Source organism: Helicobacter pylori SA37A, assembly GCF_000476015.1.
Lineage (GTDB): Bacteria > Campylobacterota > Campylobacteria > Campylobacterales > Helicobacteraceae > Helicobacter > Helicobacter pylori_DB.
Window position 1 is genome coordinate 1 of record NZ_CBOO010000001.1, and the last position, 57,100, is coordinate 57,100.

The following is a 57,100-nucleotide window of genomic DNA, read 5'->3' on the forward strand; positions in this document are numbered from 1 at the left end:
CTCCCTTTAATAAAATAAAACTTTAAGAAAATGAGTTTTATAATAAAATGAGAGCCAAAATGATTATTTTTCACTCACAAAACTTTTAAATTTTTAATCTTTTTTAAAATTTTTTACTAAAAGATCTTTTAATCTTTTCACTGATTTTTCAATCCGCTTTTTAATCTTTAAGTTTTGATTTTTCTAGCCTTTTTAATACTGCTCTATCGCTTGCGCTATAATGAATTGGTATTTTTAAAAAAAGGGATAAGCATGCCTAACACCACCAACAAAGATTACACAAAATACAGCCAAAGACAGCTTTTTAACTTTTTAAATTCTATCAAGACCAAACAAAAAAGAGCGTTAGAAAAATTGAAAGAAATCCAAATTCAAAAACAAAGGATTAAAAAAGCACTCCAATTTAAAGCGTTCCATTTAACCGAAAACGGATACACCATAGAAGAAGAGCGAGAAATCTTAGCAAGGGCTAAGGACACTAAGAACCGCCTTTGTTTTAAAAGCATAGAGGATTTTAAGAAGCATTGTGAAAACTTGTAAATGAGATTTAAAAATGCTGACGATTGAAACCAGTGAAAAATTTGATAAGGATCTTAAAATTCTTATTAAAAACGGGTTTGATTTAAAGCTTTTGTATAAAGTGGTTGAAAATTTAGCCAAAGAGCAACCCCTAGCTCCCAAATACAAAGACCACCCACTCAAAGGCACTTTAAAAGATTTTAGGGAATGCACCTACAACCGGATTTATTGCTTGTCTATCAAATTAAAAAAAGAAAACACCCTAGCGCAAGTCTATAAAGCGATCAATAAACTCTCTCAAATTGAGTGGTTTAAAAAGTCTGTTAGGGATATTAGAGTGTTTAAGGTAGAGGACTTTAGCGATTTTACTGAGATTGTGAAATCCTAGTGTTTAGCCAAATTTTTAAAATTTTTGGCACTTATAGAGTGGAAAGCAACGCTTTTTTATGATTCATGTAGTCATAGCACGCTACTTTGTAAATCACCCACACCACTCATAACGCTTAAATGAATCGCCCACCAATTACCCCCCCTTTTTTAGGGATAAAATTCAGGGTTAAAACACCGCTCACGCTTTTTTATTTTTTAAACACCCTCGTGTTTCCCGCTTTTTAAATACCCTCGCATGCGCATTTCTTTACGCTTCAAAGCCCCTTCATAACGGCGGATTTCCACTTCTGTTTTAGGCTCGTATTTAGGCATGGGGGTGGGCTTGCCATTTTCTACAGCCACCATGGTGAAATAGCATGAATTAGTGTGCGTGATTTCACGAGTTTTAATATCTTCGCTCAAAACCTTAATCCCCACCTCGCACGAGGTGTTGCCCACATAATTGATGCTGGCTAAAAAAGTGAGCAAATTCCCTACAGGAATGGGGTATTTAAAAGTAACCCCATCCACGCTTAAAGTGACCGTTCCTTTACCGCAATAGCGAGCTGAACACACGTAAGCCACTTTATCCAATAGATTCAATAATTCCCCTCCATGCATGACATTGTTGAAATTAGCGGTTGTAGGCACGACTAAATAGCTCATCAATAATTTAGTGCAATCGGCTGTGTCTATAGTAAAATCAAAATGGCTAGAATGCGATGATTGTATGTGAGGCATTGTTTCTCCTTAATTAAGATTGGTGTTAAAAATGTTTTTTGTAAAAAACATTCCAAGAACTATATATTAGTAAAAATTAAGTAATATTAAGTGAATATTAGAGGCATTAGAAAAATAATAAGAGGGTTAGCGTTAGATAATGGGTGTGCAAGAGAAAAAAGAAAGCCAAAAGGTGGCAGTTATCACAGGGGCGAGTTCTGGGATCGGATTAGAATGCGCATTAATGTTGTTAGATCAAGGGTATAAAGTCTATGCACTCTCTAGGCGTGCGACTTTGTGCGTAGCCTTAAACCATGCGTTGTGCGAGAGCATTGATATTGATGTGAGCGATTCTAACGCTTTAAAAGAAGTGTTTTTAAACATCAGCACTAAAGAAAAATATTGCGATGTTTTGATCAATTCCGCCGGTTATGGGGTGTTTGGGAGCGTAGAAGACACGCCTATTAATGAAGTTAAAAAACAATTTGGCGTGAATTTTTTCGCCCTTTGCGAAGTGGTGCAGCTTTGTTTGCCTTTATTGAAAAACAAGCCCTATTCTAAGATTTTTAACCTTTCTTCTATCGCAGGGCGCATGAGCATGCTCTTTTTAGGTCATTATAGCGCGAGTAAGCATGCATTAGAGGCTTATAGCGATGCCTTGCGTTTAGAGCTTAAACCCTTTAACATTCAAGTGTGTTTGATTGAGCCAGGCCCGGTGAAAAGCAATTGGGAAAAAACCGCTTTTTCAGTTGAAAATTTTGAGAGCGAAGACAGCGTTTATGCATCAGAAGTGAATGCAGCTAAAACTTTTTATGCGAGCGTGTATGAAAAAGCCTTAAACGCCAAAGAAGTGGCGCAAAAAATCGTTTCTCTTAGCATGAGTCAAAAAATCAAGGCTCGTTATTTGATCGGCTTAAAAACCCAATTGTTACTAGCGTTGTATCAAATCCTCCCGAGTAGCTGGTATGATTCTTTGTTCAGATTAATTGTTCTTGGGAGGAAGCGCGATGCTTAAAACCTATCATATTGCCTTAGCTTGCGTGATTTTAGCGGTGGTGGTGTTGTTGTTTGGAGGGGAGTCCTTGAGTTTGGAAGAATGGCAAGAAGTGTACCTTAACGTGAAAAACCACTTTTTACACAATGAAGAACTGAGCTCTTTAAGTGTTATTATTTTAGAAATACGATTACCACGAGTGATTTTAGCGCTCTTAGTGGGGGCGAGTTTGTCCGGGAGTGGGGTGGTGATGCAAACGATCTTTAGAAACCCCTTAGTCGATCCCTTTTTATTAGGGATTTCTAGCGGAGCGATGCTAGGCGTGGCGATGGCGATAGCGGTAGTGGAGTCTAACATTGCGATTTTAGCGTTCTTTGGGGCGATTTTAGCTAGCCTTGCTGTTTTGGCGATGAATAGGGTTTTAGGCAATTCCGTCCTTTCGTTGGTGCTTTCAGGGGTGGTGTTGAGCGCGTTTTTAAGCGCACTAGCTGGGGCGATCAAATTCTTTGTGATCCCCCAAAAAGCGCAAGCGATTGTCGTGTGGCTTTTAGGGAGCTTGTCTTTAAGCAGTTATAAGGATTGCTTGATCGCTTTCATAGGGCTATCTTTGGGCTTTATCCCGCTTTTTTTGTTAAGGTGGCGCATTAATTTATTGAGCTTGAGCGATGCGCAAAGTTTGAGTTTGGGGATTAATCCGGTGTTATTGCGATCGCTTTGTTTGGTGTGCGTGAGCGTTGCGAGCGCTTTAGCGGTGAGCGTGTCCGGCACGATCGGCTGGATTGGGTTAGTGATCCCGCATGTGGCTAGGTTGTTTTTTGGGGCGAATTTACAAAAACTACTTTTAAGCTCTTTATTAATGGGGGCGTTTTTCTTGCTTTTGGCGGATGTGGTGGCTAAAACCATTACCCCCTATGATTTACCGGTAGGCATTGCGACAAGCGTTTTAGGAGCGCCTTTTTTCTTGTGGCTTTTATTCAGGACTAGGGGGGTGTGATGGTCTTAGAAGTTAAAAACCTGTCCTTTAAATATTCTCAAAAACTCATTTTAGACAAGTTGAGTTTTAGCGTGCCAAAAAACAGCATTACAAGCATTTTAGCGCCTAATGGCTCGGGTAAAACCACGCTTTTAAAATGCCTTTTAGGGCTTTTGAAGCCTTTAGAAGAAACCGAAATCAAGGCGTGTAACAAAGATATTTTACCCTTAAAGCCTTATGAAAAAGCCAAATTGATCGCTTATATCCCCCAAGTGGAATATTATGCGTTTAATTTCAGCGTGTTGGATTTTGTTTTAATGGGGAAAGCGACGCATTTAAATCTATTCGCCATGCCTAAAGCTAAGCACATTAAAGAAGCTACTAGCGTTTTAGAGCGCTTGGATTTAGAATCCTTAAAAGATCAAGGCATTAACGATTTGTCCGGCGGTCAAAGGCAAATGGTGCTTTTAGCCAGAAGTTTGTTGCAAAGAACGCCTTTATTATTACTAGATGAGCCTACGAGCGCGTTAGATTTAAAAAACCAAGCCCTTTTTTTTGATGCGATTAAAGATGAGATGAAAAAACGAGAATTGAGCGTTTTAGTCAATATCCATGATCCCAATTTGGTTGCCAGGCACTCCACGCATGTGGTCATGCTCAAAGATAAAAAACTTTTTTTGCAAGCTTCCACGCCAATCGCTATGACTTCGCACAATTTAAGCGCGCTTTATGACACGCCCTTAGAAGCGATCTGGCATGATAACAAGCTTGTCGTGTATGCGTTGTAGGGGTTTTGTAAGATTTCAAACCCATGCTTTGAGCATGGGTTTAAGAACACTATTTAGAGCGGTATTTAGAAACTATATCTCATTCCTAAATTGGAAGCGAAATGGCTTGCGTTGGAAATCAAATTGTGCAAATAAACAACGCCCAAATTCAAAAACACTTCTTTAGCCAATTGCAATTCCCCACCCATCATCACTCTCGCATGGGTATTTAAAGGGTTGCGAGCGGTATTCACTTTAAAGGTGTTTAAAGACGCGGCGTTATTAGAGCCAACATGAGCGAATTCTTGTAAAACTCCAGCGTTCATATAGAAGTATGAAGTGTCCCCATAATAATAGCGCGTTTCCACATTAGCGCTAGCGTTGAATAAATGCTGACTGCTAGAGCCATTTTTCAAAGCCACTTGATTGCTATTGCTTTTAAAGTTGGTTGAACCTAAATGGTTATAGCTCACGCCCACGCTTGGTTTTAACACTAAAGCGTTCCTAAAAAACGCAAAGTCATAACCATAGCTCGCTCTTGTTGCAGCGCTATAGGCTAAGTAATTATAGCTTTGATTCAAATCTTGCAATAGAGCGCTTTTGAAATTCAAGCTTGATTGATCACTCCCTAGCGCCCCTTGAGCTTCAAAATCAAATTCATGCTGGTTAGCAAAGAGACGGCTATACACGCCAAAATTAGTGTTATTAGCCCCAGAGTTAAGAGAGTTCGCTTGATTACTAAAAGAGCTATAACCATAGCTTCCAAAACCGCCCACAATGGCTTCCACTTCCCCATTAAGGTAAGCGTCTACGCCGGCGCTTGTGCCATACAATGAAGCGTTACCGCCGCTATTCAAGCTCGTTCCCCCAATAGCGTTAGCCCAAACATTGGTGGGTTTTTCATATTTAGGGGCAAATTGATACAACACTTCCGCTGCGCTTTCTAAAGAAGCGAATCTTTGGTCTTTTAAAGCTTGTAAGCGTTTGGCGAACGAGTCAATATGGTTGGTGTGCCTTCTAGAGAGATTGACTAAACGAGAATTTAAAATCATCGCATTACTCAAGCTCAAAGTTTGTAAGCCGCTGGTTTTATGCTCTAAACTGGCTATGTTGTTTAAAGTGGTAGTGGCTGCATTCAATTGTTTGGTGATTTCATTAGCGCTTGTAGCATCAATCATTGTTCTAGCATAACCCGCATCATGGCTATCAATCAATAAGGTTTGTAAGAGATCCCTGCCTTGCGCGCCTGAGTTAGCATAAAGCGTGTCAATATCCTTAGAGCGATCAGCCAATTCAAACACGCTTTCAATGGTGCCAAAATCATGCTGATTGATAGCGACTAAATTAGGGGTAGCGTTATAATGAGCGAAAGGAGCGTTCTTTATGAGAGCGTAGCTAGCGAAACGCACCTTGTTAGTGGTGTTTGTGGGTAAGTTGGTGGTGTTGCTCTCAGAACTAGTAGGCGTGGAATTGTTACCTAAATTAACAGCGATTGTGGTGTTGTTAGCCGTTTTATTGATCCCTGTATTTTTCCATGCCTTACCTTCAAGATACTTGTAATTTTCAGGGTTATTCACCATGCTTTGATTGCCGATAGCCATCCCGCATGCTTTAATGTCATTGAGATTGTCTTTTCGCACCACACAAATATCCATGCGGTTGTTGTTGTTATAAAGGGCTAGGCGTTCTTTGAATTGTTCTTGTTGGTTGGTAGCGTTTGTGGAAACATTATCATAATTAATGTTTTGCGCTTTCACTAAAACATGCTCTTTATTTTTAGTGAGGTTTTGAGCGTCATTAATTTTAATGAGCGGTTGGTAAAATCCGGTCGCGCTATCCACATTGTTATTAAACTTCATGGTCGCTGTTTTGCCTACATTCAAGGTTGCTACACGCCCGTTTTGGACAAAAAGATTCATAAGCGACTGGTTGTTAGTGAAATTCCCTTGAATGGTTAAATCCAAATCTTTACCATAATCCATGCTAGCGTTATTGGTTAGGGCTAGGTTATTAAACATAAGCCCCGTTTTGCCCGGAATATTTCCTGGAGCTCCAAAAAGAACCCTTTTAGTGATTTCAACATCGGTAACATTCCTGGCGTCAAAATAATTCCAAGGGGCATGGTAAAGCTCATCTATAACGAGTTTTTTACCGCTTTTAAAAGTAACACCTCCAGAATAGGCCGGGCTATATCCCGTTTGCAAGCTCACGACACTGATGCGCGATTTATCGCCTATATCTTCGCCAAAAATACTGTATTGGCCAAAACTCTGAACACGGGTTGTAACCACCAATTCCTTAATATCAAAGTTTTTAATGTTCACATTAGTGGCAGCTGTGGTGAGTTTGTTGATATTGACCTTATCGGTAACGCCACTAAGATCCAAAGTGCTAGTGTTTAGCCCATTATCGCTTTTGCTGGCATCAATATCCTTAAAATGAGCGGTGTTGGCATTCACTTTTAAATTTGTAGATTTTCCCAAATAAACATTGCCATTAAACTTAGCGGTATGGGCATCCACTCTTAAATTCACCGCTTTTCCTAGATGGATATTGTTATTAAAAGTGGCGGTGCCGTTGTTGGTATCTTCACCAGCCTTAAATTCAAAATTCGCGCTTGAGCCTGCCAAAGCAGAACCACCCACTTGGTTATTCACTCTTAAAGTCCCCTCAACGGTGATATTCCCGGTTAGATTTTCCACTAAAAGAGAACGCCCGCTCGTTGAATTGGATAGATTGACACCGCCTTCGCCGATATTCAAATTAGCCGCATTCGTGCTTAAGGAAGCTTTAAACCCTCCCGCTTTAATCGTGCCATCAGCGTTAGTGTTTAAGTGGAAAATATTCACAACCGTGTCTTTACCACCGGCAAAAGGCCCATCAATAACTTGTGTGGGTTCATTTTCTGTTTTTTGCGTATCGTTTTTAGGATTATTTTGAGAAGGGTTATCTTTAGTTTTACTCTCATAACCGCCTTCGGGAGGGGTGATGATGCTTAAGCCGGCGCTTTGCCACAAATCCAGTGTGCCAATATTAGTCTTTTTACTAGCGATAATGCCCGCTTGAGCGGCGTTTTGATCCCCCACAGCGAGATGGCGAAAATTCATTTCCCCTTGAACTTTTGAAGTGTCTATCGTGCTGTATGAAGGGGCCAAATACGCTCCCACATATTGCAAACGGCCCATCCACACCTTACCATAGAGATCAACGCTCTGGTTTGAGCTTGAAACCAAATTGAGCGTGGCGCCATCATAAAGAGAGATTTCAGCGTTTTCACGGCTTGTAATTTTTTCTGAACTTTTCAAAGTCAAAACCGTAGAGCTGGCTTTCCTGCCGGCTCCAGAACCCACACGATTGTTGATTTCTACAAAATTATCAATTAAGATATTTTTAGCGTCAAAATTCACTCTCGTGGTGCGATCAGCACTATCCTTAAAGCTTGTGAAAGAATTGCCATTGAATTGGCCCAAACGCAAAGTGGCTTTTTGCATATTCACGTCTAAATCCCCACCGGTAAAGTTGATAAGGCCTGAAAGGTTATAAGTCCCTACAGCGTTTTGCATATCCACTTCAAGCTTGTTCCACTGCCCGTCTTTGACCCAATAATGCCTAGCGGCATTCCCCCAGTCCCAACCTCCATCAATCTTACTGGATAAAAGGGATTTGTATAAGTCGTATTGCTTGTGGGGGAAATGATCAAAACCTCTTCCTGCTTGAATGCGCCAAACTTTATCGGGTTTGTCCGGGGCTTTATTGGCTTGTTCGGCTTGTTTGAGCCCCCAGCTAAGAAGCCCTGAAACCGTTCCTACAGCAGCGCCTGTAGCGATACCCCCAACAATGGCTGGAATGATCACGGTTGTAAAAAAGGCGCGACTTTCGCTGTGTATGGGATCGTTTGGCGTGTTAGCCCCTAGTTCGGTGCCCATTAACACCCCCACTAAAGCGAGAGAGATAATAGGGCGATTGATTTTGCGGTGTGTTTGTTGTATTTCCATTTTCTTCCTTTCTTTTTGTAAAACGATTTTTGCACAAAGGGTGCGACTTTAGACTAGAAAATTTCTGTTGCATTTACGATTAAGGTTATAAATATGCAGTATCTACAACCAATGTTCAATCTTTATTAAGTTAAGATAAATGAATATAAAACCCATAGGATTAAAAAGTAAAATTGCTGAAATTTTGGGCTAGAATGTGTAAAAATGTAAAATTTGAAAAGCTTAAAAAGCCTCTCTTACTGAAAATTTTGGTTAGAATGTGTAAAAAGGTAAAATGGGAGGCGTTTAAAAAAGCTTCTCCCAAATCGTGCCTTGTGGGGTGTCCATCAAAGCGATTTTGTGGTTTAAAAGCTCTTCTCTGATGCTATCGGCTTTTAAAAAATCTTTTTGCTCTTTGGCACGTTTTCTTTCTTCTATCTTTTTTTCAATTTCTTGTTTTTCGCTCTCGCTCACGCCTAATTGGAAATACGCGCTAGGGTCTTTAAACCCGATGCCAAGCAGTTCTTCTATGAATTTCAAATTCGCTAAAATTTCGCCTTTCAAAGCCTTGTTTTTGGGGTTTTGATCCAGTTTTTCATTCGTAGAAGAGAGCATGTTTTCTAAAACGCTCAACGCTTTGGAAACGTTTAAATCATCTTGCATGCATTCTAAAATTTCTTTTTTAAAATTTGGGTTTATTCCTCCCAAAGTCCCTAAAACGCGCTGTTTCAAACGATAGATTTTATCCAAGCGTTTTTTACTCACTAACAAGTCTTCTTCATTGAAATTCAAAACAGAGCGATAATGCACCCCTAGTAAGTAATTGCGCAAAATTTCGCCATCATAGTTTTTCAAGGCGTCTTTAATGAAAAAGCTATTCCCTAAACTTTTAGACATTTTTTCGTTATTGATATTCACAAAGCCATTGTGCATCCAGTATTTAGCGATCTCCACGCCAAAGGCGCAACGGGTTTGGCACGCTTCATTTTCATGGTGGGGGAATAACAAATCCGTTCCGCCAGCATGGATGTCAATTTGATAAGGGGTGTTAGCGAGCGCTAAAGTTTCAAAAACCATGCTAGAGCATTCTATATGCCAGCCAGGGCGCCCTTTGCCTAAAGGGCTATCAAAGCCCACATCATTATCCCCCTTATAGCTTTTCCACAACACAAAATCCTGCTCAAGCCGTTTTTCTTGCACTAAACCGATACGGCTAAATTCCACACTGCTATTATGCACGCTCAAAGAGCCGTAATCTTTATCCTTGCTCGTGTCTAAATAAATATCCCCATTAGAGACTCTATAAGCGAAATTTTTTTCTAAAAGCGTTTCAATCATGCGCACCATAGCGTCTAGATACTCGCTCGCTTTAGGCTCTAGGCTGGGTTTTTTCACGTTCAAAGCGTTCAAATCCCTCGTGTAAGATTCAATGTAAATGCTGCTTAGTTCTTGAATGCTTTTGCTTTCTTTGAAGGCTTTGTTGATGATCTTATCGTCAATATCCGTGAAATTCCTTACTAGCACCACTTCATAGCCGCTCAATTCAAGCGTGCGCCTCAACAAATCAAAAGCAATCGCGCTCCTGGCATGCCCTAAATGAGCGTCATCATACACCGTAGGCCCGCACACATAAATATTCGCCTTATTTTGGACTAAAGGCTCAAAAGGGACTTTTTGTTTTGATTTGGTATCATAAATAAACATTTAAAAACCTTGAAAATAATAAAATAAATATAAATGTGTAACCCACGATTTGAACGCTAAGAGTAATAAGATTTCCACGCAAGCGAGGAAAAGGATTACAAGCCATGATTTTAAATTCTTGATTATACCCAAGAATAATTGAAAGCCAAACGCTTTTATCGTTAAAACAAATAGAAATAACCCGCTCAAACTATTCGCTAACGCTAAACCCAAAACCCCTAACAAAGGCATTAAACTCAAAGAAGCCGCTAAACCTAAAAAAAGCGAAATTAAAGAGATTTTAGCCGCTTTTTTTTGCTCTAACTTCGCATAAAGCCACAAAGAAAAGAGTTTAGTTAGCCCAAAAGGGAGCAAGCCTAAAAGATAGAGCGAAAAGACTTGCGAAGTGATTAAGGTGTCTTTAGGGCTAAACTGCCCCCTTTCAAATAAAAGCTCGGTGATTTCTTTACTTAGCATGATCCCCCCAATGCTGCAAAAGAGCAAAACCCCCACCAAAAAAAACCACGCCTTTTGCAAGCGTTGTAAGATTAAATCCTGCTGATTGTTTTTAAGCGCGATCGCAATGCTGGGGAAAAGAGCTGTGGAGATAGCGATAGCGAATAACGCTAAAGGGAGCTGGAAGACTCTGTTAGCATAATACAAATAAGACACGCTCCCGCTCGCTAAAAAAGAGGCGATTGTGGTGTCTAAAAAAGAAGCGATCTGAGCGCTAGAATTGCCTAAAACGCTGGGGAAAAACTGCTTGAAAAACCCTTTCAGATCCCTTTTAACCCTATTCAAACGATATTCTTTTTTGTTTGCGTTTTTAGTCTTAAAACCTAACAACCCTTTAGATAATAAATCCCATAAGCCTAATTTTATTAAAGGATAAAAGTGTAATAAAATTTGAGCCACGCCCCCTAAAAGCACGCCGTAGCTCAAATAATACAACGCTTCTAAATGCGTTTTTTCTTTGGAAATGAAAAGGGCTAAAATCATGCATAAATTGAGTAAGCTTGTGCTATAAGCGCTGGCAAAAAAGCTGTGTTTGTATTGTAAAAGCGCGCCTAAAAAAGTGGTGATAAACACCAATAAAAGATACCAAAAATTGATTGCTACAATAGGGGCGCATAATTTGAGCGTCTCTTCATCAAAGCCGTAAGCTAGGAGTTTGGTTAGCCATAAGGGATTGAGCGCTACTAATAAGCACCACATGAATAAAACGCCGCAAAAAATAAGCCCCACCAAACTCGCAAAGCTCCCTTTAATGGAACTTCGTATGAAGCTTGGTAAAAAGCTTTGAGAAAAAGAGCCCTCCGCAAAAATACGCCTGAATAAATTAGGCAATTTGAAAGCCACAAAGAAAATATCGCTATACACTCCGGCCCCTAGAATATTAGCCATCATCAAATCCCGCAAAAAGCCAAAAATCCTAGAGCATAAAATCCCTAAGCTATTCGTTAAAAATATTTTTTTTAGCATACTAGTTGTATTTATTACCTAATTTTCAGTGTTTTTTTGTTAGCATATTTCTTTTTTCAAATTCTTATATTATACCATTTAAGGATTAAAAATGAGCTTGGAGCGTTTTGCCCCTATAAAAGTTGAGCGGTGCAAAGACATTCAAAAAGAATTAAAAAAAGCGGCCGCTGAAAATAAATTACAAACAGAAGATCTATGGTTTGAGATTTTAAAAACTTCTATTTTTATCAAAAACAGCGCTAAAGACGATTTTAGCGAGGCTTTTAGTGGGGAATTGCAGCAATTAGAAGAAGATGAATACTATGAAAAAAAAGAGCTAACCCTTTATCAAACCCATGATATTAAAATCAAATCAAACGCTTATAAACGCTTTTTTGAAGTGGAAGTGGATGAAGATTTAAGCAAAATAGAAATTATTTTAGACGAGTGTTTTATTGTCCTAGACACTGAAGAGCATTACCAAGAAATGTTTGCGTATATTAAAGAGTGTTTAGCCTTTCAAGGCGTGGTGTTTCGCCACCTTTCACAAATGTATGAAAATTTAAAAACAGAATTAAGAAAATATCAAAAAGAAGCCCAAAACAAGCGCTTTATTTTATACGCTTCTTTAACCTTTATCCCTAATGTAGAAGAACAATCCCATTTTTTATTAGAAGAAGAATACCTTCCAACGCATACCATTTTTTTAAGCGATCAAGAAGAATCGCTTGTTAAAGAAAATTACTATATCGCTAAAGAAAATCAAAAAGTCGCTTGCGTGAATTACCCCAAACAAGGCAGAGACGGCCGTAACCTTAAAGGCCTTTATATTGAATTGCCTAAAGTTGCCCATTCGCCCACCCCTATAGGGCATGACAAAAACGCTTTTGAAGAAAGAGAAGAAAATAACGCTTTAGTGTATTACTCCAAAGCCTTACAAGGGGTTAAAATGGAAAAAGGGCGTTTGGTTTCTAAGCAAAATTTTATTTTTAAAAACGGGATCAAGTCCATTGAAGTGCCTAATCTTTTAGGGGGAGTGGAGAGCGGGTTAGCTTTAGAGATTCAAGCTAAAGACGAATTGAGCGATGCGATTGATTCTAACCTCATTTTAGAAGCGAGCGTAATTAACATTAAGGGCAATGTGGGCAAGAATGTGATCTTAGTGACCAAAGAAATTACTATAGAGGGGCAAATCCACCCTGAAAGCTATGTCTATGCCAATAAAGCGCGTATCACTAACCATAAGGGCGTGTGCTACGCTAAAGAGTTTGAGTGCAAGTATTTAGAGCGCGCTAAGGTGTATGCCAATAGCGTTAAAGTGGAAGCGAGTGCGGGGAGCGTGGTCTATGCGAAAGAAATCGTTTTAGAAAAGCTCAAAAGCGATAACAAGCTGTATTTTTCCAAGCAATGTTGGATTGATGAGGTGGATGGCAATGGAAACCGCTTTATTTTTTACGCTTTTGGGGGGCGAGAAAACCAAGAAGAATTGAAGATTGCTAAACAAAAACTCAATGCGTTAGGGTTAAAATCCAAAAAAATCATCGCTCAGCACCAGTCCTTAAACCATTTAGTCAAAAACCATCAAGCCATCATGGAAAAGCTTAAAAACGCCACTGAAGAAATCAAACGCTCTTTAATGCAGCAAGAAAGCGTGAAAGACGCTTATAGCGAGTTTGTGTTTGCTTTAAAGCGTTTGAAAATCTTAAAAGCTCAAATGTTAGAATTGCAAAAAATCAATAACGAATGTTACGCTAAACTTATTAGTATAGAAAACAGCTTCCAGCATGCAAGCATTACGACTAAAAACCCTTTCAAGCAAGAAAATATCGTGATTTATCATCGCAATTACCCTAAAGTGAGCAACTTGAGCGCCATGTTAAGCCATAATGAAAGCGTGAATGTGATCTATGAAGATCATAAAATCAAAAAAATCCCTAAAAGCGCGATAAAAGGCTAAAGCAAGAAATAAAAAAGGGATAAAAATGATAGTGGGTTTGATAGGGGTTGTGGAAAAAATCTCTGCTTTAGAAGCGCATATAGAAGTGCAAGGGGTTGTTTATGGGGTGCAAGTTTCTATGCGAACGGCCGCTTTGCTTCAAGCGGGCCAAAAAGCGCGTTTGAAGATCTTACAAGTGATTAAAGAAGATGCGCATCTTTTATACGGGTTTTTAGAAGAGAATGAAAAAATCCTTTTTGAAAGGCTTTTGAAAATCAATGGGGTAGGGGGGCGTATCGCTTTAGCCATTCTTTCAAGCTTTTCGCCGAATGAATTTGAAAACATTATCGCTACTAAAGAAGTCAAAAGACTCCAGCAAGTCCCAGGTATAGGGAAAAAGCTCGCTGATAAGATCATGGTGGATTTGATTGGCTTTTTCATTCAAGATGAAAACAGACCTGTGCGCAATGAAGTTTTTTTAGCCCTAGAGAGTTTGGGCTTTAAAAGCGCTGAAATCAACCAAGTCTTAAAAACCCTAAAACCCAATCTCAGCATAGAAGCAGCGATTAAAGAAGCCTTGCAACAACTGCGCTCTTAAAAAAGTTTTTAGTTTAGCGGCTACGCTTTTAAACGAAGCCACCGCAGGCGCAGCCTTAAAGTATCATCTAAAAAGAGCGTTAGAAAGAAGCCACTCAATAAGCGAGTTTAGTAAGAATTTAGAACTAAGCGCCAAAAACGCTAAATTTTCCAACAACACGCTTAAAATCATTGAAGAGCTTAATAACGGCGTTAAACAAGCCAGCGAAGAAATCAAAGAGAAAGCCACTAAATACGAAAAAGCCTTACAAGAATTACAAAAGATTGATGAAAGCAAGCTTACTAAAGAACAGCAACAGGTTTTAAAGGTTTTTAAGGGCGAGCTAGATCAAGCAGAAATTAAAGGCATAGACTTAAACGACCTCTACATTTTAGATCAAGGCACAAGGCATGCGGGAGCTAAAAAGATTTTAGTTAAACATTATGGAGAAGAAAGCACAGGCGGACTAACTAATGACGAACTCATTAACATGAGCGAAGTGATTAAAAACGGGAGCGTGTTATTAGAGAGTTTTGAAAGGCTTAAAAACGGATTTAGATACGGCTATGAATGGGAGAATAACGGCGTTCAGCTTAGGTTAGTAGTAGATGATTTAAATAATGGGAATAAGATTTTTGATTTTCATAGGAATTTTAAAGATTTTAGAGATGCCAGGACACAACCTAGCAAAGCAAAGGATAACGGGACACAACCCATTACCCTTAATGAAAATAATCCTACACCAAAACCGCTAACAGATCAAGAGGATTTATTAAAAACAAGCGAAAATTTTAACGAAACCACACAAGAAGTTAAAAATTTAAGCCCTTTAGAACAAGCTAACGCCGAAAAACATGAGTTAACGCTAAAAACAATGCAAAAAATGCATAAAACGAAGCATAAAACGAAATTATAAGGATAGTGTAGCCCATAGAAAAACATTAGCAAAATCTCAGAATAGCGATTGAACATCAGTTATGAGCTGAGTGCTAGACATATTTGATAAAGCTAATGTGTTTTGAAACTTTAACATAAAAAATTAAAACAAGGAGTAAGGAATGAAAAGCATTAAAAAGCCTCACCTTGACCATACACAAGCCCTTTCGTCTTGCGTGTCAGGGTCTATTGGCACACTCAAAGTGTTTTTAGTATGGGTTAGAAAATTATTCTCCAACCCATGTCTTGACAGTAATAGCACAAAAACATTAAACAATAGAAAGAGTGAATTAGTTTTAAAAACAATGTTCAAGAGTAACGGAGATTATAAGAATAACAAGGCTTATAAGAAGTTTTCAAGCACCGGACTCAATGCTAAAGTAAAGGTTCAGCCATAGGTCGAGTTCCCATGGTGGTGCTAAAAAGAACAATACTTAAAAAACTTTAATGAGTCAATGGGTGAAAAATGAATTAATCTTAAAAATGATGTATCAATCAAAGCTTTAATACAAGACACCAAACCCTCTAAGGGGCAACCATAGGTCGAGTTCCTATAGCGATGTCTGTAAGGATGCTACCATAAAAACCCCAACAAAGTCAAATAACGACCTAAATCTTTTCAAGGAGAACGCAAGGAGAATAAATGAAAACAAAAAACGACATTAAAGCAGAGATTGACAAGGCGGACATTATCCACTCTTTCATTCCGCAGGATAGCTGAAAATGCTAAAAAGCAATGAGTGGGCTACCATTGAAACTATAAAACAAAAACTTGAAAAAGTCAAGGAAGTCAGGAAATGAAAACTAACGAAGAGTATAGCTACAATCAAATCTATAGAAGAAGCGAGAAGGATAATGGATAAAGCGAATCATTAAAGAGCAAGCGGGTTATTAAGCTATGAAGTGGATAAATCAAGGAATGGGCTAATTGAGTCGCCTTAGCACCAAATTACAAGGGGAAAGATACTAATCCCCTAAACCTTGATAACCCTAATCCTACCACAAAAGAATAAGCAAGGCAATAAACTACCCAAACTTACCCAGTCAGTATGAGAGAAATAAGCCTAAAAACCCCTTTAAAAATTCTGGCTTTGTTCTAAATCAAATGCCAATAATTGAGCTTTTAAAAAATGATTTTTTAAACTCTATAAAAATGAAATAACCCTTTTTATGGTTTAGTTTAAGCCCAATTGGTTTTAGTGAGATTTTCTCTGATTGAAAAAAGCTTGTCTTTGACTTCGTTGCTGCTCAATTTCCTCACTTTATCCGAATTGTATTTCAAATCCTGGCTAAGAAGAGACAATCGGTTAGACAGATCGGCAATATCCACCCTTAACCCCTCATCTCTGGCTAATTTGAGTGCGGGGATTAGATCCGTATCTTTTGAAAATATCAAAATCCTATCAGCTATTTTTTTAAAGGCTATTCTTTGAATGTCAAGACCCATGAGCATATCCACCTGCTTTTGTTCCAATAACGCCCTATAACTCCCATCAAACTCCACTCTTATTGCGTTTAACTTAGTCCTCCCTAACCTCAATTCCACTTGATCCAATGAAGCCAGATCGTGTTGGAAATTTTCCACATCGCTATAAATCTTCTCCCATTTAGTCGCTTCACTGCTTTGTAAGATTTCTTCAATATCGCTGCTGGTGAAGATTTTCATTTCTGTTCCCGGATTTTTTTCATTTTGGAGGGTGTCGTTCCTTTTATCCCATAACGCATGTTCAAAATCAAAGGGTGGAGTGGTATAAAAGTAAATACGACTGATCCATTCATCATCTAGTAAAAAAGCTCTGATAGTAACGATCACATCTAAAGCGATATTGTAATTAACGCATTTTGTTTGTTTAATATCGCGTCTGAAATTCTCCCAATCCACTAGTATGATTGTGTTTGCTTTCATTTATTGCTCCCTTATTTATACGCTAAATTTTTTAAAAGTTCTTAATGCAATCTTGTATTTTGTGCCAACAAGAAACATGGATATAATAATAGCGTTTTTTAAACCTTGCGATAAATAAACAGGAATGATTGATGCGTATTTTAGGAATAGATCCGGGCAGTAGGAAATGCGGGTATGCTATCATTTCTCACGCTTCTAACAAGCTTTCTTTAATCACGGCCGGGTTCATTAATATCACCACGACACGCTTGCAAGAACAGATTTTAGACTTGATAGAAGCCTTAGATTGCTTATTGGATCGTTACGAAGTCAATGAAGTAGCGATTGAAGATATTTTTTTTGCGTATAACCCTAAAAGCGTGATCAAGCTCGCGCAATTCAGGGGGGCGTTGTCCTTAAAGATTTTAGAAAGGATCGGTAATTTCAGCGAATACACGCCCTTGCAAGTCAAAAAAGCCCTAACCGGTAACGGGAAAGCCGCTAAAGAGCAAGTGGCCTTTATGGTCAAACGCTTGCTTAACATCACAAGCGAAATCAAGCCTTTGGATATTAGCGATGCGATAGCCGTTGCTATCACGCATGCGCAACGCTTAAAGCTCCACTAATCACCATTTGTAAGCCACTTCAAAACGCGCATTAAACCCAGGCTCTGCGATCGCTCTTTTAACAGCGTCAGTGCCTGGCATATCCGGGCTCATGACATAGGGGCTTGTTTGATCCACATAGAATTTGTTGAAAACGTTATTGAACACGGCTGAAAGCAACAAACCTTTCCAGCGGCTTTTGGTTTTGGGACTCCAATTGATATAAAAATTACTCACGCCATAGCCCGGTTTGTGCATATGCACTAACCCCAATTGGGATCCGCATTTGGCTAAATCGGTAGGGGTTTTGGGTTTCTCAGCCGTCCCGTAATCAGGCAAGTAAATATCAAACCCGCAATAATCTAAACCAGTAACAAAGCGGCTAAGCCAAGCAAGATTGATCCCTGTTTTGGGGATGGTGTAATCCAATTTAATGATAAAAACATTACCGGTGCTTGCGGCAAGCTCATAGCTGTCCGCCATTAAATACCCCCTAGTGGTGGGCCAAGTGCGCGAGATCCCCACGTTCAAACTCACGCCCTTGTATCTGAAAGTCCCACCCACTTCATAGCCATAAATGCGAATCGCTTGACTCAAATTGGTTACAATCAAGCGTTGCGCGTATTGTGAGATGAAATTATCTAAGGCTTGATAGAACGCCGCAACCCTCCCGCTAAAATACTGGCTTGAATAGTCAATATTAAATTCAGCGTTAGAGCCCACTTCAGGCTTGATATTTTTAGCGTATCGCAAATCGTTTTGACGCATGTACACGCCATCTCCTGGCATCACCCCCCTTGTAACTTGAGAATAAGTGATTTTTAAAGATAAAGGCTCAATGGGGCTTAGCACAAGAGCCGCGCTAGGGCTAAAGCCTTGAGTGTAGCGGTGGTTCCAATCTTTATCATAAAGCGTGTAGGCGTCCCACCTTACCCCGGCTCCAAAAGTGATGATTTTATGAGGCGAGTAATTCGCTTGCACATAGCCTCCATAAATATTCCCATTGGCTTTCCCTCTTTGGCATAGCGTAGGGTCATTGGGGTTATTGTCCACAAGACTGCAAGCGATTTGTTTTTGCCCTTTATCGTCAGTATAGACTTGATTAGGCCTGTATAATTCTGATTTGGGGATACGAGCGTCAAAAACGCTTAAATTTTGGTAGTTGAATCCGTATTCAAAAAGGCTGTCTGTGGCTTCATCAATCACATGCGCGACTTTAAGGTTTAAGCCGGTGTTGTTTAAAAACAGATTTCTAGGTTGTGAGCTTGGTTTATCCACATCAGAAAAGCTTGGGGTGCAATACCCGCCTTCAACGCATGGGTAATTTTCTCTTTCCCATGCGCTCGCTAAAGAAGTGGGGAATTTGGCATAAACGCCATTAGGATCAAATAAAGGATCAAACTGAGCGTTCCTGATGCTTGTATAAAGGGTAAAATCTAATCGTGGGTCGCCAAAAGAATTTCCCGCTTCCCTTTTGTATTGTAATGAAAGATTGTTAGCGCTATTAATAGAGTGATACAAATACCTTGTGAAACTATCCAGCACATTAGGACACCCTTGAGCGCCATCAGGGCTAAAGGGGGCTTCACAAGGATAGGCTAACCCAATAGCGTTACTCCTTAAAGGGCGTGTGGCGTTATCTCGTGTCATGTTCCAGCTGAAAGTGAGAATATCTCTGTCGCTCAAATAGCCATTCATTTTAATCAAAGCGTTGTTTTGCTCGCTAGGGGTTCCTGGCTCTTTATCGGCTTGTGTGGGATGAAAAAGGTTTTTCATCGCTGTGGCGCCGCTTCTATAATAGAAGATGTTTTGGTGCGTGTAGTAAGCGATAATATCAAAACGCGCGTTTTGATAAGCCGATCTAAAAGTCTCTCTGTCCCCAAAATTGGTATAAAAACTCACCGCCCCACTAGCCGCATAACTTTTCCCCCTAGGGATAAAATCAGCCGCTCCTTTAGTCTCCATTTTAATCACTCCTGCAATCGCTCCTGGCCCCGCGCTCGCATTCGCCGCGCCTTTGGTAACTTCCACGCTTTTGAGCATGCCAGGGTCAATCACGGTGTTGCCTTGGTGGTGGTAGATATTGCCATTTTGCGCAGCCCCATCCACCGTAACCCTTAAAAGCCTGTCTTCAACGCCCCTCACATAGATTTTCTGCCCCATCACGCTCCCTCCGCCCACATTCACATCAGGGTTAGTCCTAAACAGGTCTTTGACTTCATTGCTTTGGCGTTGATCCAATTCTTTAGAAGTAACCTTAAACTCATTGTTGTAAGTGAAAATCCTTTTGGCTTGGGTGGTAACCTTATTTAAAGTGCGCTCCTCGCTATAGCAAGTCTCAGTGAGTAGGGGTAAACATAAAGCGTATCTAAGCTTTGGGTATGATCTTAAAAACATCCAACAATTCTCCTTAATCTAAAAATTCAAAAATAAAAATACAAAAAAAAAAAACAAAATACCGCTAAAACATTGAGATAGAATAGTATGATAATTATTATTAAAACCAGATTAAAAATAAAATTTTGTTTTTAATCTTTCTTATTTTCATTAATTGTTACAAATAGAAATACTTAAGGGGGTTTTTTATTCTTAAAAAAAAGATTTTTTAAGGAAATTGAATCTTGTTAGTCTTTGTATAACAAATTATGTAATAATCACCACAAGTAATTGGCCTAGTGTCGGATTACGAAGATTTAAGATCAAATAAAGGAAAAAAGATGGTTAATAAAGATGTGAAACAAACCACTGCTTTTGGCGCTCCCGTTTGGGATGACAACAATGTGATTACGGCTGGTCCTAGAGGTCCTGTTTTATTACAAAGCACTTGGTTTTTGGAAAAGTTAGCGGCGTTTGACAGAGAAAGGATCCCTGAAAGGGTCGTGCATGCTAAAGGAAGCGGGGCTTATGGCACTTTCACCGTGACTAAAGACATCACCAAATACACTAAAGCGAAAATTTTCTCTAAAGTGGGCAAAAAAACAGAATGCTTTTTCAGATTTTCTACTGTGGCTGGTGAAAGAGGCAGTGCGGATGCGGTGAGAGACCCAAGAGGTTTTGCGATGAAGTATTACACTGAAGAAGGTAACTGGGATTTAGTGGGGAACAACACGCCTGTTTTCTTTATCCGTGATGCGATTAAATTCCCTGATTTCATCCACACTCAAAAACGAGATCCTCAAACCAATTTACCTAACCACGACATGGTATGGGATTTTTGGAGCAATGTTCCTGAAAGTTTGTATCAAGTAACATGGGTTATGAGCGATAGAGGGATCCCTAAATCTTTCCGCCACATGGATGGTTTTGGCAGCCACACTTTCAGCCTTATCAACGCAAAAGGCGAACGCTTTTGGGTGAAATTCCACTTTCACACCATGCAAGGCGTTAAACACTTGACTAATGAAGAAGCCGCAGAAATCAGAAAGCATGATCCGGATTCCAATCAAAGGGATTTATTCAATGCGATCGCTAGAGGGGATTTCCCAAAATGGAAATTAAGCATTCAAGTGATGCCAGAAGAGGACGCTAAGAAGTATCGATTCCATCCGTTTGATGTTACTAAAATTTGGTATCTCCAAGATTATCCATTGATGGAAGTGGGCATTGTGGAGTTGAATAAAAATCCTGAAAACTATTTCGCAGAAGTGGAGCAAGCGGCATTCACTCCGGCTAATGTCGTTCCTGGAATTGGCTATAGCCCCGATAGGATGTTACAAGGGCGCTTGTTCTCTTATGGAGACACACACCGCTACCGCTTAGGGGTTAATTATCCTCAAATACCGGTTAATAAACCAAGATGCCCATTCCACTCTTCTAGCAGAGATGGTTACATGCAAAACGGATATTACGGCTCTTTACAAAACTATACGCCTAGCTCATTGCCTGGCTATAAAGAAGATAAGAGTGCGAGAGATCCTAAGTTCAACTTAGCTCATATTGAAAAAGAGTTTGAAGTGTGGAATTGGGATTACAGAGCTGAGGATAGCGATTACTACACCCAACCAGGTGATTACTACCGCTCATTGCCAGCTGATGAAAAAGAAAGGTTGCATGACACTATTGGAGAGTCTTTGGCTCATGTTACCCATAAGGAAATTGTGGATAAACAATTGGAGCATTTCAAGAAAGCTGACCCCAAATACGCTGAGGGAGTTAAAAAAGCTCTTGAAAAACACCAAAAAATGATGAAAGACATGCATGGAAAAGACATGCACCACACAAAAAAGAAAAAGTAACCCTTTTCTTTGAGCGTTCTTATTTTTAGGGACGCTTTGTCTTTCAAAATTTAGGTTTTTGGATACTCATCAGTCCTTTGGTGGTGTGTCCTATTTTTTCATTCATTCAACGAATTTAAAAATTACAATAAAGAGTTATAGTTATGAAACGAAGGGATTTTATTAAAACGACTGCTTTAGGCGCTACAGGTGCTGTTTTAGGAGCACAGATTTTGCAGGCAGAAGAAAGCAAAGGGAGTGTTGCAAAATATAAAATAGAAGCTCAATACAGCATTGATTTTGATTCTGCAGAACACACTTCGCTTTTCATTCCCATGCCAAGTGTTGTAGCGAGCAATGTGCATTTACAAGGCAATCATGCCAGCTATAAAAGCATGCTCAATTTTGGAGTGCCTTATTTGCAAGTGGATTTTTTAAAAAGCGCTCAAAAAAAGCAAGTCCATTTGTCTTATGAGATCGCTAGCTATCAATTGAATGAGCGTTTGTTTGAAACGAGCGATTTTGTAGCAATGGGGCGTTATGAAAGAGACGATGCGAGCGTGGCTAACATTGCCAACCAGCTCAAGGGAACAACCCCTAAAGAAAGCGTTCGCAATTTTTATGCGTTCATCAAGCATGAGATGCCTAAGAGACAGAAGGCTTTAGAGGGTAAAGAAAATTTGCCTAAGCGTGAGAGTTTGCCTTGGTTTGCAACCATTTCAAAAGAGAGCATGTTTGTGTCCTTATGCCATGCGTGTGGGATTAAAAGCGCTGAAGTGCAAGGCTTGAAATTGGCTCAAAACAGCGTAGTGAAAAACGCTTCTAGGGTAGAAGTGTATTTGAAAGATTCCTTGTTAGCGTTTGATTTTCAAAATAATCACAAGGAAGTCTTTATCCCATTGAATCGCCATAAAGACATGCAGTTAGATTCTGCCTTATTGGCGACTTTTGGCGATGCCTTTGCCCTTGTGGATGGTAGGGATTTGAATAACTACGAGAGCAAGTTATTTGAAAAAAGAGTAACCTATAGCGCTGTCTAAAGGCATGGGATTTAGGAATCTTCCTTAATGGTGAGCTTTCCTTTTTAGGAGAGTTTGCAAAAAGGATTTGAAAGGGTTGTCTTATGCGAGAATTTTTTAAGAAACTTGGCACAGAATACGCTTCTAAGCTGTTTTTGGTTTATTGGCTTAGATGGATGTTGAGCGCGTTGGTGATGCTGCCTTTTATGGAGATTTTTTATTATTTTAATTTTCCGTTGTGGCTCAATCTTTTCTTGGGGCAAACCATTGGAGCGGTGATTTTTTTCAAGCTGGATAAGTTGATTTTTTCTAAAAAATGATTTTTACAAGCTTAAAAAGTCACTAAGTTTTTCTTACTCTTAAGCTTTTGTATTTTCCTAAGCTTTTTTGAGGAATTCAGATTTTAAAGACAGGCTCTGCCCTTCTATTTTACAATCCACATTGTGATCGCTATTGACAAGCTTGATGTTTTTGATTTTGGTGCCTTTTTTAAGCACTAAAGATGAACCTTTAACCTTTAAATCCTTAATGAGAATGACCGAGTCCCCATTTTGTAAAAGATTATTGTGGCAATCTTTAACAATCAATTCTTCATCATTAACTTCATTTTCATTCCATTCATACAAACAGCTAGGGCAAACCAATTGCGTGCCATCATGGTAGGTGTAGGCATCGTTGCATTTAGGGCATGGGGGTAAATCTTGCATGATAATCGTCCTTATTGTGGTATTAGTGTGATGATATTACCTAAATCAAGGTTATAAAACGCTTTATTTTGATAAGTATCAACCCCCTAAGATCGCATGGTGAAAAATTATCGCCTGCTTTTCGCAAACTATTTTGTTATGTTTATTTTAAAAAATGCCTTTGATTATTTTTTAAGTTCTCTTTAGCTAGTGAATGTTCAAAAATCTCTTTCTAAAAATAGGTTACTAAATGTTACCAATAAGTTAAAATTTGTTAAAATAATCATAATGATTAAAGATTTTAACCACTGTTGTAGAAAAATAACAAGAGAGTTTGTAAAAACTCTCATTAAAAACAAGGAGCAAAAAAGATGAAAAAAGCGGGCTTTCTTTTTTTAGCGGTGGTAGCTATCGCTGTTATGAGTTTAAACGCTAAAGATCCAAATGTGTTGCGTAAGATTGTTTTTGAGAAATGTTTGCCCAATTATGAGAAAAATCAAAATCCTTCGCCATGCATAGAAGTCAAACCCAATGCCGGCTATGTGGTTTTAAAAGATATTAATGGCCCGTTGCAATATTTGTTGATGCCAACAACTCACATTAGCGGTATTGAAAGCCCTTTGTTGCTTGATTCTTCTACGCCTAACTTTTTTTACTTATCTTGGCAGGCGCGCGAATTTATGAGTCAAAAATACGGCAAACCCATTCCCGATAGCGCGATTTCTTTGACGATCAACTCTCGCAAAGGTCGTTCGCAAAACCATTTGCATATCCACATTTCTTGCATTAGTCCTGAAGCGCGCGAACACCTGGATAACAATCTAAAAAACATCAACAGCCGCTGGTCGCCATTACCGGGAGGCTTGAACGGGCATAAATACTTGGCGCGTCGGGTAACAGAGAGCGAGTTAGCGCAAAAAAGCCCGTTTGTCATGCTTGCTAAAGAAGTGCCAGGAGCGCATAAGCGCATGGGGGATTATGGGTTAGCGGTGGTGCAACAAAATGACAACTCATTTGTCTTGTTAGCGACGCAATTCAACCTATTGACTTCCAATCGCGCTTCAGCCGAAGAAATTCAAGATCATGAATGCGAAATTTTAAATTGAAGCGAGTTAGGCTCTTAAGTTTGAGTGATAATTTTAAACAGCGTTATTAGGGGGTGGTGTTGCAAAACCCACTATCCCTTATGAGTTTGACTAACTTTTATCCATAACACTTCCAACAAAACCTTAAATCTGCAATCAATCGTTTTAAAAAGCCATTTAGGAACAACTTTTGCTTTATTTTACATAGATTGAATTTCTTTACATTAAAGGATAACCATGCTTAGGTCTTTATGGTCTGGTGTCAATGGGATGCAAGCCCACCAAATCGCTTTGGATATTGAGAGTAACAATATTGCTAATGTGAATACCACTGGTTTTAAATATTCTAGGGCTTCTTTTGTGGATATGCTTTCTCAAGTCAAACTCATCGCTACCGCACCCTATAAAAACGGGTTGGCAGGGCAGAATGACTTTTCTGTGGGGCTTGGGGTAGGCGTGGATGCGACGACTAAAATCTTTTCACAAGGCAATATCCAAAACACGGATGTCAAAACCGATCTAGCGATTCAAGGCGATGGCTTTTTTATCATTAGCCCTGATAGGGGGATCACGCGCAATTTCACCAGAGATGGGGAGTTTCTTTTTGACTCGCAAGGGAGTTTGGTTACCACCGGCGGGCTTGTGGTGCAAGGGTGGGTGAGAAACGGGAGCGATACCGGCAATAAAGGGAGCGATACGGACGCTTTAAAAGTGGATAACACCGGCCCCTTAGAAAACATTAGAATTGATCCTGGAATGGTGATGCCTGCTAGAGCGAGCAACCGCATTTCTATGAGGGCGAATTTAAACGCTGGAAGGCATGCGGATCAAACAGCGGCGATATTCGCTTTGGATTCTTCAGCCAAAACCCCTTCAGATGGCATTAATCCGGTGTATGATTCAGGCACGAATCTAGCTCAAGTCGCCGAAGACATGGGATCTCTATACAATGAAGATGGCGACGCTCTTTTATTGAATGAAAACCAAGGGATTTGGGTGAGCTATAAAAGCGCGAAAATGGTCAAAGACATCCTCCCTTCTGCAGAAAACAGCACGCTTGAGTTGAATGGGGTTAAGATTTCTTTCACGAACGATTCAGCGGTGAGCAGGACTTCAAGCTTAGTGGCGGCTAAAAATGCGATCAATGCAGTCAAAAGCCAAACGGGCATTGAAGCTTATTTAGACGGCAAGCAATTGCGTTTGGAAAACACCAATGAATTAGACGGCGATGAGAAGCTTAAAAACATTGTAGTTACTCAAGCCGGAACCGGAGCGTTCGCTAACTTTTTAGACGGCGATAAAGATGTAACGGCTTTCAAATACAGCTACACGCATTCTATTAGCCCTAATGCGGATATTGGGCAGTTTAGGACCACTGAAGACTTGCGCGCCTTAATCCAGCATGACGCTAATATCGTTAAAGATCCTAGTTTAGCGGACAATTACCAAGACTCAGCCGCTTCTATAGGGGTTACTGTCAATCAATACGGCATGTTTGAAATCAACAATAAAGACAATAAAAATGTCATTAAAGAAAATCTCAATATCTTTGTGAGCGGGTATTCTTCAGACAGCGTAACGAACAATGTTTTGTTTAAAAACGCGATGAAAGGGCTTAATACCGCTTCTTTAATTGAAGGGGGAGCGTCAGCGAGCAGTTCTAAATTCACCCACGCTACGCATGCGACAAGCATTGATGTGATAGACAGCTTAGGCACCAAACACGCCATGCGCATTGAGTTTTATAGGAGTGGGGGAGCGGAATGGAATTTTAGAGTGATCGTGCCTGAGCCTGGGGAATTAGTAGGGGGGTCAGCGGCTAGGCCTAATGTGTTTGAAGGAGGCCGTTTGCGCTTCAATAATGACGGATCGCTTGCAGGCATGAACCCGCCTCTTTTGCAATTTGATCCTAAAAATGGCGCTGATGCCCCCCAACGCATCAATTTAGCCTTTGGTTCCTCAGGGAGTTTTGATGGGCTAACGAGCGTGGATAAGATTTCTGAAACTTATGCGATTGAGCAAAACGGCTATCAAGCGGGCGATTTGATGGATGTTCGCTTTGATTCAGATGGGGTGCTTTTAGGAGCGTTCAGTAATGGCAGGACTTTAGCGCTCGCTCAAGTGGCTTTAGCGAATTTCGCTAACGATGCGGGCTTACAGGCTTTAGGCGGGAATGTCTTTTCTCAAACCGGAAACTCAGGGCAAGCCTTAATCGGTGCGGCTAATACGGGGCGTAGGGGTTCGATTTCAGGATCTAAACTGGAGTCTAGTAATGTGGATTTGAGCCGGAGTTTAACGAATTTGATTGTGGTTCAAAGGGGGTTTCAAGCGAACTCTAAAGCGGTAACCACATCCGATCAAATCCTTAATACCCTATTGAATCTTAAGCAATAAACTAAAGGATTACTCTAATACAATATAATAGGGGCTAATTTAAAGATTAAGGTTTAGTATGCATGAATACTCGGTCGTTTCTTCTTTAATCGCTCTTTGCGAAGAGCATGCAAAGAAAAATCAAGCCCATAAGATTGAAAGAGTCGTGGTCGGTATTGGTGAAAGAAGCGCTATGGATAAGAGCTTGTTCGTGAGCGCGTTTGAGACTTTTAGAGAAGAATCTTTGGTGTGTAAAGACGCTATTTTAGACATTGTAGATGAAAAGGTTGAATTGGAATGCAAGGATTGTTCGCATGTTTTTAAACCTAACGCATTAGATTATGGGGTGTGTGAGAAATGCCACAGCAAGAATGTCATTATCACTCAAGGCAATGAAATGCGTTTGTTGTCTTTAGAAATGTTAGCGAAATAACCGATGCAAGAAGAATTGAACGCTTACCAGCAAGAAATTGAATACACTAGAGGAGTTTTAAAAAAAATCCGTTTGGAATTGAAGCAAGTCCAAGAAATCTTGCGTAAGAAAAAGAGCGTTTTAAAAGGTTTGAAGCAAGAAATCTATCAAAAAAAATCAGAAAAAGAAAACTCCCGCTCAAACAAAGAAACGCAAAATACAGAAGAGGATGTGATTTTCCCTAAAGCCCTTGAAGAAGTGGAGGTTTTCACTAGTGATAATCAGGTTATCATGGCAAAACCATGTAAGCGTTTATTCAATGAAGGGCTTTACTTGCAATACCGCAGCGTTTTGCGCGAAAACAGGCTTTTAAAAAACCATCTTTCTAAAAAAGATTTTGAAAATTCGTTGCTCAAAATTGAATTGAGGGATTTGCATAAAGAAATCAAGCTCTATCAAGTCCAAAACCTTTTGAAAGACAAATAATGCCCACGATTTTAGTGAGCGCTTTAGAAGCGAGCTCTAATGTTCATTTAGAGGAGTTACGGCACAATTTGCCCAAAGATTATCGTTTCATTGGGGTGTTTGAAGGGGAAGACGCGCTCTATAGCCCTAGGGAATTTTCTGTCATGGGTTTTAGAGATGTGATAGGCCGTTTGGGGTTTTTACTCAAAGCCCATAAAGAAATGGTCCAATTAGCCAAACAAGCGGATATGGTGCTTTTAATGGATTCTTCTTCTTTCAATATCCCCCTAGCCAAAAAAATCAAAAAACAAGACCCGCATAAAAAAATCATGTATTATATTTTACCGCAAGTTTGGGCATGGAAAAAATGGCGCGCTAAAAGCCTTGAAAAATACTGCGATTTTTTGGGGGCGATTTTGCCTTTTGAAGTGGGCTATTACCAACAAAAAGCCCAATATGTAGGACACCCCTTACTAGATGAAATTAAATATTATAAAAAAGATATTAAGGGCGAAACTTTAGTTTTTATGCCAGGGAGCCGAAAAAGTGAAATCGCTAAAATGTTCCCTTTGTTTGTTGAAGTGGCTCGCATTTTGGAGCAAAACGAAGGGTTTAAAAGGCGTGTGTTGGTCGTGCCAAGTTTCTTTAAGGGGTTGGATTTGAAAGCCCTTTATGGAGAAGACATTAAATGTTTTGAAATTTCTTATGATGCACACAAGAGTTTATTTGAAGCGGAGTTTGCATTCATTTGCAGCGGCACGGCGACTTTAGAAGCCGCTCTGATTGGCACGCCTTTTGTGTTAGCGTATAGGGCTAAAACGATGGATTTTTTGATCGCTAGAATGTTTGTCAATTTGCATTACATAGGGTTAGCGAATATCTTTTATAACGCCTTAAATGATGAAACTCCAGGGCTTGGGGAGAGCCAGTTACACCCCGAACTGATCCAGCATTTTTTGAGCGTGGAGAGTTTGCTTAAGGCTTATAAAGACATGGATAGGGAGCGCTATTTTAAAGAAAGCTTGAGATTAAGGGAATATTTAGCCAGTGGGAGTAGCAGAAAAGTCGCCAAAGAGATGGCTTTTTTGCTGAATTTAACTTAATTTTTACTATAATCTCTACTGAATAAGCTTAGGAGATTAAATGAATAAAGAACCTATGAGTATGCATGGATACAATAAAATCTGTGCGGAATTGAAGCAATTAAAAGAGGTGGAACGGCCTAATATTGTGAAAGAAATTGATATTGCTAGAGGGCATGGGGATTTGAAAGAAAACGCTGAATACCATGCCGCTAAAGAAAAACAACGCTTCATTGAAGCGAGGATCGTGGATTTGAGCGAGATCATTTCTAACGCTCAAGTGATTGACCCAAGCGTTTTGACACACCATAAGGTGAGTTTTGGGAGCACGATTAAAATCCTTAATTTGGATAACGATAAAGAGTTTTCTTATACGATAGTAGGGAGCGTGGAGAGCGATCCGGCTAAAGGGTTGATTTCTTTTGGTTCGCCGATTGCAAAAAGCTTGATCGGCAAGAGCAAGGGCGATGCAGTCAGTATCCAATTGCCTAATGGGGAAAGCGATTTTGAAATTTTAGACATTTATTATAAAGAGATTCGTTTTGATGAAAATTAAAATCCAAAAAATCCACCCAAACGCCCTTATCCCTGAATACCAAACCGAAGGTTCTTCAGGCTTTGATTTGCATGCGGTAGAAAATGCAATCATCAAACCTCATAGCGTGGGGTTAGTGAGAATAGGGATTTGTTTGTCTTTAGAAGTGGGGTATGAATTGCAGGTGCGCACCCGTAGCGGATTGGCGCTGAACCATCAAGTGATGGTGTTAAATTCTCCTGGCACGGTGGATAATGATTATAGGGGCGAAATTAAGGTCATTTTAGCGAATTTGAGCGATAAAGATTTTGCAATCCAAGTAGGGGATAGGATCGCTCAAGGGGTGGTTCAAAAAACTTATAAAGCCGAATTTATAGAATGCGAACAATTAGATGAAACTTCAAGGGGGAGCGGGGGGTTTGGCAGCACAGGAGTGAGCAAGGCATGAGCATTAAGGAAAATTTAGAGCAGGTTAAGAGCGAGTTTAAAAGCGATGAAAAGCTTTTAGAGGGGGCGTTTAGATTAGAAAAATTTTTCAAGCGCTATAAGTGGGTTTTATTGTTTATCGTGGTGGCTTTTATCGCTTATTTGGGGGATACAAAGTTGCAAGATTACAAGCATGAGCAAACTAAAGAGCGGATCACTCAAATTTATAATGAAGCGCTAGAGAGTCCTAATAATATAGCCTTACAAAACAAACTCAAAGAAGTCGCCCCACAATTGTATGATTTGTATCAATTCGCCAGAGCGAGCGAGCATAACGATGTGAATGCGTTTAAAAAACTTTTGCAATCGTCTAATGAAATCGTCAAAACTTTTGCACAATATTCTTACGCATCGCTCTCTAGAGATAAAAACTTGCTTGAAAAAAGCCCCATTCTTAAAGAGATGAGCGCTTTGCAAGCGGTGGATTTATTGTATGAGGAAAATTCTAAAGATGCGATCACAAACGCGCATAAAAATTTATCAACTATCCCTCTAAGTTCTTCATTATATGCTATAATCTCTGTTTTAAAACATTATGGAATCTTAGAAGATACCCAACAAAACCCTTCCAAACCAACCCATCTAAAAAAAGAAACTATTCAAGGAACGCATTGATTTGATGAACAAACAATTTTTAATCTTACTGATAGCCCTGATGGTCTTCAGTGGCTGTAACATGAGAAAATACTTCAAACCCTCTAAATCCCAAGTTAAAGGCGAAGCGTATTTCCCTAACCATTTGCAAGAAAGTATCGTTTCGTCCAATCGTTATGGAGCCATTTTGAAAAATGGGGCGGTGATAGGCGATAAAGGTTTAACGCAGCTAAGAATCGGTAAGAATTTCAATTATGAAAGCAGTTTTTTAAATGAGAGTCAAGGGTTTTTTATCCTTGCGCAAGATTGCTTGAATAAAGTTGATGAAAAAACAAGAAAAAGCAAGGTGGCTAAAACTAAAGAAACGGAATTGAAATTAAAGGGCGTTGAAGCAGAAGTTCAAGATAAGGCCTGCCACCAGGTGGAATTGATTAGCAATAACCCTAACGCCAGTCAACAATCTATCATTATCCCTTTGGAGACTTTTGCCTTGAGCGCGAGCGTTAAAGAGAATCTTTTAGCGGTGGTGTTAGCGGACAATTCAGCGAATTTATACGACATCACTTCTCAAAAGTTGCTTTTTAGCGAGAAGGGTTCCCCGAGCACCACAATCAATTCTTTAATGGCGATGCCTATTTTTATGGATACGGTCGTGGTGTTCCCCATGCTAGATGGGCGTTTGTTAGTCGTGGATTATGTGCATGGAAACCCTACGCCTATTAGAAATATTGTTATTAGCAGCGATAAGTTTTTTAACAATATCACCTACCTTATCGTAGATGGCAATAACATGATCGCTTCTACAGGAAAGCGTATCCTTTCAGTGGTGAGCGGTCAAGAGTTCAACTATGATGGGGATATTGTGGATTTGCTCTATGATAAGGGGACTTTGTATGTGCTGACTTTAGACGGGCAGATCTTGCAAATGGATAAGAGTTTGAGGGAATTAAACAGCGTGAAATTGCCCTTTGCTTCGCTCAATACCATTGTATTGAATAATAATAAATTGTATTCTTTAGAAAAGCGCGGGTATGTGATAGAGGTGGATTTGAATAATTTTGATTCGTATAATGTCTATAAGACACCAACGATAGGTAGTTTCAAGTTTTTTTCATCTAATCGTTTGGATAAAGGGGTGTTTTATGACAAAAATCGGGTGTATTACGATCGCTATTATTTAGATTATAATGATTTTAAGCCAAAACTTTACCCCCATGCGGCTGATTTTAAGTCGTCTCAAAAAGGCGAAAAAGGGAACGCTCCTATTTATTTGCAAGAAAGGCATAAAGCTAAAGAAAACAAACAGCCTTTAGAAGAAAATAAAGTTAAGCCAAAAAATAGCGGGTTTGAAGAAGAGGAAGTTAAAACCAGAAGACCTGAGCCTACTAAGGATCAGAATAACGCTACCCAACAAGGCGAAACAAAAAACAATGAAAACAAAAACGCTCCTATCTTAAAAGAAAACGCCGTTAAAAAAGAAGCGCCAAAACCAAGCTCTAAAGAAGAAAAACGCCGCTTGAAAGAAGAAAAGAAAAAAGCCAAAGCCGAACAAAGAGCGAGGGAATTTGAACAAAGAGCGAGAGAGCATCAAGAAAGAGATGAAAAAGAGCTTGAAGAAAGAAGAAAAGCTTTAGAAATGAATAAGAAGTAGGCCTATGCCAGCTAGGCAATCTTTCAAGGATTTAAAAGACTTGATTTTATGCGATATAGGCAACACACGCATCCATTTCGTGCAAAACTACCAGCTCTTTTCAAGCGCTAAAGAAGATTTAAAGCGTTTGGGTATTCAAAAGGAAATCTTTTATGTTAGCGTGAATGAAGAAAATGAAAAAGCCCTTTTGAATTGTTACCCTAACGCTAAAAATATTGCAGGGTTTTTTCATTTAGAAACCGACTATATAGGGCTTGGGATAGACCGGCAAATGGCGTGTTTAGCGGTGGCTAATGGGGTTATAGTGGATGCGGGGAGCGCGATTACGATAGATTTAGTCAAAGAGGGCAAGCATTTAGGAGGGTGTATTTTACCCGGTTTAGCCCAATATATTCATGCGTATAAAAAAAGCGCTAAAATTTTAGAGCAACCTTTCAAAGCATTAGATTCTTTAGAAGTTTTACCTAAAAACACTAGAGACGCTGTGAATTACGGCATGATTTTGAGCGTCATTTCTTGCATCCAGCATTTAGCCAAAGATCAAAAAATCTATCTTTGTGGGGGCGATGCGAAGTATTTGAGCGCGTTTTTACCCCATTCTGTTTGCAAGGAGCGTTTGGTTTTTGACGGGATGGAAATCGCTCTTAAAAAAGCAGGGATACTAGAATGCAAATGATGCATCATTTGAGTTTTTTGGGCATGTTTTTAGCCGCTTTGAGCATGTCTTTAGGGCATTGTGTGGGCATGTGTGGGGGGATTGTGAGCGCGTTCAGTCAAATAAGATTTTCTAAAATTACAAGCTTTTCTTACCAGCTCACTTGCCATGCCCTCTATAATGTGGGGAGGATCAGCACTTACATGCTCTTAGGGGCTATAACGGCAGGTTTAGGGCATAGTCTTAGCGTGGGCATGGGTTTTAGAGGTGTTTTATTGATGAGCATGGGGATTATTTTAATCCTTTTAGCACTCTTGGGATCTAAAGCGGAAAAATTAAGCTTTCAAATCCCTTTCATCTCTTTTTTGATGAAAAAAACCTTGCAATCTCAAAACATTCTAGGGCTGTATTTTTTAGGCGTGCTGAATGGGTTTTTACCTTGCATGATGGTGTATTCGTTTTTAGCGAGCGTGATTCTCAGTCATAGCGCGTTTATGGGAGCGATGCTAGGCCTTTCTTTTGGGCTTGGCACCAGCGTGCCGTTGTTTTTAATGGGGATTTTTTTGAGCAAAATTTCCGTTTCTTACAGGAAATTTTTCAATCTTTTGTCTAAAGGCTTAATGGGGGTTTTTGGGCTTTATGTCCTTTATATGGGGATCATGCTCATTAGCCACCAAACACCCCATGCAATGCATTACCAAAGCGATATGATGCATCATCAAAACAGCACCACTCAGCATGATCATAAAGGAGTGCATTCGCATGAACACTAACAAAGCCCTTTTTTTGGACAGAGACGGCATTATCAATATTGACAAAGGTTATGTGAGTCAAAAAGAAGATTTTGAGTTTCAAAAAGGGATTTTTGAATTGCTAAAGCATGCGAAATCTTTAGGCTACAAACTGCTTTTAATCACCAACCAATCCGGGATCAACCGAGGCTATTACACCCTTAAAGATTTTGAAAACCTCACCGAATACCTCCAAGAAAGCTTGCTTAAAGAATTAGGTTTTAATCTGGATGGCGTCTATTTTTGCAGGCACGCCCCAGAAGAAAATTGCACTTGCAGAAAGCCAAAACCCTCTTTGATTTTGCAAGCCGCTAAAGAGCATCAAATTTGCTTGGAGCGATCTTTTATGATAGGCGATAAGGAGAGCGACATGTTAGCCGGCTTGAACGCTAAAGTTAAAAATAACCTTTTATTGAGCTCAAATTTTTTAAAAACTCCTCATTCTTGGATACAATGTAAAGATCTTAAAGAGATGATGGAACTAATCAAATAAGGATAGTAATGCGTTATATTGATGATGGATTAGAAAATCAAACGATTTTAATCACCGGTGGGGCTGGCTTTGTAGGCAGTAATCTGGCCTTTTATTTTCAAGAGAACCACCCTAAAGCTAAAGTAGTGGTTTTGGATAAATTCCGCAGTAACACGCTCTCTAGTAATAACCGCCCCAGTTCTTTAGGACATTTTAAGAATTTAATCGGTTTTAAGGGTGAGGTGATTGTAGCTGATATTAACAACCCTTTAGATTTAAGGCGTTTAGAAAAATTGCATTTTGATTATTTGTTCCACCAAGCGGCTGTCTCTGATACGACCATGCTGGATCAAAAATTAGTGATGAAAACCAATTATCAGGCTTTTTTAAACCTTTTAGAAATCGCTCGCTCCAAAAAAGCTAAAGTGATTTACGCTTCTTCAGCGGGCGTTTATGGCAACACCAAAGCCCCCAATGTGGTAGGCAAAAACGAAATCCCTGAAAATGTTTATGGCTTTTCCAAGCTTTGCATGGACGAATTTATTCTTTCGCATTCAAGCGATAACATTCAAGTGGGCTTAAGGTATTTTAATGTCTATGGGCCTAGGGAATTTTATAAAGAAAAAACCGCTTCCATGGTTTTGCAACTCGCTTTGCAAGCGATGGCGTTTAAGGAAGTCAAGCTTTTTGAATTTGGCGAGCAATTAAGGGATTTTGTCTATATTGAAGATGTGATCCAAGCGAATGTGAAAGCGATGAAGGCTCAAAAAAGCGGGGTTTATAATGTGGGCTATTCGCAAGCTAGAAGTTATAATGAAATCGTTAGCATTTTAAAAGAGCATTTAGGGGATTTTAAAGTGAGCTATATTAAAAACCCTTATGCTTTCTTCCAAAAGCACACCCAAGCGCATATTGAACCCACTATTTTGGATTTAGACTACACCCCCTTATACGATTTAGAAAGCGGTATTAAAGATTATTTGCCCCATATCCATGCGATTTTTAAAGGACAACACGCATGAAAAAAATCTTAGTCATAGGCGATCTGATCGCTGATTATTATTTGTGGGGGAAGAGCGAACGCCTTTCTCCTGAAGCCCCTGTGCCTGTTTTAGAAGTCAAAAAAGAGAGCAAGAATTTAGGCGGAGCGGCTAATGTGGCTAATAACCTTATCTCTTTAAAAGCTAAAGTCTTTTTATGTGGGGTAGTGGGCGATGATTTAGAAGGCAAGCATTTCATTAGCGCTTTAAAAGCAAGAGGGATTGACACTTCAGGCGTCTTAATAGATAAAACCCGTTGCACCACGCTTAAAACGCGTATCATCGCACAAAACCAGCAAATCGCGCGCGTGGATAAGGAAATCAAAGACCCCTTAAACGCTGATTTAAGAAAAAAACTTTTAGATTTTTTCACAGAAAAAATCCAAGAAATAGATGGCGTGATCCTTTCAGATTACAATAAGGGCGTGTTGGATTTTGAACTCACTCAAACAATGATCGCTCTAGCCAACCAACACCACAAGCTCATTTTATGCGACCCTAAAGGGAAAGATTATAGCAAATATTCTCATGCGAGTTTGATCACGCCTAATCGCGCGGAATTAGAACAAGCGCTCCATTTGAAATTAGACAGCCATGCGAATTTATTAAAAGCGCTCCAAATCTTAAAAGAAACTTATCATATCGCTATGCCTTTAGTAACCTTGAGCGAACAAGGCATCGCTTTTTTAGAACAAGGCGAGCTAGTCAATTGCCCCACTATCGCTAAAGAAGTTTATGATGTCACGGGAGCTGGCGATACGGTGATCGCATCTTTAACGCTTTCTTTATTGGAATCAAAGAGCCTAAAAGATGCTTGCGAGTTTGCCAATGCGGCTGCGGCGGTGGTGGTGGGTAAAATGGGGAGCGCATTAGCGAGTTTAGAAGAAATCGCTTTGATTTTAAACCAAACGCACCCCAAAATCCTCCCTTTAGAAAAGCTGTTAGAAACTTTAGATCAGCAAAAAATCGTTTTCACCAATGGCTGTTTTGATCTCCTCCATAAAGGGCATGCGAGCTATTTGCAAAAGGCTAAAGCTTTAGGGGATATTCTCATTGTGGGGTTAAATAGCGATAATTCCATTAAAAGGCTTAAAGGGGATAAACGCCCCATAGTGAGCGAAAAAGACAGAGCGTTCCTTTTAGCGAGCCTGTCTTGCGTGGATTATGTCGTGGTGTTTGAAGAAGATGCACCCATAAAATTAATTCAAGCCCTAAAGCCTGATATTTTAGTCAAGGGAGCGGACTATCTCAATAAAGAAATCATAGGGAGCGAGTTTGCTAAAGAAACCCGTTTGATAGAGTTTGAAGAAGGTTATTCCACAAGCGCTATCATAGAAAAAATTAAAAGGACACATAATGATTGATGATTTGATTCAAAAAGAATTTTTAGCCCATAAGGAAGCGTTAGAAAAAAGCTTAGAGAGTTTGCAAGAAGCGTTAAAGCAAAGCGTTCATCTTTTGATAGAAACTTTAGAAAATCAAGGGAAAATCCTTATTTGCGGTAACGGGGGGAGCGCTAGCGATGCGCAGCATTTTGCCGCTGAATTGACCGGGCGCTATAAATTAGAAAGGAAAGGCTTGAGCGCGATAAGCCTTAATACCGATACCTCAGCCCTTACCGCCATTGCGAACGATTATGGTTATGAAGAAGTGTTTGCCAGACAAGTGGAAGCGCTAGGGAATAAAGGAGATATTCTAATAGGGATTTCTACAAGCGGTAATTCCAAAAATGTCTTAAAAGCTTATGAAAAAGCCAAAGATTTAGGGATGAAAACGCTTAGCTTAGCGGGGCGTGATGGGGGGAAAATGAAGCCTTTAAGCGATATGGCTTTGATTGTCCCTAGCGATGATACCCCACGAATCCAAGAAATGCACATTCTTATGATCCACATCTTATGCGATTGCATTGAAAGGCATTTCGCTCGTAAAAATTAGCCCTAATTTTGAATTTCTTTAGGGATTTGATAGTTTTCTATCGTTTGGATGAGTTGTTGCTTGAAGGAATCAATGTTATTGGGAGTGAGTAGATATCTCTTGCTCGCTATGGCTTGCAAGACTTCTTTGGAACCTATGGGGTCATAATGCCCTATATCCTTATAGTGTTTTATCTCTTTAGCTAATGGCATGGTGCGTAGGTCATGGATTTCTGCATTAGGGTATTTTAAAAGCGTTTTTAAGGCGTTGTGGATGGTGTTTAGATTGCGTGTTAAAATGGTATGGTTATAAACCTTATATTTTAAAAGCGAGTCCGTTCTTGTCCATAAAATAAAATGTTTATCGCTGTGTTTTTGAATAAAATCCCCTAGCTGTTTGGTGATTTTATAAGCATTTTCTTCATCTATGGCTAATTGATTAGGATTTTTTAACGCTGATAAATAGGATCTTTTCACATTATCCAGCGTATAGTCATAGGGGTTATTATGACCAAACATGAAATTATAATCATAACGATTTAAAACGCTATTGCAAAAATCATATAATTGGAACCAAGAATTGAATTTGCAAAAAGATTTTTCTTTAATTTTGAGGTAATCTTTAGAAAAGTAGAACAACGCGTTTTTAAAGACTCTAAAGTTGTATAAATACACAAAACCTCCAGTAAAATAGGGGTATTCAAAAAAGTATTTGGAGCGCTTGTTCAAACCCCCACCAAGTAAGGCTAAATCCATAGCGATGGTATCTACTGGTTGGTGTTTAAAAGCAAAAGAAAGGAGCGATAACGCTTCTTTAATACTGATGCCAGAGACGGTGAGTTTGATGGGTTTTTCCAACCCTAATAAGTTATGAATATCTTTAAGGCTAAAATTCAAGCTTATGCTTGAGCCTATTAACAAGCTGTTATAAGAGTAATGTTTAACAACCCCTTCAAAAGGCAATAAAGTTCCCCCAATTCTTTCATGCCAATCAATGGGGTATTTTGCTTTCCTGAAATACTCAAAAGGATCGATTAGATAATTAAACAATCCAACGCCTATAAGAAGAGAGAGGCAAAAAGAAACAATGATTAAAGTTTGTTTTTTATAAAACTCCATGCTAGTGTCCTAAAAATTAAAATACAAAAAGACGGATTGAGAACTGGCAAAAATAGATAAAAAACCTACAGAGAGCAACAAACAAGCGCTTGTCGTTTTAATCCAATCCATTTGATTAGATTGGTATAAATAGGAACTATTTTTTAAACAAAAAGAGATGATTACCATCAAAACACACATTTTAAATGTGGGGGATGCATACATCATGGTGTGCATGATCATGTTATCATTGACACGATTTAAAAAGTCTGATGCCTCTTTTGAAAGATGACAAAGCGAAACACCATTCAAACCAACCATCCCCTTTAAAACCTTCAAAGCGCTATTCAAATCCTTCGCCCTAAAAAACACCCATGCAAGATTGATAAAATTAAAAGTGATGAACCACGCTAAAATCTTTGGCATAGTGAAATGAAATTTTCTAGCGCTATAAGAATACGCTCTATGAACGCTCAAAGCAATCCCATGCAATAATCCCCAAATGATAAAAGTCCAACCAGCCCCATGCCAAAACCCCCCAATCAAAAACACTAAAATTAAATTCCTATACACGATTAATTCTTTCACTCTATTACCCCCTAAAGGGATATATAAATACTCTTTTAAGAAGTGGCTCAAAGTGATATGCCACCTCCTCCAAAAATCTTGGATATTCAAGGCCTTATAGGGGCTATTAAAATTGATAGGGAGTTTGATATTGAAAAAGAGGGCAATGCCTATAGCCATATCGCAATAACCGCTAAAATCAAAATACAGCTGGAACGAATAAGATAAAGACGCCATCCATGCTTGAATAAAACTTAAGCTAGCCGCCTTATCAAATCCAAAATCGGCAAAATGAGCGATATTATCCGCAATCACGACCTTTTTAAACAAACCGATAGAAAAGATAAACAATCCTAAAGCGATATTTCTGTAATTCAAAAATTGATTGTTTTTATCTTTAAATTGAGGCATCATCTCACTATGATGCACAATGGGTCCTGCAATGAGTTGAGGGAAGAAACTCACAAATAAAGCGTAATCTAAAAAATGCGAAAATGAAAAAAATGAAGGAGGGGGATTTAATAAAATAGGAGCGTTTTCACTCTCTCTCTCGTTTTGGGCTGCATGTATTTGATTTTGCTTGTAAGTGTCCATCAAGTAAGCGATTTGTTGCAAAGTAAAAAAGCTGATCGCTAAAGGCAAGATTAAATGCAAGGTTTCAAAATGGCTCTTCCATATTAGATTGAAGTTGGTTAAGAAAAAATCAGTATATTTGAAAAATCCTAAAAGCGAAACATTAGCGATCAAGCCCAAAATAAGCCATAATCTTTTATAGGCATTTTGCTGGGTGATTTTCAAAGCCACAAAATAATTAAAAATAATAGAGCCAACCAATAAGGGCAAATACTTCACATTCCAAAAAGCATAAAAAAACAAACTAGCCAATACGAGCCATAGTTTAGGGAATAGGGGATTTTTAACATAAGCTTGCAAGATAAAATACCCTAAAAAGACAACAGGCAAAAAAGCAAAGATGAATAACGGCGTGTTGAATAACAAAACAAAAACCCTTAAGATTGAGATGATGGAAGCTAACATTATATAAAAAAAAAAAAATGATCCAACAAGACGCGATGAAAATAAAGAAAGGATCAAAAAACAACAAAAATCCAAGTCAAAGCAAATTGTTTTTCATTGATCTTTTTTAGATTGTGTCCCCATTGAAAATTGAATTTTTCACAATCACGTAATCCACTTTTCGAATCGCTTCAAGGTCTCTCCCGCCCGCATAGGAGATTGAAGATTGCAAATCTTGATGCATTTCAACCAGCGTATCTTTTAACGAGCCTTTATGTTGGATCCAAATTTTCTTGCCTTCAATATTTTTCTTTTCACCTTTTTGGAACTCTGATGCCGAACCGAAATATTCTTTATAGGCGACACCATTTTCTATTTTTGTTTCTCCAGATGATTCTTCATGCCCTGCAAAGAGCGAGCCAATCATTACCATTGTCGCGCCAAAGCGTATTGATTTTGCAATATCCCCATGCGTGCGAATGCCGCCATCTGCAATAATGGGCTTTCTTGCTGCTTTAGCGCACCACCTAAGAGCCGCTAGTTGCCAACCACCCGTGCCAAAGCCTGTTTTGATTTTAGTGATACACACCTTCCCAGGTCCAATGCCAACTTTCGTAGCGTCAGCACCGGCGTTCTCTAATTCACGGACCGCTTCTGGCGTGCCCACATTCCCGGCAATCACAAAAGTTTCGGGAAAACGCGTTTTGATGCGTTGGATCATTTCAATGACAGAATTTGAATGGCCATGCGCAATATCGATTGTGATATAGTCTGGCGTTAATCCTTGTTTGGCTAACTCTTCTATCAAAAGATATTCTTCCTTTTTCACCCCAACGCTGATGGAACTGATCCATTGGCGTTCTTTCATTTTTTTGACAAACGGGATTCTTGTCGATCCATTAAAGCGGTGCATGATATAGAAATAGCCATTTTCTGCTAGAAATTCTGCGATCGATTCGTTGATGATTGTTTGCATGTTGGCTGGGACTATGGGCATTTTAAACGCGTGTTTGCCTAGAATAACGGTCGTATCGCATTCTGAACGGCTATTCACAATGCATTTATTAGGAATGAGTTGGACATCTTCGTAATCAAATACTTTCATTGACACGATCCTTTTTTGCTTTAAAACATTATTTTTACCTTAAATTGAATAAAAAATCAAGAGGAAATGATATAGGCTCGATCAAATTTTGGGCGTCAAAGACCTTATGAATAACCATAATAAGCAAGGGTTACAATATTGCAAAGAAAACGCTACAATAAACTTTCTCTAATCACAAAAAATAAGGAAATCATAAGATGCTACAAACCATCAACTTAACGCAACGCTATGCGACTAAAAAATTGTTTGAAAACGTGAATATCAAGCTGGATAAAAACAAGCGCTACGGGCTGATTGGGGCTAATGGGGCAGGAAAGTCCACTTTTTTAAAGATTTTGAGCAAGAGCATTGATTGTAGCAGTGGGGAAGTCATCATCACAAGCGGGATGAGAATGGGGGTTTTAGGGCAGGATCAATACGCTTTTGAAGATTTGAGCCTTAAAGATGCGGTTTTAATAGGCAACAAGCGTTTGTATGACGCTATCAAAGAAAAAGAGCGCTTATACACTGAAGGGGATTTGAGCGATGATAAAGTGAATGCGAGACTAGGGGAGTTAGAAACCATTTGCGTAGAAGAAGATCCCATGTATGAATGCGAAGTGGTGATTGAAAAGATTTTAGAAGATTTAGGCATTCCTAGCTCTAGGCATAACGATTTGATGAAAACCTTGCCAAGCAGCGATAAATTTAAAATCCTTCTCGCTCAAGTCTTATTCCCTAAACCGGATATTTTGCTTTTAGATGAGCCGACCAACAACCTGGATTTAAACGCCATTGAATGGCTAGAAAACAACCTCAAACGCCATGAAGGCACGATGGTCGTCATTAGCCATGACAGGCATTTTTTAAACGCGGTATGCACGCATATTTTGGATTTGGATTTTCACAGCGTGCGCGAATTTAGCGGGAATTATGACGATTGGTATATCGCTTCCACTCTGATCGCTAAACAGCAAGAGGCCGAACGCAATAAAAAACTCAAAGAAAAAGAAGAGCTAGAAAAATTCATCGCGCGCTTTAGCGCTAACGCTTCTAAAGCCAAGCAAGCCACCAGCCGCCAAAAACAACTGGATAAATTAGACATTCAAAGCTTAGCGGTATCTAGTAGGAGGGATCCTAGCATTATTTTTAAACCCAAACGCACCATTGGTAATGAAGCCTTAGAATGCGAAAACGTCTCTAAAAGTTATGACGGGCAAATGGTTTTAAATCAAGTGAGCCTGAAAGTGATGCCTAAAGATAAAATCGCCCTCATAGGGCCAAACGGCGTGGGTAAATCCACGCTTTGTAAAATTCTAGTAGAAGAGTTAAAGCCGGATACGGGCGTGGTGAAATGGGGAGCGACCGTTTCAAAAGGCTATTTCCCTCAAAACGTGAGCGAAGAAATTAGCGGCGAAGAGACCTTGTATCAATGGCTTTTTAATTTCAATAAAAAGATTGAAAGCGCTGAGGTTAGGAACGCTTTAGGGAGGATGCTGTTTAATGGCGAAGAGCAAGAAAAGTGCGTGAACGCTTTAAGCGGAGGCGAAAAGCATAGAATGGTTTTATCCAAGCTCATGCTAGAGGGGGGGAATTTCTTAGTCTTAGATGAGCCAACCAACCACTTGGATTTAGAAGCGATTATCGCACTAGGTGAAGCGCTCTTTAAATTTGATGGGGCAGTGATTTGCATAAGCCACGACAGAGAGCTCATTGATGCGTATGCTAATAGGATCATTGAATTAGTCCCAAGCCCTAAAGGCGCTTCAATCATTGATTTTAAAGGCAGTTATGAAGAGTATTTAGCGAGCAAAAAATGAAACCGCAAGACATTGAAATCGTTCAAAGCGTTTTAGAAGCGATTAAAGAGCCTATCAAAGTTACTGAGATTTATAATAAAGCCAAAGAGCTTTTTGAAAAAGGCGAGATTACAAAAATGTTTGATTATTGGGGCAACACTCCACACCAAAGCGTTAGTGCCTTTATTTATACCGCCTTAAAAAATGGCGAAGAAGTGCCTTTTTTGAAAGCGCAAGAAAAGCCGGTTTTAATCGCTTTAAAAGATGCGGCTAAAGAGCCGGTTTTAAACATAGAAAAGCCCGGCGCTTCAAGCGTTAAAATCGTGCATAATAAAATCATGCATGAAAGGGATTTGCACCCCTTTTTAACTTACATGGCTTTTTATAATGAAAATTTGAAATGCTACACGAAAACCATTTTGCATGAAGAGAGTTCAAAATCGCCAAAAGGCATGGACAGGTGGCTTTATCCGGACATGGTGGGGGTTAGGTTTTTGCATGCTGAATTGTCTAATGAAAATTTAATCGCTTTTTCTAAGAAATTTGACACTTTACCCATTAAACTGGTGAGCTTTGAATTGAAAAAAGAAATCAGCGTGCATAATTGCAGGGAGTGTTATTTTCAAGCGATTTCTAACAGCTCGTGGGCTAATGAGGGGTATTTGGTGGGCCGTCATATTGATACGCATAATCCCCAACTCATGGATTTGTTGAAGCGTTTGCATGCGAGTTTTGGGATTGGCGTGATTGATTTAAGAACTGATGAGGATAAAAGCGCTATTTTATTGAACGCTAAATACAAAGAAAAAATTGATTACACCGTGGCTTTAGAGCTTAGCGAGAAAAATCCAACATTCAGCGGTTTTTTAAAAAGCGTTGTGGATTATGATCCGGATTTCCCAAACCGCTATAAAGATGAATTTGATGAGGTTAAAAAGAAAGAGGAGTTATACCCTAACCCATCACTTTCTTTTTAAAAAATGAGGTTTTAAAAAACGCTTCAAGCGGCTTTATAAGGGCGTTTCAAAAACCCTAAATAAAGCGCTAAAGAGCAACACGACCAAGCAATCCCTAATAAAAACCCTCCTAAAACATCGCTAGGGTAATGCACGCCCAAATAAACCCTATCATACGACATTAAAACAATCCAAAAAAGTAAAATGATAGCGCCAATAGTTTTAGTGCGATTGTTTGCGTTAGAATAGCATAACAACAACGCCAAGGAGCCGTAAAAAAGCGCTGAAGCTAAAGCATGCCCGCTGGGGAAACTAAAGCCATGCGCGAAAACCAATTCGCCATTGGTTACAGGCCGTGGGCGCGCCACTAAAAGCTTAAGGGATTTTAAGGTGAATTCACCTAATAAGATGCTAAAGAAAAACCACACCCCCAAAGCGATGCGTTTTTGAAACCCAAACCACAAGCCAATGAGTAAGGCTATAGGGGTGGTGAGCTTGCTTTGCGCAAACCATGTGCTAAAAAACACGAAAGAAAGCCACGCGCTTTTTTGAATGGGGGCAGGGTTGCGGATCAAGTCTATAAAAAACAAATCCAATTGTTGCACCCACTCTTTTTGAAAAGCCACCCCGCTTATCACGATGCCAAACAAAATAAAAAAGACGATCCCCACAATCCCAAGCGTTTTAGCCGCTTTTTTTTCTCTTACGCTGATTGTTCTGTCAAATACCATTCAAATCCCTTTTAAAAAATGACTTTTAAAAAATGGGATTATAGCTTATTTATCCCACAAACGCACAGAAAACGCAAGGAATAAAAAAATAATATTCTTTGATATAATGAAACCTTTCTCGCTTTTTCCACCGCTTTTGTGATCTCACTAGCGCTATATTTAAGAAAAATGAGGTCAAAAAAGATGAGGTTAATGAAAAATAGTTCATGAACGCTTTTGCATTAAATTTCAAAAACAGCGCCAATCAATGGATTTTTTGTATAAAATAAAAAAAATTTAAGGAGGCTTGTGATGTTAAAAGAATTACGCCAAAAACGCCCTTTAGTGCATAATATCACCAATTATGTGGTGGCGCAATTTGTGGCTAATGGTTTGTTAGCTTTAGGGGCATCGCCTTTAATGAGCGATGCGATTGATGAGATGCAAGATTTAGCGAAAATTTCTGACGCGCTCGCTATTAATATTGGCACCCTTAATGATCGCACCATTTTATGCGCTAAAGAGGCTATCAAACATTACAAGGCTTTGAATAAACCCATTGTGTTAGATCCTGTGGGGTGTTCAGCGAGCGCTTTGCGCTATAACACAAGTTTAGAGTTTTTAGAAAGCGAAGGGATTAGTGCGCTTAGGGGCAATGCTGCAGAATTAGGCTCTTTAGTGGGTATTTCTTGCGAAAGTAAGGGGTTAGACTCTCATGATGCCAACACGCCTATAGAAATTGTCAAACGAGCGGCTCAAAAATATTCTGTGATAGCGGTGATGACGGGTAAAATAGATTACGTGAGCGATGGGAAAAAAGTTTTGAGCATCAGTGGGGGGAGCGAATATTTGACTGCAATTACAGGGGCTGGGTGTTTGCATGCAGCGGCGTGCGCGAGCTTTTTGAGTTTGAAAAAAGACCCCTTAGATTCTATGGCGCAACTTTGCGCTTTCTATAAACAAGCCGCTTTTAATGCGCAAAAAAAAGCGTTAGAAAATAACGGCTCTAATGGTTCGTTCTTGTTTTATTTTTTAGACGCTTTAAGCTTGCCCATAAAGTTAGAAAATAGCCTTATTAAGGAAGAGTTGTGAAAGTTTATCCGCAAGTTTTAAGCATCGCTGGTAGCGATAGCGGTGGGGGCGCTGGGATACAGGCCGATTTGAAAGCGTTCCAAACTTTGGGCGTGTTTGGGACAAGCGTGATCACTTGCATCACCGCGCAAAACACACAGGGCGTGCATGGGGTGTATCCATTGAGCGTAGAGAGCGTGAAAGCGCAAATCCTAGCCATTAGAGATGATTTTTCTATCAAGGCGTTCAAAATGGGGGCGTTATGCAATAATCAAATCATTGAATGCGTAGCGGACGCTTTAGAAACTTGCGATTTTGGGTTGTGCGTTTTAGATCCGGTCATGGTGGCAAAAAATGGGGCTTTGCTTTTAGAAGAAGAGGCGATTTTAAGCTTAAAAAAACGCCTTTTACCCAAAACCAATTTACTAACCCCTAACCTCCCTGAAGTTTATGCGCTCACAGGCGTTCAAGTGCGAGACGATAAAAGCGCTTCAAAAGCGATGGGTATTTTAAGGGATTTAGGCGTTAAAAACGCTGTGATTAAAGGGGGGCATACGGAGCATTTTCAAGGGGAATTTAGCAACGATTGGGTGTTTTTAGAAGATATTGAATTTATCTTAAACGCCAAGCGATTCAACACCAAAAACACGCATGGCACGGGTTGTACTTTGTCTAGCTTGATTGTGGGCTTACTCGCTCAAGGGTTGGATTTAAAAAACGCTATCACAAAGGCTAAAGAGCTTTTAACTATCATCATTCAAAACCCCTTAAATATTGGGCATGGGCATGGGCCTTTGAATTTGTGGAGCATCAAAAAGCATGTTTGATGCGAATTGTTTGAAACTCATGTTTGTGGCTGGTTCGCAAGATTTCTACCACATAAAGGGCGGTAAAAACGATAGGATAAACGCACTTTTAGAGACTTTAGAATTAGCCTTAAAATCTCAAATCACAGCGTTTCAATTCCGCCAAAAAGGCGATTTAGCCTTACAAGATCCTGTTGAAATCAAACGATTAGCCCTAGAGTGTCAAAAATTATGCCAAAAATACGGCACGCCTTTTATTATTAATGATGAGGCGCGACTCGCGCTAGAATTAAAGGCTGATGGCGTGCATGTGGGGCAAGAAGACATGGCCATAGAAGAGGTAGTAACTTTATGCCAAAAGCGCCTTTTTATCGGTTTGAGCGTCAATACTTTGGAGCAAGCCCTAAAAGCGCGCCATTTAGATCGCATAGCCTATTTAGGGGTAGGCCCTATTTTCCCCACACCATCTAAAAAAGACGCTAAAGAAGTTGTGGGCGTCAATCTTTTAAAAAAAATACACGATAGCGGGGTGAAAAAACCCCTCATAGCGATTGGAGGTATCACGACAGATAACGCTTCAAAATTACAAAAATTCAGTGGTATCGCAGTCATTAGTGCGATCACGCAAGCCAAAGATAAAGCCTTAGCAATTGAAACACTTTTAAAAAAATGAAAATTTTTCTACCCTAGTGTGTCCAATAAGCGCTCTTCAAAGGCAAAAAGCATGGGGGTTTTTTCGCACACGATTTCCACAAAAGAAAAGCCTAAAAGGGTGTTTTGAGCCTCTTTTAAAACCTCTTTAGTCCTTTGGAGGGTGGTTTTTAAAAAAAGTTGTTTCTCTTTTTCTTTCAAGTAAATAACGCCGCCAATTTCGCCCAAGTTAGGATACAGAGCGTAAAAATCAACGCTTTGTTTTTTGGCTTTCATCTGTAAAAAGGCTTTTTTGCGTTCGTTTTCAACCACGAAGCTTAAAACCTGCGATTGCAAGCTCAAAAGCATGTTGGCCGTATTCAAAAACTCTTGCGAATTTTTAGCATGGACTAATTTTTCGCTCAAAAACTCTTTGTATTCTTTTAAAGGGGTATTGTCTTTGGCGCTCAATATTTCTTTGATTTTATTCATTTCAATAGCGGGCAAATCGTCTAATGCGTCTAAGATTTTTGGGGCAGGCACTAAATTTTTAAGCACAATATCGCCCAGCTGATTTCTTTGCATAGTCGCAAAATAAGGCTGATTGATTTTTAATTCCTGTTCGCTTTTGGTGGGGATAATTTTATTGCCCACTTGCAAAAGAAAAAGATCTTTATCTTGTTTTTCTAGCACTTTTAAAAGAATGGGTAAGGCAGCGTTAAAATGGTGCGCGGCGTTTTTGGAATGAAGAGCGTTAAGCTGGTTTAGGGCGTTTAGGGCTTCTAGCATTAAAGGGCGTTGTCTTTGATAAAATCAAGGATTTTAAAACTCGCTTCTAATTTGTTCATAGAAGGGATTTTTTGGGTTTTTTTATGGCTAAAGAGCCACAATTCATTCTCTAACGAGCCAAAGGGGCGTGAATCTTTAATGAGATTCAAAGCGGCCACAGAGCAATCCTTGCCGTTATTTTGAGAAGGTTTTAAAAGATTTTGAGCGTTTTTGATAGCGTTTTGTTGATCGTCTTCAGCTTTAAAGCCGATTTTAACGAATTGATTGGGATTGACAGAAGCCAGTAAATCCTTATTTTGAACGCATTCAATGTTTAGGGTTTCGCCCAGTTCGCTTTTTTTAAGCTTATGGTTGAAAGAAGTTTTAGGCAAATAATCGCTAATGGCGGCTAAATTGAAGAGCAGGGGTTTTAAGGCATGTTTTTGCAAGTTTTTAGCGGCGTTATTTAAGGCGTTTTCATAAGAAGCGGTGTCGCTAACTAAAACGCTTGCGATTTCTTTAGGCAAAGGAGTGGGGAAGTTGGACGCAATCAAAGTAACTTTCGCTCCCTTAAAATACAACGCTAAAGCCAACGCGCTCGCTTGAATCCCGCTAGAAAGATTGCTGATGACTCTAACGCTGTCAATCTTTTCTATACTCGCGCCGCCCATGACTATAACTTCTCTGTTTTCAAAATAAGCGTCTTTTAAGAGCGTTTGAGCGGCTTTAAAAAGGATTTCTAAAGGCTCAGCCATCGCCCCATCGCCTTTAGTGTCGCATGCTAAAAGCACGTTTTGGGTGTCTAAAATAATGTGATTGGAATCTTTCAAGCGTTTTAAATTACTTTGAATGATAGGGGAATTGAGCATGTTAGTGTTCATGCTGGGGGCTAGGATTTTAGGGGAAGCGCAAGCTAAAAAAGTCGCGCTGATGGTATTATCCGCTAAAGCGTGAGCGATTTTAGACAAGCTGTTAGCGCTTAAAGGGGCAAAGATGAGTAAATCAGCACTAGCAGCGCATGCGATGTGGTTGTGGTGCAATTTGTTTTGGTGGTTGTAATACCATTTTTCATTACGATCATGCAAGACTTTATGATGGCTCAAGGCTTCAAAGCTTAAGGGCTTGATGAATTTTTTCGCGCCCTCACTCATCACCACTTGGATACTAGCCCCGCTTTTAAACAATAAGCGCACTAATTCTAGGGATTTATACGCCGCAATAGATCCGCTCACGAGCAATAAAACGCGCTTGTTTTCTAACAATCTTAAGGGGTAAAACAAATCTTCTAAAAAATTCATAGTAATTTTAACAAATCATCAGGCTCTAGCCATTGGTTGTTAGTGTGGCTGCTGTATTCAAAATCAGGGGCGACTTTTTGGCCTTTTTCGTGGAGTCTGGTGAGCGTGTAATCTTTAGGCGTTTGGAAGCTTATGGTGGGCTGAATGATAAAAAAGTCTTCAAATTCTAGGGCTAAATGGCTCTCATCTTTAGGGATCATCACTTCATGGAGTTTCTCGCCCGGGCGAATGCCTATGATTTTAGTAGGAGTATTAGGAGCTAGGGCTTTGGCGAGATCAGTCATTTTCATGCTAGGGATTTTAGGCACAAAAATTTCACCCCCATGCATTCTTTTCAAGCTTTTAAGCACAAAAGAAACCCCATCATCTAAGGTGATCCAAAATCGTGTCATGCGAATATCGGTAATGGGGATTTCATGCGCCTTGTTTTGGACTAATTTCTTAAAAAACGGCACCACGCTCCCACGACTACCCACCACATTACCATAACGCACCACGCTAAATTGCGTTTGAGAAGAGCCTTTAAAGTTGTTCGCGCTCACAAAGAGCTTGTCGCTGCACAATTTCGTCGCGCCGTAGAGATTAATGGGGTTAGCGGCTTTATCGGTGCTTAGGGCGATGACTTGGCTGATTTCATTTTTTAAGCATGCGTTAATCACATTGCTCGCCCCCATGATATTGGTTTTAATGCATTCTAGGGGGTTGTATTCAGCGATGGGTACATGCTTGAGCGCGGCCGCATGGATACAAATATCCACGCCCTCTAAAGCATAATTCAAGCGTTCTAAATCCCTGACATCGCCAATAAAAAAACGCATTCTGGGGTCATTAAATTCCATGGCCATTTCGCTTTGCTTCAATTCATCTCGGCTATAAACGATGATTTTTTTAGCGTTGGTGGTGTCTAAAACCTTACGAACAAAGCGTTTGCCAAAACTCCCAGTGCCTCCGGTGATTAAAATCGTTTGGTTATCCAACATGTTTTGATGGTTTGGCATGTTTTACCAGCGATAGCCTAAGGAAGCGCTAAAAATTCTCAATTGCCCAATGGTTGGGGATTGATACAAACTAGAGCGGTTGCTCTTAAAAGTGAAACTCCCCGCTACGCCTAAATCAAAGCCCCTAAAATTATATTTAGTCCCAAAAGCCACGGTATAGCCATTAGAATCCGGGATACCTATCGCGTCTTGGGGGCTTGGGGCTTGGTCATAATCAATAGCACCCATTAGACGCAAGCTTTTGCCCATGTAAGTTACCCCTAATCTAAAGGTGTTGGTGTCCCTCCAACCAGCCCCCATGTTCATCACGCTTTTAAAATTCGCTAGGCCTACCATTTTTTTAAGCGTTTCAGAGTCTAGTGAAGCCACCGTTCCGCTCAAGCCCTTGTAAGTGGCGTTCGCAAAATCAGGGGTGACTAAAAATTTATTCCCTTGACTCCAAAAGGTGCGCTCAAACACCCCCTCTATTCTTAAATGGTCTTTAAAAAATTGGTGGGCGTAGGCTAGGCTTAGGGTTTGGGGGAGTGAAACATTGATATTCAAGCTGCCTTTAGTCAAAACGCTCCCTAAAGAAGGACCAAGCTCTGTGATAGCCACTAAACCGCCTTTCATGTTAAAGGTAACTGAAGAATTATACACCACAGAAAACATGCCATGATCAAACACACGCAAACTCGAACCCACTCTATACCCCCCTGATACGCCTTGCCCGTTGGATTTTTGCACGACTTGAGTGGTGCCATAAAGATTCGCGCTCGCTTTGATTAAGCCGCTATAGCCCATGATTTTTTTCAAGCCGTTATAAAACTCTTGACAGCTCTGATCGCTCATATCCCCACCGGCTTTTTGGCAATTAAGCGCTGGTTGATAGCCAATATTGCCTAATAAAGTCATCATGTTGCTTGGCACTTGATCGGCAAAAACATTGTTGGGTAGATTTAAAATCTGTTGCGCGCTCAAAACCGAAGCGCCCTCTAAAGGCACATAAACGGTGTTATTAAAGCTCCCAGTCGCATAAAGTCCCCTTAAACCCACCCCCACAGAAAAGCGCTTATTAACAGTATAGCTCATGCTAGGGGCAAGCTCTACCATCATGATAAACACATCATGCAAAAATTCCCCCCCTTTACCATTCCATTTCATGCCTAACCCGCTAGGAGCGGTGAAACTCCCCCCAAAAGTGAAGCCGTTATGCGTGCGGGTTTTATAAAAGAATTTGGGTAAAACAAAATTAGTCGTGCCCGTCCAGCCATTCACGATTTGAGTATCAGGATTTGAAGCGAGGGTTACGACTTTTTGATTGGTTAGATTCATAAGCCCTTGAACACGATTGATTGCTTGTGATAAGCCATTGGTAGCGGCCGTATTGCCAAGTGCTTTAAGGATATTGCCAAGCCCTATAGTGTTGATGATGCCTAAAATATTTTGTTGGCTTTTATCAATTTCTAAACTCGTAACCGAATACAAGCCTTGATTAGTCGTAGGGACTTTAAAGCTAAAGGCCGGGATATTGATCACGGTGGTGGTCATTTCAAATTCGCTTCTGTTTTCACCCCAATCGTTAGTAAAGCCCATATTCGCCGGATTATAAAAGGAAGCATCAGCCCCCCTAGCCCCAGCGACATACGCCGAGCCTAAAGCCGTGCCATTCAGGCTTTGCTCTTGGATTTTAAAGCCATTGGCATAAGAAAGCAAGGGCAGGCTCAAAGCGATTAAATGGCGTTTTTTGAGCTTTTTAAAATAATAGAGTGGGGAAAAGTTTTTCATTGGAGCTCGCTGTCAGCGTTTTCATTATCTTCTAAATCCTGTAAAGAAGGCTCATAGGGTTCGATCCTAATAGCAATTTTTTGCGTCAAATTCTGGAAAGAAATCAGGCCATTTTTTCTTTCATAAAGGATAATTTCCCCGCTTTTTTGAAACCTTTGGATCACATATTCAGGGGTTAGGTGGCGTTTCCCTAAGCCTTTAAAAATATCCCTCCCTAAAACAATGTCATCAAACAAATCCCCATAGCTCACCTTACCAAACAAATCCCTTGCAGCAATCCATTTAGCCGAACATTTTTGGCTAAAACAAATGTTTCGTTTAGTCATATAAATGTCGCCCACTCTTTGGCTGAGCTTATAAAGGGTTACTTCAATATTATGGTCTTTATCGGTTTTAATCGTGCCGTAATCATAAAAGCGAAAAACCGGCGTGTTGATATAAATGAGCCTGAATTGGCGCAAGGCATTCAAAGTCTCTTCTCTTTTTTTATTGGCTTCTTCTTGTCTGATTTGCTCCCTAGTTTTGGGGGTTTGCTTAGAAAAAGGGTGCCTAGAGCAAGAGACAAAAAAAAGCGTCATGAAAAATAATAAAAAAGCGTTTTTAAAATACCGCATGATTATAGAGTGAGAGAGTTTATCCTCTCGCTCCGCTCAAAATACGATACCAAATCCTGCCGTCTAATTTAAGCTCCATGCTCACTTGACACAAGCCGTCTTTATAGATGGTCTCAGTGATTTCAGCGTTACGAATGAGGGCATTGACCCTCGTTTTAATCACGGAATTTTGTAAAACCATGTCTTTGACGGTGTCTTGAGCGTTCACCCTAATACCATACATTTTTTCACCCAATTGGCGGTAGCCATCAACAATAGCGGCTCGCTTGGCTAGAGCTAGGGCTTGAGAGGGCGAAATGGTGGATTCTGGAGCCACGCCCATGCCCACTGCGTTCAATTCAATGACATTATTAGGCGTGAGAATGGGGGTGTTAGGGATAGCGTTAGTGGGATTAGAGCTAATGATGGGCTGATCGTTATTCTCAATGCGAGGGCTAGGGAGAGGCTGAATGCTCTTTCTAGGGGTGAAATTGGTTGGGGGATAAATGGGAGCTTGCAAGCCGTTAGCTGAAGGGGGGATTAGCTGGGCGTTAGTGTTACGCTTTTTAAAAAGACTGCAACCGCTTATCAAAAGAGAGGCAACAAGCAACGAATTAATACCAAAAAAGGCAGTGTGCAAACGCATGGGCATTTTCCTTAAAATGAGTTCATCAAGTCTATTATATCATTTTTGAAGGGATTTGTCATGCGGATATTCTTATTAAGCTTATAAGGCTAGTGAGCTTTAAGTTTAAAGTCTAGGGGGTTATGATTTATTTTTTGGCTTTCCTAAAATTTTATAATAGGGATCACTCAATTTTTTAAAAAAAGGGATTTTAATGGCTTGATTTTATCGTTTTAAGGTTTTATTCTTATGATAAAACCCATTTTTTAAGTTTGATTTTTAAATTCATTTTCTTAAAGGGGTAGGAGGCATTTTGAAAAATTCTCCCCTACAACCCACAACTAAAAACCCCTTAAAGAGCGCTTTTTAAGAGGTTATCGCTTGTTTTTTGAAAGATCTTTTTAATTGTAAAAAATGCTTTGAATATTTTTTAAATAAGATAAGAAATAAAATAAATTTTTTTAAATTCCTATGATAGTAAAAATAATGCGAGTGGTGTCCTTGGCGGGATTCGAACCCACGACCTTACGATTAGGAATCATACGCTCTATCCAGCTGAGCTACAAGGACATAAGAAAGCAAGAAACTTTATTGATAAGCCCCTTGCTGAGTGGATCAAATTTACTTGCCTTCTTCAACTTTTTGTTTAAGGATTTTGCCGGGTTTGAATTTAGGTACTCGTTTGTCTTCGGTTTTATAAGTTTTATCGCTTCCTGGAACTTTACCCTCTTTGCCTTTTTGCTCTGCGGTTTCAAATTTGCCAAAACCGATCAACTCCACGCTTTCACCCTTGCTTAAAGCTGTTTCTACCGCCAAAGTAAAGGCACTGATCGCTTCTTCGGCTTCTCTTTTGCTGTTGTATTTACCCGCTTCTTTAACCAAATCAATAAATTCCGCTTTGTTCATGTGGATAACCCCTTTTCTAATAGATGCTAAAACCAAGCGATTTAACCGCTTAGCTTGACTGATTGAGCGGTAATTATAATCAAATCCTAAAGATAAATCAAGCAAAAACGCTTTTTTAAGGGGGTTTAACACATAAAAAATTTAATTTTGTTGGGTGCTTTTTTTATCTTTAGCGTTAAGGATTAAAGGCGTGCCTAAAAAATTAAATTCTTTCCTTAAGGTGTTGATCAAATAGCGTTTGTAACTGAAATGCAAGGCTTTAGGGCGATTCATTATAAGAGAGATTTGAGGGGGTTTGGTGGCAAATTGCGTGGCGTAATACACTTTCACTAATTTCCCACCATCGCTTGGTAAGGGGTGTTTTTGAGTGGCTTGAGAAATCACGCTATTGAGCAAGCTTGTGGGAATGCGTTTGGAAAAACACTCATAGACTTCTATAATTTTATGCTTGATTTCATCTATATGGCGCGCTTTTAAGCAGCTGGTTGTGATCACAGGGGCGTATTCTAAAAAGCGGAATTTCCTTTTTAAAGTTGCCATGATCTCTTCATAAGGGGCGTAGCGGATATCCCATTTGTTTAAAATAAGAATGATGCCTAAAGAGTGTTTATCCGCTAAGGAGCTGATCTTTTCGTCCAATTCCACAAAAGGAGCGCTCACGTCTAAAACTAAAAGCGCAATGTGGGATTTTTCTAAGGCTTTTTGCGTGCGTTCTAGGGCGTATTTTTCAATGCCTAAAATCTTACCCCTATGCCTGATGCCAGCGGTATCCACAAAGCAGATTTTTTGATCGCCTATGAGAATGGTTTCATCTATGGGGTCAATGGTAGTGCCAGCCACGCTAGAAACAAGGCTCCTTTCTTTTTTTGTGAGCGCGTTTAAGAGCGAGCTTTTGCCCACATTCACCCTCCCAATGATGCCTACTTGAATGATTTCTTCTTCTTTAGTTTCTTCTAAAGCGTTATTAGGGGTTTCTAGGCTTTCTAAAATATCCGCATCCAAATCTTGCTCTATGATTTGGTTTAAATTCAATGCGTTCAATACCGCATCAATTAATGCGCTAATGCCCCTATTGTGCGAAACGGAGATATTAAAACTCTTTGGCATGCCAAAAGAAGAAAACGCATAAGCTCGCTCTTTTTCTTTGTCGTTATCAATCTTATTGATCACTAAAAAGCAGTTAGGGTTGGTTTTAAAAACCTCTCTAAAAAGCTTGATGTCTTCATCGCTAGGGATAGACTTGCCATCCACAACATATAAAATCAAATCGCTCATTTGAGCGGCTTTTAAATTAAGGGCTTTGATTTCTTTAGACAAAAGAGCGTCTTTAGCCATGCCCCCTGTATCTAACAATTCCACTTCATGGCCATTCAATGCGATTTTTCGTTTATTAATGTCTCGTGTAGTGCCTGCAAAATCTGAAGTGATAGCGATCCTTTCTCTAGCTAAGCGGTTAAATAGCGAGCTTTTCCCCACATTAGGTTGGCCTAAAATCGCAATGGTTTTTAAAGTTTTATGGCTTGTATTCATCTTTTTTATCGCTTCAATTTAATCAAAATTAGATTACAATATTATAGTTATTTAAAGCTTAAATAAGGGTCTAGTATTGTTTTTAGTCAAAAAAATAGGCGTGGTAATAATGATTTTAATATGCTTTCTAGCTTGCTCACAAGAGAGGTTTATTAAGTTGCAAAAAAAAGCCCAAGAGCAAGAAAATGACGGCTCTAAACGCCCTAGCTATGTGGATTCGGATTATGAAGTCTTTAGCGAAACGATTTTTTTACAAAACATGGTGTATCAGCCTATAGAGGAAAAAGATTCTTTCGCCCAACTGACTAAAGATGAAAACGATTCTTTTAACCCCGAAACTTCTGTGATTTTATTGAATGAGCCAAGCGATAACGATACAAAAAACCCGCCTTTATACCCAAATGAGTCTCACAACAACACTAATAATGCCAATAATGATATAAAAAATCCGTTCCTTTACAAAAAAAGAAAAGCCAAAAATCCAAAACTCATTGAATATTCCCAACAAGATTTCTACCCCCTAAAAAACGGGGATATTATTATGAGTAAAGAAGGGGATCAATGGTTGATAGAAATCAAATCCAAAGCCTTGAAGCGTTTTTTAAAAGATCAAAACGATAAAGATCGCCAGATCCAAACTTTCACTTTTAATGACACTAAAACGCAAATCGCGCAATTTAAGGGCAAAATTTCTTCGTATGTTTATACCACCAATGACAGCGATTTGAGTTTAAGGCCTTTTTATGAATCCTTTTTGTTAGAAAAAAAGAGCGATAATGTTTATACGATAGGGGATAAGGCTTTAGACGCCATTGAGGTTTCAAAGTGTCAAATGGTGTTAAAAAAGCATTCAACCGATAAACTAGACAGCCAGCATAAAGCCATTAGCATTGATTTGGATTTTAAAAAAGAGCGCTTTAAGAGCGATACGGAACTTTTTTTAGAATGTCAAAGTTAGGGCGTTTATTACGACAATTTAGATTTTTTTGGGTAGCATGTTAGCGTTTCAAAGGCATGGATATTGTTAAAAAGTAAGCTAAGGAATGTTATATGTGGATCACCCAAGAAATCACGCCGTATTTGCGTAAAGAATACACCATAGAAGCGAAATTATTAGATGTGAGAAGCGAGCATAATATCTTAGAGATTTTTAAATCTAAGGATTTTGGTGAAATTGCGATGCTCAACCGCCAGTTATTGTTCAAGAATTTTTTGCATATTGAAAGCGAGTTACTCGCTCATATGGGGGGTTGTACCAAGAAAGAGCTTAAAGAAGTTTTGATTGTGGATGGGTTTGATTTGGAATTAGCCCACCAGCTTTTTAAATACGGCACGCATATAGATTTTGTGCAAGCGGATGAAAAGATTTTAGACAGCTTTATTAGTTTTTTCCCCCATTTCCATGAAGTGAAAAACAACAAGAATTTCACGCACGCTAAACAACTTTTAGATTTAGACATTAAAAAATACGATTTGATTCTTTGCTTGCAAGAGCCAGATATTCATAAAATGGATGGTTTAAAAAGAATGCTTAAAGAAGACGGGGTGCTTATTTCGGTAGCCAAACACCCCTTATTAGAGCATGTGAGCATGCAAAACGCCCTTAAAAACATGGGTGGGTTTTTTCCTATTGCCATGCCTTTTGTAGCGCCCTTAAGGATTTTGAGCAATAAGGGTTATATTTACGCTTCTTTTAAAACCCACCCCTTAAAAGATCTAATGACGCCAAAAATAGAAGCGCTAAAAAGCGTGAGATACTATAACGAAGACATTCATAGGGCTGCATTCGCTTTGCCTAAAAATTTACAAGAAGTCTTTAAAGACAATATCAAATCTTAAAATGATCTTAAAAAACGCTATCGCTCTCACAGGGGGGATAGGCACCGGCAAAAGCACCACCATTAAAATATTAGAATCGCAAGGCTATAAGATCCTAGATGCGGATAAGATCGCCCACCAATTATTGCAAGAGCATCGGTTAAAAATCGCCCAACATTTTGGATCA

At 39.5% G+C, this 57,100-nt stretch carries 54 protein-coding genes, 1 tRNA gene and 3 pseudogenes (1 of these 58 cut by a window edge); 37 read left to right on the plus strand and 21 right to left on the minus strand.

The window, feature by feature from the left end; genetic code table 11:
* Positions 1 to 252 precede the first annotated feature (252 nt).
* Together QT76_RS00005 and QT76_RS00010 are read left to right on the plus strand one after the other, a co-directional pair.
* Positions 253 to 540, plus strand: a complete 288-nt coding sequence (locus tag QT76_RS00005; protein ID WP_033616030.1) for a type II toxin-antitoxin system antitoxin — start codon at positions 253 to 255, stop codon at positions 538 to 540.
* Positions 541 to 604: 64 nt separating this feature from the next.
* Entirely contained in the window at positions 605 to 907 is a 303-nt protein-coding gene (locus tag QT76_RS00010) for a type II toxin-antitoxin system mRNA interferase toxin, RelE/StbE family (RefSeq protein WP_411326917.1), read from the plus strand.
* Between the two features lie 197 nt (positions 908 to 1,104).
* On the opposite strand, the gene QT76_RS00015 is transcribed toward QT76_RS00010, so the two are convergent.
* Positions 1,105 to 1,629, minus strand: a complete 525-nt coding sequence (locus tag QT76_RS00015) for an acyl-CoA thioesterase (RefSeq protein WP_033616032.1) — start codon at positions 1,627 to 1,629, stop codon at positions 1,105 to 1,107.
* A 139-nt stretch (positions 1,630 to 1,768) separates the two neighbouring features.
* On the opposite strand from QT76_RS00015, the gene QT76_RS00020 reads away from it, so the two are divergent.
* From QT76_RS00020 to QT76_RS00030, 3 genes are read left to right on the plus strand one after another with little or no spacing between them, the layout of a single operon-like run.
* The gene (locus QT76_RS00020) at positions 1,769 to 2,623 is read left to right on the plus strand and encodes an SDR family oxidoreductase (RefSeq protein ID WP_033616034.1); all 855 of its coding nucleotides are present in this window, start codon (positions 1,769 to 1,771) and stop codon (positions 2,621 to 2,623) included.
* Positions 2,616 to 3,596 carry a FecCD family ABC transporter permease gene (locus QT76_RS00025; protein WP_000921470.1) on the plus strand — a complete coding sequence of 327 codons (981 nt, stop codon included), beginning with the start codon at positions 2,616 to 2,618 and terminating at the stop codon, positions 3,594 to 3,596. Before QT76_RS00020 ends, QT76_RS00025 begins: the two co-directional genes overlap by 8 nt.
* Positions 3,596 to 4,363, plus strand: a complete 768-nt coding sequence (locus QT76_RS00030) for an ABC transporter ATP-binding protein (protein ID WP_000242349.1) — start codon at positions 3,596 to 3,598, stop codon at positions 4,361 to 4,363. Before QT76_RS00025 ends, QT76_RS00030 begins: the two co-directional genes overlap by 1 nt.
* A gap of 65 nt (positions 4,364 to 4,428) precedes the next feature.
* Here QT76_RS00030 and QT76_RS00035 read toward each other — a convergent pair whose 3' ends face one another.
* From QT76_RS00035 to murJ, 3 genes are all read right to left on the minus strand, one after another.
* Positions 4,429 to 8,337, minus strand: coding sequence for a vacuolating cyotoxin family protein (locus QT76_RS00035; RefSeq protein WP_033616035.1), 3,909 nt, complete (start codon positions 8,335 to 8,337; stop codon positions 4,429 to 4,431).
* Between the two features lie 285 nt (positions 8,338 to 8,622).
* Positions 8,623 to 10,020, minus strand: a complete 1,398-nt coding sequence (gene cysS / locus QT76_RS00040) for a cysteine--tRNA ligase (RefSeq protein ID WP_033616036.1) — start codon at positions 10,018 to 10,020, stop codon at positions 8,623 to 8,625.
* Positions 10,021 to 11,481, minus strand: coding sequence for a murein biosynthesis integral membrane protein MurJ (gene murJ / locus QT76_RS00045; RefSeq protein ID WP_033616037.1), 1,461 nt, complete (start codon positions 11,479 to 11,481; stop codon positions 10,021 to 10,023). It abuts the gene before it with no gap.
* A gap of 91 nt (positions 11,482 to 11,572) precedes the next feature.
* Between murJ and QT76_RS00050 the strand changes: the two genes are divergently transcribed.
* Together QT76_RS00050 and ruvA are read left to right on the plus strand one after the other, a co-directional pair.
* The gene (locus QT76_RS00050; RefSeq protein WP_033616038.1) at positions 11,573 to 13,417 is read left to right on the plus strand and encodes a FapA family protein; all 1,845 of its coding nucleotides are present in this window, start codon (positions 11,573 to 11,575) and stop codon (positions 13,415 to 13,417) included.
* A 25-nt stretch (positions 13,418 to 13,442) separates the two neighbouring features.
* Positions 13,443 to 13,994 (plus strand): Holliday junction branch migration protein RuvA, encoded by a 552-nt coding sequence (gene ruvA / locus QT76_RS00055; RefSeq protein WP_033616039.1) that lies wholly within the window; start codon positions 13,443 to 13,445, stop codon positions 13,992 to 13,994.
* A 63-nt stretch (positions 13,995 to 14,057) separates the two neighbouring features.
* Here the strand turns inward: ruvA and QT76_RS08310 are convergent, their stop codons facing one another.
* Positions 14,058 to 14,222, minus strand: coding sequence for a hypothetical protein (locus QT76_RS08310; RefSeq protein WP_195741854.1), 165 nt, complete (start codon positions 14,220 to 14,222; stop codon positions 14,058 to 14,060).
* On the opposite strand from QT76_RS08310, the pseudogene QT76_RS00060 reads away from it, so the two are divergent.
* Both QT76_RS00060 and QT76_RS07815 read left to right on the plus strand, forming a co-directional pair.
* Positions 14,161 to 14,826, plus strand: a pseudogene (locus QT76_RS00060) (DUF3519 domain-containing protein); the annotation flags it as partial. The gene QT76_RS08310 and the pseudogene QT76_RS00060 sit on opposite strands and share 62 nt — an antisense overlap.
* Before the next feature lie 205 nt (positions 14,827 to 15,031).
* Entirely contained in the window at positions 15,032 to 15,307 is a 276-nt protein-coding gene (locus QT76_RS07815; protein WP_080242561.1) for a hypothetical protein, read from the plus strand.
* Positions 15,308 to 16,089: 782 nt separating this feature from the next.
* On the opposite strand, the gene QT76_RS00070 is transcribed toward QT76_RS07815, so the two are convergent.
* The gene (locus QT76_RS00070; protein ID WP_000646773.1) at positions 16,090 to 16,815 is read right to left on the minus strand and encodes an NYN domain-containing protein; all 726 of its coding nucleotides are present in this window, start codon (positions 16,813 to 16,815) and stop codon (positions 16,090 to 16,092) included.
* 131 nt (positions 16,816 to 16,946) lie between these two features.
* Between QT76_RS00070 and ruvC the strand changes: the two genes are divergently transcribed.
* The gene (gene ruvC / locus QT76_RS00075; protein WP_001221148.1) at positions 16,947 to 17,420 is read left to right on the plus strand and encodes a crossover junction endodeoxyribonuclease RuvC; all 474 of its coding nucleotides are present in this window, start codon (positions 16,947 to 16,949) and stop codon (positions 17,418 to 17,420) included.
* Here ruvC and QT76_RS00080 read toward each other — a convergent pair whose 3' ends face one another.
* The gene (locus tag QT76_RS00080) at positions 17,421 to 19,796 is read right to left on the minus strand and encodes a TonB-dependent receptor (protein ID WP_033616042.1); all 2,376 of its coding nucleotides are present in this window, start codon (positions 19,794 to 19,796) and stop codon (positions 17,421 to 17,423) included.
* Positions 19,797 to 20,116: 320 nt separating this feature from the next.
* On the opposite strand from QT76_RS00080, the gene QT76_RS00085 reads away from it, so the two are divergent.
* From QT76_RS00085 to QT76_RS00095, 3 genes are all read left to right on the plus strand, one after another.
* A complete protein-coding gene (locus QT76_RS00085) occupies positions 20,117 to 21,634 on the plus strand; it encodes a catalase (protein ID WP_000247366.1) in 1,518 nt (505 codons plus the stop codon).
* Between the two features lie 143 nt (positions 21,635 to 21,777).
* Complete coding sequence (locus QT76_RS00090) at positions 21,778 to 22,653, plus strand: twin-arginine translocation signal domain-containing protein (protein ID WP_033616043.1); 876 nt, start codon at positions 21,778 to 21,780, stop codon at positions 22,651 to 22,653.
* 83 nt (positions 22,654 to 22,736) lie between these two features.
* Entirely contained in the window at positions 22,737 to 22,952 is a 216-nt protein-coding gene (locus QT76_RS00095) for a hypothetical protein (protein ID WP_001206520.1), read from the plus strand.
* 57 nt (positions 22,953 to 23,009) lie between these two features.
* Here QT76_RS00095 and QT76_RS00100 read toward each other — a convergent pair whose 3' ends face one another.
* Positions 23,010 to 23,339, minus strand: a complete 330-nt coding sequence (locus QT76_RS00100; RefSeq protein ID WP_001153395.1) for a zinc ribbon domain-containing protein YjdM — start codon at positions 23,337 to 23,339, stop codon at positions 23,010 to 23,012.
* A gap of 267 nt (positions 23,340 to 23,606) precedes the next feature.
* Here QT76_RS00100 and cdh point away from each other — a divergent pair.
* The 15 genes and pseudogenes from cdh (at position 23,607) to gmhA (ending at position 36,894) form a co-directional block, all read left to right on the plus strand.
* A pseudogene (cdh, locus tag QT76_RS00105) lies at positions 23,607 to 24,424 on the plus strand (CDP-diacylglycerol diphosphatase).
* A gap of 216 nt (positions 24,425 to 24,640) precedes the next feature.
* Complete coding sequence (gene flgE / locus QT76_RS00110; RefSeq protein ID WP_033616046.1) at positions 24,641 to 26,797, plus strand: flagellar hook protein FlgE; 2,157 nt, start codon at positions 24,641 to 24,643, stop codon at positions 26,795 to 26,797.
* A gap of 58 nt (positions 26,798 to 26,855) precedes the next feature.
* Positions 26,856 to 27,209 carry a hydrogenase/urease nickel incorporation protein HypA gene (hypA, locus tag QT76_RS00115; protein ID WP_033616047.1) on the plus strand — a complete coding sequence of 118 codons (354 nt, stop codon included), beginning with the start codon at positions 26,856 to 26,858 and terminating at the stop codon, positions 27,207 to 27,209.
* A 3-nt stretch (positions 27,210 to 27,212) separates the two neighbouring features.
* Positions 27,213 to 27,674, plus strand: a complete 462-nt coding sequence (mua, locus tag QT76_RS00120; RefSeq protein WP_033616048.1) for a nickel-binding protein Mua — start codon at positions 27,213 to 27,215, stop codon at positions 27,672 to 27,674.
* On the plus strand, positions 27,674 to 28,756 hold the full coding sequence (gene lpxB / locus QT76_RS00125; RefSeq protein ID WP_033616049.1) for a lipid-A-disaccharide synthase: 1,083 nt from the start codon (positions 27,674 to 27,676) through the stop codon (positions 28,754 to 28,756). Before mua ends, lpxB begins: the two co-directional genes overlap by 1 nt.
* A 40-nt stretch (positions 28,757 to 28,796) precedes the next feature.
* Positions 28,797 to 29,291: a transcription elongation factor GreA gene (gene greA, locus QT76_RS00130; protein ID WP_020972492.1), complete on the plus strand. Its 495-nt coding sequence runs from the start codon at positions 28,797 to 28,799 to the stop codon at positions 29,289 to 29,291.
* Complete coding sequence (gene dut, locus QT76_RS00135) at positions 29,281 to 29,718, plus strand: dUTP diphosphatase (protein WP_033616050.1); 438 nt, start codon at positions 29,281 to 29,283, stop codon at positions 29,716 to 29,718. Before greA ends, dut begins: the two co-directional genes overlap by 11 nt.
* Positions 29,715 to 30,371: a hypothetical protein gene (locus tag QT76_RS00140; protein ID WP_033616051.1), complete on the plus strand. Its 657-nt coding sequence runs from the start codon at positions 29,715 to 29,717 to the stop codon at positions 30,369 to 30,371. Before dut ends, QT76_RS00140 begins: the two co-directional genes overlap by 4 nt.
* A gap of 4 nt (positions 30,372 to 30,375) precedes the next feature.
* Complete coding sequence (gene pgbB / locus QT76_RS00145; protein WP_033616052.1) at positions 30,376 to 32,001, plus strand: plasminogen-binding protein PgbB; 1,626 nt, start codon at positions 30,376 to 30,378, stop codon at positions 31,999 to 32,001.
* Positions 32,002 to 32,005: 4 nt separating this feature from the next.
* A complete protein-coding gene (locus QT76_RS00150; RefSeq protein ID WP_033616053.1) occupies positions 32,006 to 32,677 on the plus strand; it encodes a type III pantothenate kinase in 672 nt (223 codons plus the stop codon).
* Positions 32,668 to 33,429, plus strand: coding sequence for a sulfite exporter TauE/SafE family protein (locus tag QT76_RS00155; protein ID WP_033616054.1), 762 nt, complete (start codon positions 32,668 to 32,670; stop codon positions 33,427 to 33,429). Before QT76_RS00150 ends, QT76_RS00155 begins: the two co-directional genes overlap by 10 nt.
* Positions 33,419 to 33,940, plus strand: coding sequence for a D-glycero-beta-D-manno-heptose 1,7-bisphosphate 7-phosphatase (gene gmhB / locus QT76_RS00160; RefSeq protein ID WP_033616055.1), 522 nt, complete (start codon positions 33,419 to 33,421; stop codon positions 33,938 to 33,940). The genes QT76_RS00155 and gmhB overlap by 11 nt, the downstream gene beginning before the upstream one ends.
* Before the next feature lie 8 nt (positions 33,941 to 33,948).
* The gene (gene rfaD, locus QT76_RS00165) at positions 33,949 to 34,941 is read left to right on the plus strand and encodes an ADP-glyceromanno-heptose 6-epimerase (RefSeq protein WP_033616057.1); all 993 of its coding nucleotides are present in this window, start codon (positions 33,949 to 33,951) and stop codon (positions 34,939 to 34,941) included.
* Positions 34,938 to 36,323 carry a D-glycero-beta-D-manno-heptose-7-phosphate kinase gene (gene rfaE1, locus QT76_RS00170; RefSeq protein WP_033616058.1) on the plus strand — a complete coding sequence of 462 codons (1,386 nt, stop codon included), beginning with the start codon at positions 34,938 to 34,940 and terminating at the stop codon, positions 36,321 to 36,323. Before rfaD ends, rfaE1 begins: the two co-directional genes overlap by 4 nt.
* Positions 36,316 to 36,894 (plus strand): D-sedoheptulose 7-phosphate isomerase, encoded by a 579-nt coding sequence (gene gmhA, locus QT76_RS00175; RefSeq protein ID WP_033616059.1) that lies wholly within the window; start codon positions 36,316 to 36,318, stop codon positions 36,892 to 36,894. Before rfaE1 ends, gmhA begins: the two co-directional genes overlap by 8 nt.
* A 2-nt stretch (positions 36,895 to 36,896) precedes the next feature.
* On the opposite strand, the gene QT76_RS00180 is transcribed toward gmhA, so the two are convergent.
* The 3 genes from QT76_RS00180 to QT76_RS00190 all read right to left on the minus strand — a co-directional run bounded on the left by QT76_RS00180 (position 36,897) and on the right by QT76_RS00190 (position 40,659).
* Positions 36,897 to 37,991 carry a hypothetical protein gene (locus tag QT76_RS00180; protein ID WP_033616060.1) on the minus strand — a complete coding sequence of 365 codons (1,095 nt, stop codon included), beginning with the start codon at positions 37,989 to 37,991 and terminating at the stop codon, positions 36,897 to 36,899.
* 9 nt (positions 37,992 to 38,000) lie between these two features.
* On the minus strand, positions 38,001 to 39,536 hold the full coding sequence (gene patA, locus QT76_RS00185) for an MBOAT family peptidoglycan O-acetyltransferase PatA (protein WP_033616061.1): 1,536 nt from the start codon (positions 39,534 to 39,536) through the stop codon (positions 38,001 to 38,003).
* Between the two features lie 145 nt (positions 39,537 to 39,681).
* Entirely contained in the window at positions 39,682 to 40,659 is a 978-nt protein-coding gene (locus tag QT76_RS00190; protein ID WP_033616062.1) for a GMP reductase, read from the minus strand.
* Positions 40,660 to 40,856: 197 nt separating this feature from the next.
* Between QT76_RS00190 and QT76_RS00195 the strand changes: the two genes are divergently transcribed.
* Both QT76_RS00195 and QT76_RS00200 read left to right on the plus strand, forming a co-directional pair.
* Positions 40,857 to 42,458 (plus strand): ABC-F family ATP-binding cassette domain-containing protein, encoded by a 1,602-nt coding sequence (locus QT76_RS00195; RefSeq protein ID WP_033616063.1) that lies wholly within the window; start codon positions 40,857 to 40,859, stop codon positions 42,456 to 42,458.
* Positions 42,455 to 43,414, plus strand: a complete 960-nt coding sequence (locus QT76_RS00200; RefSeq protein WP_033616064.1) for a COG2958 family protein — start codon at positions 42,455 to 42,457, stop codon at positions 43,412 to 43,414. Before QT76_RS00195 ends, QT76_RS00200 begins: the two co-directional genes overlap by 4 nt.
* 23 nt (positions 43,415 to 43,437) lie before the next feature.
* On the opposite strand, the gene QT76_RS00205 is transcribed toward QT76_RS00200, so the two are convergent.
* Positions 43,438 to 44,124 carry a phosphatase PAP2 family protein gene (locus QT76_RS00205; RefSeq protein WP_033616066.1) on the minus strand — a complete coding sequence of 229 codons (687 nt, stop codon included), beginning with the start codon at positions 44,122 to 44,124 and terminating at the stop codon, positions 43,438 to 43,440.
* 37 nt (positions 44,125 to 44,161) lie between these two features.
* On the opposite strand from QT76_RS00205, the pseudogene QT76_RS08475 reads away from it, so the two are divergent.
* The 4 genes and pseudogenes from QT76_RS08475 to thiE all read left to right on the plus strand — a co-directional run.
* Positions 44,162 to 44,239 (plus strand): annotated as a pseudogene (locus tag QT76_RS08475) (type I restriction endonuclease); the annotation flags it as partial.
* A gap of 176 nt (positions 44,240 to 44,415) precedes the next feature.
* Complete coding sequence (thiM, locus tag QT76_RS00210; RefSeq protein WP_033616067.1) at positions 44,416 to 45,195, plus strand: hydroxyethylthiazole kinase; 780 nt, start codon at positions 44,416 to 44,418, stop codon at positions 45,193 to 45,195.
* On the plus strand, positions 45,192 to 46,001 hold the full coding sequence (thiD, locus tag QT76_RS00215; protein ID WP_033616068.1) for a bifunctional hydroxymethylpyrimidine kinase/phosphomethylpyrimidine kinase: 810 nt from the start codon (positions 45,192 to 45,194) through the stop codon (positions 45,999 to 46,001). Before thiM ends, thiD begins: the two co-directional genes overlap by 4 nt.
* Positions 45,994 to 46,653: a thiamine phosphate synthase gene (gene thiE / locus QT76_RS00220; protein WP_033616069.1), complete on the plus strand. Its 660-nt coding sequence runs from the start codon at positions 45,994 to 45,996 to the stop codon at positions 46,651 to 46,653. Before thiD ends, thiE begins: the two co-directional genes overlap by 8 nt.
* Before the next feature lie 8 nt (positions 46,654 to 46,661).
* Here thiE and QT76_RS00225 read toward each other — a convergent pair whose 3' ends face one another.
* From QT76_RS00225 to der, 9 genes are all read right to left on the minus strand, one after another.
* Entirely contained in the window at positions 46,662 to 47,399 is a 738-nt protein-coding gene (locus tag QT76_RS00225) for a hypothetical protein (protein ID WP_033616070.1), read from the minus strand.
* Positions 47,399 to 48,676, minus strand: coding sequence for a bifunctional phosphopantothenoylcysteine decarboxylase/phosphopantothenate--cysteine ligase CoaBC (gene coaBC / locus QT76_RS00230; RefSeq protein WP_033616071.1), 1,278 nt, complete (start codon positions 48,674 to 48,676; stop codon positions 47,399 to 47,401). The genes QT76_RS00225 and coaBC overlap by 1 nt, the downstream gene beginning before the upstream one ends.
* Positions 48,673 to 49,656: a UDP-N-acetylglucosamine 4,6-dehydratase (inverting) gene (gene pseB / locus QT76_RS00235; RefSeq protein WP_033616214.1), complete on the minus strand. Its 984-nt coding sequence runs from the start codon at positions 49,654 to 49,656 to the stop codon at positions 48,673 to 48,675. Before pseB ends, coaBC begins: the two co-directional genes overlap by 4 nt.
* A 21-nt stretch (positions 49,657 to 49,677) precedes the next feature.
* Positions 49,678 to 51,441: an OmpP1/FadL family transporter gene (locus QT76_RS00240; protein ID WP_033616072.1), complete on the minus strand. Its 1,764-nt coding sequence runs from the start codon at positions 51,439 to 51,441 to the stop codon at positions 49,678 to 49,680.
* Complete coding sequence (locus QT76_RS00245) at positions 51,438 to 52,055, minus strand: HP0838 family lipoprotein (protein WP_033616073.1); 618 nt, start codon at positions 52,053 to 52,055, stop codon at positions 51,438 to 51,440. The genes QT76_RS00240 and QT76_RS00245 overlap by 4 nt, the downstream gene beginning before the upstream one ends.
* Positions 52,056 to 52,074: 19 nt before the next feature.
* A complete protein-coding gene (locus QT76_RS00250; protein WP_033616074.1) occupies positions 52,075 to 52,680 on the minus strand; it encodes an LPP20 family lipoprotein in 606 nt (201 codons plus the stop codon).
* A gap of 472 nt (positions 52,681 to 53,152) precedes the next feature.
* Positions 53,153 to 53,229, minus strand: a tRNA-Arg gene (locus tag QT76_RS00255).
* 51 nt (positions 53,230 to 53,280) lie between these two features.
* Positions 53,281 to 53,565, minus strand: a complete 285-nt coding sequence (locus QT76_RS00260; RefSeq protein ID WP_001029077.1) for an HU family DNA-binding protein — start codon at positions 53,563 to 53,565, stop codon at positions 53,281 to 53,283.
* Between the two features lie 141 nt (positions 53,566 to 53,706).
* The gene (der, locus tag QT76_RS00265) at positions 53,707 to 55,095 is read right to left on the minus strand and encodes a ribosome biogenesis GTPase Der (protein ID WP_033616075.1); all 1,389 of its coding nucleotides are present in this window, start codon (positions 55,093 to 55,095) and stop codon (positions 53,707 to 53,709) included.
* A gap of 76 nt (positions 55,096 to 55,171) precedes the next feature.
* Here der and QT76_RS00270 point away from each other — a divergent pair, with 76 nt between their 5' ends.
* The 3 genes from QT76_RS00270 to coaE form a co-directional block, all read left to right on the plus strand.
* Positions 55,172 to 56,053, plus strand: coding sequence for a hypothetical protein (locus tag QT76_RS00270; RefSeq protein WP_033616077.1), 882 nt, complete (start codon positions 55,172 to 55,174; stop codon positions 56,051 to 56,053).
* Positions 56,054 to 56,145: 92 nt separating this feature from the next.
* A complete protein-coding gene (locus QT76_RS00275) occupies positions 56,146 to 56,934 on the plus strand; it encodes a spermidine synthase (RefSeq protein WP_033616078.1) in 789 nt (262 codons plus the stop codon).
* Between the two features lies 1 nt (position 56,935).
* On the plus strand, positions 56,936 to 57,100 hold the 5' portion of the coding sequence (gene coaE / locus QT76_RS00280; protein WP_033616079.1) for a dephospho-CoA kinase. Its footprint extends 426 nt past the window's final position; 165 of the gene's 591 nt are visible here — the first part of the coding sequence; the start codon lies at positions 56,936 to 56,938; the stop codon falls past the right edge of the window.

Coding starts and splice junctions, on each gene's coding strand:
- QT76_RS00245 (WP_033616073.1), bottom strand. CDS start 52,055: ATGCGGTATTTTAAAAACGCTTTTTTATTATTTTTCATGACGCTTTTT.
- QT76_RS00085 (WP_000247366.1), top strand. CDS start 20,117: ATGGTTAATAAAGATGTGAAACAAACCACTGCTTTTGGCGCTCCCGTT.
- QT76_RS00140 (WP_033616051.1), top strand. CDS start 29,715: ATGAGCATTAAGGAAAATTTAGAGCAGGTTAAGAGCGAGTTTAAAAGC.
- QT76_RS00180 (WP_033616060.1), bottom strand. CDS start 37,991: ATGGAGTTTTATAAAAAACAAACTTTAATCATTGTTTCTTTTTGCCTC.
- der (WP_033616075.1), bottom strand. CDS start 55,095: ATGAATACAAGCCATAAAACTTTAAAAACCATTGCGATTTTAGGCCAA.
- QT76_RS00155 (WP_033616054.1), top strand. CDS start 32,668: ATGCAAATGATGCATCATTTGAGTTTTTTGGGCATGTTTTTAGCCGCT.
- QT76_RS00005 (WP_033616030.1), top strand. CDS start 253: ATGCCTAACACCACCAACAAAGATTACACAAAATACAGCCAAAGACAG.
- QT76_RS00035 (WP_033616035.1), bottom strand. CDS start 8,337: ATGGAAATACAACAAACACACCGCAAAATCAATCGCCCTATTATCTCT.
- QT76_RS00020 (WP_033616034.1), top strand. CDS start 1,769: ATGGGTGTGCAAGAGAAAAAAGAAAGCCAAAAGGTGGCAGTTATCACA.
- murJ (WP_033616037.1), bottom strand. CDS start 11,481: ATGCTAAAAAAAATATTTTTAACGAATAGCTTAGGGATTTTATGCTCT.
- QT76_RS00275 (WP_033616078.1), top strand. CDS start 56,146: ATGTGGATCACCCAAGAAATCACGCCGTATTTGCGTAAAGAATACACC.
- rfaD (WP_033616057.1), top strand. CDS start 33,949: ATGCGTTATATTGATGATGGATTAGAAAATCAAACGATTTTAATCACC.
- QT76_RS00240 (WP_033616072.1), bottom strand. CDS start 51,441: ATGAAAAACTTTTCCCCACTCTATTATTTTAAAAAGCTCAAAAAACGC.
- hypA (WP_033616047.1), top strand. CDS start 26,856: ATGCATGAATACTCGGTCGTTTCTTCTTTAATCGCTCTTTGCGAAGAG.
- QT76_RS00190 (WP_033616062.1), bottom strand. CDS start 40,659: ATGAAAGTATTTGATTACGAAGATGTCCAACTCATTCCTAATAAATGC.
- thiE (WP_033616069.1), top strand. CDS start 45,994: ATGTTTGATGCGAATTGTTTGAAACTCATGTTTGTGGCTGGTTCGCAA.
- QT76_RS00200 (WP_033616064.1), top strand. CDS start 42,455: ATGAAACCGCAAGACATTGAAATCGTTCAAAGCGTTTTAGAAGCGATT.
- flgE (WP_033616046.1), top strand. CDS start 24,641: ATGCTTAGGTCTTTATGGTCTGGTGTCAATGGGATGCAAGCCCACCAA.
- QT76_RS00050 (WP_033616038.1), top strand. CDS start 11,573: ATGAGCTTGGAGCGTTTTGCCCCTATAAAAGTTGAGCGGTGCAAAGAC.
- pgbB (WP_033616052.1), top strand. CDS start 30,376: ATGAACAAACAATTTTTAATCTTACTGATAGCCCTGATGGTCTTCAGT.
- QT76_RS00225 (WP_033616070.1), bottom strand. CDS start 47,399: ATGCTAGAAGCCCTAAACGCCCTAAACCAGCTTAACGCTCTTCATTCC.
- QT76_RS00070 (WP_000646773.1), bottom strand. CDS start 16,815: ATGAAAGCAAACACAATCATACTAGTGGATTGGGAGAATTTCAGACGC.
- QT76_RS00195 (WP_033616063.1), top strand. CDS start 40,857: ATGCTACAAACCATCAACTTAACGCAACGCTATGCGACTAAAAAATTG.
- QT76_RS00250 (WP_033616074.1), bottom strand. CDS start 52,680: ATGCGTTTGCACACTGCCTTTTTTGGTATTAATTCGTTGCTTGTTGCC.
- QT76_RS00095 (WP_001206520.1), top strand. CDS start 22,737: ATGCGAGAATTTTTTAAGAAACTTGGCACAGAATACGCTTCTAAGCTG.
- QT76_RS07815 (WP_080242561.1), top strand. CDS start 15,032: ATGAAAAGCATTAAAAAGCCTCACCTTGACCATACACAAGCCCTTTCG.
- gmhA (WP_033616059.1), top strand. CDS start 36,316: ATGATTGATGATTTGATTCAAAAAGAATTTTTAGCCCATAAGGAAGCG.
- ruvC (WP_001221148.1), top strand. CDS start 16,947: ATGCGTATTTTAGGAATAGATCCGGGCAGTAGGAAATGCGGGTATGCT.
- QT76_RS00150 (WP_033616053.1), top strand. CDS start 32,006: ATGCCAGCTAGGCAATCTTTCAAGGATTTAAAAGACTTGATTTTATGC.
- coaBC (WP_033616071.1), bottom strand. CDS start 48,676: ATGAATTTTTTAGAAGATTTGTTTTACCCCTTAAGATTGTTAGAAAAC.
- ruvA (WP_033616039.1), top strand. CDS start 13,443: ATGATAGTGGGTTTGATAGGGGTTGTGGAAAAAATCTCTGCTTTAGAA.
- QT76_RS00080 (WP_033616042.1), bottom strand. CDS start 19,796: ATGTTTTTAAGATCATACCCAAAGCTTAGATACGCTTTATGTTTACCC.
- QT76_RS00100 (WP_001153395.1), bottom strand. CDS start 23,339: ATGCAAGATTTACCCCCATGCCCTAAATGCAACGATGCCTACACCTAC.
- pseB (WP_033616214.1), bottom strand. CDS start 49,656: ATGTTGGATAACCAAACGATTTTAATCACCGGAGGCACTGGGAGTTTT.
- QT76_RS00090 (WP_033616043.1), top strand. CDS start 21,778: ATGAAACGAAGGGATTTTATTAAAACGACTGCTTTAGGCGCTACAGGT.
- QT76_RS00015 (WP_033616032.1), bottom strand. CDS start 1,629: ATGCCTCACATACAATCATCGCATTCTAGCCATTTTGATTTTACTATA.
- mua (WP_033616048.1), top strand. CDS start 27,213: ATGCAAGAAGAATTGAACGCTTACCAGCAAGAAATTGAATACACTAGA.
- QT76_RS00030 (WP_000242349.1), top strand. CDS start 3,596: ATGGTCTTAGAAGTTAAAAACCTGTCCTTTAAATATTCTCAAAAACTC.
- cysS (WP_033616036.1), bottom strand. CDS start 10,020: ATGTTTATTTATGATACCAAATCAAAACAAAAAGTCCCTTTTGAGCCT.
- dut (WP_033616050.1), top strand. CDS start 29,281: ATGAAAATTAAAATCCAAAAAATCCACCCAAACGCCCTTATCCCTGAA.
- gmhB (WP_033616055.1), top strand. CDS start 33,419: ATGAACACTAACAAAGCCCTTTTTTTGGACAGAGACGGCATTATCAAT.
- QT76_RS00205 (WP_033616066.1), bottom strand. CDS start 44,124: ATGGTATTTGACAGAACAATCAGCGTAAGAGAAAAAAAAGCGGCTAAA.
- rfaE1 (WP_033616058.1), top strand. CDS start 34,938: ATGAAAAAAATCTTAGTCATAGGCGATCTGATCGCTGATTATTATTTG.
- thiM (WP_033616067.1), top strand. CDS start 44,416: ATGTTAAAAGAATTACGCCAAAAACGCCCTTTAGTGCATAATATCACC.
- QT76_RS00025 (WP_000921470.1), top strand. CDS start 2,616: ATGCTTAAAACCTATCATATTGCCTTAGCTTGCGTGATTTTAGCGGTG.
- QT76_RS00260 (WP_001029077.1), bottom strand. CDS start 53,565: ATGAACAAAGCGGAATTTATTGATTTGGTTAAAGAAGCGGGTAAATAC.
- lpxB (WP_033616049.1), top strand. CDS start 27,674: ATGCCCACGATTTTAGTGAGCGCTTTAGAAGCGAGCTCTAATGTTCAT.
- greA (WP_020972492.1), top strand. CDS start 28,797: ATGAATAAAGAACCTATGAGTATGCATGGATACAATAAAATCTGTGCG.